At 74.1% G+C, this 56,199-nt stretch carries 60 protein-coding genes (1 of these 60 only partly in view); 24 read left to right on the plus strand and 36 right to left on the minus strand.

Features of this window, described 5'->3' with window-relative positions:
- Positions 1–182 precede the first annotated feature (182 nt).
- Positions 183–665, minus strand: a complete 483-nt coding sequence (locus tag BD833_RS19300) for an ArsI/CadI family heavy metal resistance metalloenzyme (RefSeq protein ID WP_166534788.1) — start codon at positions 663–665, stop codon at positions 183–185.
- A gap of 130 nt (positions 666–795) precedes the next feature.
- On the opposite strand from BD833_RS19300, the gene BD833_RS19305 reads away from it, so the two are divergent.
- The 3 genes from BD833_RS19305 to BD833_RS19315 all read left to right on the plus strand — a co-directional run bounded on the left by BD833_RS19305 (position 796) and on the right by BD833_RS19315 (position 2,736).
- The gene (locus BD833_RS19305; RefSeq protein ID WP_166534789.1) at positions 796–1,134 is read left to right on the plus strand and encodes an ArsR/SmtB family transcription factor; all 339 of its coding nucleotides are present in this window, start codon (positions 796–798) and stop codon (positions 1,132–1,134) included.
- Positions 1,135–1,207: 73 nt separating this feature from the next.
- The gene (gene arsB, locus BD833_RS19310; protein ID WP_279536037.1) at positions 1,208–2,332 is read left to right on the plus strand and encodes an ACR3 family arsenite efflux transporter; all 1,125 of its coding nucleotides are present in this window, start codon (positions 1,208–1,210) and stop codon (positions 2,330–2,332) included.
- Complete coding sequence (locus BD833_RS19315) at positions 2,329–2,736, plus strand: arsenate reductase ArsC (protein WP_166534790.1); 408 nt, start codon at positions 2,329–2,331, stop codon at positions 2,734–2,736. Before arsB ends, BD833_RS19315 begins: the two co-directional genes overlap by 4 nt.
- On the opposite strand, the gene BD833_RS19320 is transcribed toward BD833_RS19315, so the two are convergent.
- The 7 genes from BD833_RS19320 to mgrA all read right to left on the minus strand — a co-directional run bounded on the left by BD833_RS19320 (position 2,720) and on the right by mgrA (position 7,479).
- Entirely contained in the window at positions 2,720–3,271 is a 552-nt protein-coding gene (locus tag BD833_RS19320) for a DUF4334 domain-containing protein (protein WP_166534791.1), read from the minus strand. The two genes, BD833_RS19315 and BD833_RS19320, sit on opposite strands and share 17 nt — an antisense overlap.
- Complete coding sequence (locus BD833_RS19325) at positions 3,268–3,579, minus strand: DUF4177 domain-containing protein (RefSeq protein WP_243737814.1); 312 nt, start codon at positions 3,577–3,579, stop codon at positions 3,268–3,270. The genes BD833_RS19320 and BD833_RS19325 overlap by 4 nt, the downstream gene beginning before the upstream one ends.
- Before the next feature lie 85 nt (positions 3,580–3,664).
- A complete protein-coding gene (locus BD833_RS19330; RefSeq protein WP_166534792.1) occupies positions 3,665–4,258 on the minus strand; it encodes a hypothetical protein in 594 nt (197 codons plus the stop codon).
- The gene (locus BD833_RS19335; protein ID WP_166534793.1) at positions 4,255–4,842 is read right to left on the minus strand and encodes a hypothetical protein; all 588 of its coding nucleotides are present in this window, start codon (positions 4,840–4,842) and stop codon (positions 4,255–4,257) included. Before BD833_RS19335 ends, BD833_RS19330 begins: the two co-directional genes overlap by 4 nt.
- Positions 4,839–6,104, minus strand: coding sequence for a WXG100 family type VII secretion target (locus BD833_RS19340; protein WP_166534794.1), 1,266 nt, complete (start codon positions 6,102–6,104; stop codon positions 4,839–4,841). Before BD833_RS19340 ends, BD833_RS19335 begins: the two co-directional genes overlap by 4 nt.
- Positions 6,101–6,391 (minus strand): hypothetical protein, encoded by a 291-nt coding sequence (locus BD833_RS19345; RefSeq protein WP_166534795.1) that lies wholly within the window; start codon positions 6,389–6,391, stop codon positions 6,101–6,103. The genes BD833_RS19340 and BD833_RS19345 overlap by 4 nt, the downstream gene beginning before the upstream one ends.
- Before the next feature lie 56 nt (positions 6,392–6,447).
- Positions 6,448–7,479: an L-glyceraldehyde 3-phosphate reductase gene (gene mgrA, locus BD833_RS19350; RefSeq protein ID WP_166534796.1), complete on the minus strand. Its 1,032-nt coding sequence runs from the start codon at positions 7,477–7,479 to the stop codon at positions 6,448–6,450.
- A 135-nt stretch (positions 7,480–7,614) separates the two neighbouring features.
- On the opposite strand from mgrA, the gene BD833_RS19355 reads away from it, so the two are divergent.
- A complete protein-coding gene (locus tag BD833_RS19355; protein WP_166534797.1) occupies positions 7,615–7,782 on the plus strand; it encodes a hypothetical protein in 168 nt (55 codons plus the stop codon).
- Between the two features lie 15 nt (positions 7,783–7,797).
- On the opposite strand, the gene BD833_RS19360 is transcribed toward BD833_RS19355, so the two are convergent.
- The gene (locus BD833_RS19360) at positions 7,798–7,965 is read right to left on the minus strand and encodes a hypothetical protein (protein WP_166534798.1); all 168 of its coding nucleotides are present in this window, start codon (positions 7,963–7,965) and stop codon (positions 7,798–7,800) included.
- 231 nt (positions 7,966–8,196) lie between these two features.
- Between BD833_RS19360 and BD833_RS19365 the strand changes: the two genes are divergently transcribed.
- The gene (locus tag BD833_RS19365) at positions 8,197–9,648 is read left to right on the plus strand and encodes a glycoside hydrolase family 3 protein (protein WP_243737815.1); all 1,452 of its coding nucleotides are present in this window, start codon (positions 8,197–8,199) and stop codon (positions 9,646–9,648) included.
- Positions 9,645–10,790 (plus strand): N-acetylglucosamine-6-phosphate deacetylase, encoded by a 1,146-nt coding sequence (gene nagA / locus BD833_RS19370; RefSeq protein ID WP_166534800.1) that lies wholly within the window; start codon positions 9,645–9,647, stop codon positions 10,788–10,790. The genes BD833_RS19365 and nagA overlap by 4 nt, the downstream gene beginning before the upstream one ends.
- Positions 10,791–10,802: 12 nt before the next feature.
- Here the strand turns inward: nagA and nagB are convergent, their stop codons facing one another.
- The 10 genes from nagB to paaK form a co-directional block, all read right to left on the minus strand.
- Entirely contained in the window at positions 10,803–11,591 is a 789-nt protein-coding gene (gene nagB / locus BD833_RS19375; protein WP_166534801.1) for a glucosamine-6-phosphate deaminase, read from the minus strand.
- 3 nt (positions 11,592–11,594) lie between these two features.
- Positions 11,595–12,566: an ROK family protein gene (locus BD833_RS19380; RefSeq protein WP_166534802.1), complete on the minus strand. Its 972-nt coding sequence runs from the start codon at positions 12,564–12,566 to the stop codon at positions 11,595–11,597.
- On the minus strand, positions 12,563–13,429 hold the full coding sequence (locus BD833_RS19385) for a carbohydrate ABC transporter permease (protein ID WP_208092772.1): 867 nt from the start codon (positions 13,427–13,429) through the stop codon (positions 12,563–12,565). Before BD833_RS19385 ends, BD833_RS19380 begins: the two co-directional genes overlap by 4 nt.
- Complete coding sequence (locus tag BD833_RS19390) at positions 13,426–14,421, minus strand: carbohydrate ABC transporter permease (RefSeq protein WP_208092773.1); 996 nt, start codon at positions 14,419–14,421, stop codon at positions 13,426–13,428. The genes BD833_RS19385 and BD833_RS19390 overlap by 4 nt, the downstream gene beginning before the upstream one ends.
- 77 nt (positions 14,422–14,498) lie before the next feature.
- A complete protein-coding gene (locus tag BD833_RS19395) occupies positions 14,499–15,830 on the minus strand; it encodes an extracellular solute-binding protein (protein WP_166534803.1) in 1,332 nt (443 codons plus the stop codon).
- 92 nt (positions 15,831–15,922) lie between these two features.
- Complete coding sequence (locus tag BD833_RS19400) at positions 15,923–17,095, minus strand: ROK family transcriptional regulator (RefSeq protein WP_208092774.1); 1,173 nt, start codon at positions 17,093–17,095, stop codon at positions 15,923–15,925.
- A 25-nt stretch (positions 17,096–17,120) separates the two neighbouring features.
- Positions 17,121–17,420 (minus strand): MerR family transcriptional regulator, encoded by a 300-nt coding sequence (locus tag BD833_RS19405; RefSeq protein ID WP_166534804.1) that lies wholly within the window; start codon positions 17,418–17,420, stop codon positions 17,121–17,123.
- A gap of 70 nt (positions 17,421–17,490) precedes the next feature.
- Positions 17,491–18,360: a DUF817 domain-containing protein gene (locus BD833_RS19410; protein WP_166534805.1), complete on the minus strand. Its 870-nt coding sequence runs from the start codon at positions 18,358–18,360 to the stop codon at positions 17,491–17,493.
- Positions 18,361–18,409: 49 nt separating this feature from the next.
- Positions 18,410–19,012 carry a TetR/AcrR family transcriptional regulator gene (locus BD833_RS19415; RefSeq protein ID WP_166534806.1) on the minus strand — a complete coding sequence of 201 codons (603 nt, stop codon included), beginning with the start codon at positions 19,010–19,012 and terminating at the stop codon, positions 18,410–18,412.
- The gene (gene paaK / locus BD833_RS19420) at positions 19,009–20,349 is read right to left on the minus strand and encodes a phenylacetate--CoA ligase PaaK (protein ID WP_166534807.1); all 1,341 of its coding nucleotides are present in this window, start codon (positions 20,347–20,349) and stop codon (positions 19,009–19,011) included. The genes BD833_RS19415 and paaK overlap by 4 nt, the downstream gene beginning before the upstream one ends.
- Positions 20,350–20,464: 115 nt before the next feature.
- Here paaK and paaA point away from each other — a divergent pair, with 115 nt between their 5' ends.
- From paaA to paaE, 5 genes are read left to right on the plus strand one after another with little or no spacing between them, the layout of a single operon-like run.
- A complete protein-coding gene (gene paaA / locus BD833_RS19425) occupies positions 20,465–21,439 on the plus strand; it encodes a 1,2-phenylacetyl-CoA epoxidase subunit PaaA (protein ID WP_166534808.1) in 975 nt (324 codons plus the stop codon).
- Positions 21,436–21,801 carry a 1,2-phenylacetyl-CoA epoxidase subunit PaaB gene (gene paaB, locus BD833_RS19430; protein WP_166534809.1) on the plus strand — a complete coding sequence of 122 codons (366 nt, stop codon included), beginning with the start codon at positions 21,436–21,438 and terminating at the stop codon, positions 21,799–21,801. Before paaA ends, paaB begins: the two co-directional genes overlap by 4 nt.
- Positions 21,802–21,812: 11 nt before the next feature.
- Positions 21,813–22,724 carry a 1,2-phenylacetyl-CoA epoxidase subunit PaaC gene (gene paaC, locus BD833_RS19435; protein WP_166534810.1) on the plus strand — a complete coding sequence of 304 codons (912 nt, stop codon included), beginning with the start codon at positions 21,813–21,815 and terminating at the stop codon, positions 22,722–22,724.
- 35 nt (positions 22,725–22,759) lie between these two features.
- Positions 22,760–23,236: a 1,2-phenylacetyl-CoA epoxidase subunit PaaD gene (gene paaD, locus BD833_RS19440; protein WP_243737816.1), complete on the plus strand. Its 477-nt coding sequence runs from the start codon at positions 22,760–22,762 to the stop codon at positions 23,234–23,236.
- Entirely contained in the window at positions 23,236–24,312 is a 1,077-nt protein-coding gene (gene paaE, locus BD833_RS19445; protein WP_166534812.1) for a 1,2-phenylacetyl-CoA epoxidase subunit PaaE, read from the plus strand. The genes paaD and paaE overlap by 1 nt, the downstream gene beginning before the upstream one ends.
- 9 nt (positions 24,313–24,321) lie before the next feature.
- Here paaE and BD833_RS19450 read toward each other — a convergent pair whose 3' ends face one another.
- Both BD833_RS19450 and BD833_RS19455 read right to left on the minus strand, forming a co-directional pair.
- Positions 24,322–25,437, minus strand: coding sequence for a sensor histidine kinase (locus BD833_RS19450; RefSeq protein WP_243737817.1), 1,116 nt, complete (start codon positions 25,435–25,437; stop codon positions 24,322–24,324).
- On the minus strand, positions 25,434–26,111 hold the full coding sequence (locus BD833_RS19455) for a response regulator transcription factor (protein WP_166534813.1): 678 nt from the start codon (positions 26,109–26,111) through the stop codon (positions 25,434–25,436). The genes BD833_RS19450 and BD833_RS19455 overlap by 4 nt, the downstream gene beginning before the upstream one ends.
- 174 nt (positions 26,112–26,285) lie before the next feature.
- On the opposite strand from BD833_RS19455, the gene BD833_RS19460 reads away from it, so the two are divergent.
- Together BD833_RS19460 and BD833_RS19465 are read left to right on the plus strand one after the other, a co-directional pair.
- Positions 26,286–26,846, plus strand: coding sequence for a M15 family metallopeptidase (locus tag BD833_RS19460; RefSeq protein WP_208092775.1), 561 nt, complete (start codon positions 26,286–26,288; stop codon positions 26,844–26,846).
- On the plus strand, positions 26,843–27,547 hold the full coding sequence (locus tag BD833_RS19465; RefSeq protein WP_243737818.1) for a LytR C-terminal domain-containing protein: 705 nt from the start codon (positions 26,843–26,845) through the stop codon (positions 27,545–27,547). Before BD833_RS19460 ends, BD833_RS19465 begins: the two co-directional genes overlap by 4 nt.
- Before the next feature lie 132 nt (positions 27,548–27,679).
- On the opposite strand, the gene BD833_RS19470 is transcribed toward BD833_RS19465, so the two are convergent.
- The 4 genes from BD833_RS19470 to BD833_RS22790 all read right to left on the minus strand — a co-directional run bounded on the left by BD833_RS19470 (position 27,680) and on the right by BD833_RS22790 (position 32,856).
- Positions 27,680–30,562, minus strand: a complete 2,883-nt coding sequence (locus tag BD833_RS19470) for a vitamin B12-dependent ribonucleotide reductase (protein WP_166534815.1) — start codon at positions 30,560–30,562, stop codon at positions 27,680–27,682.
- A gap of 144 nt (positions 30,563–30,706) precedes the next feature.
- Positions 30,707–31,261: a transcriptional regulator NrdR gene (nrdR, locus tag BD833_RS19475; RefSeq protein ID WP_166534816.1), complete on the minus strand. Its 555-nt coding sequence runs from the start codon at positions 31,259–31,261 to the stop codon at positions 30,707–30,709.
- A gap of 450 nt (positions 31,262–31,711) precedes the next feature.
- Positions 31,712–32,479, minus strand: coding sequence for a hypothetical protein (locus BD833_RS19480; protein ID WP_166534817.1), 768 nt, complete (start codon positions 32,477–32,479; stop codon positions 31,712–31,714).
- A gap of 128 nt (positions 32,480–32,607) precedes the next feature.
- Positions 32,608–32,856, minus strand: a complete 249-nt coding sequence (locus BD833_RS22790) for a LysM peptidoglycan-binding domain-containing protein (protein ID WP_208092776.1) — start codon at positions 32,854–32,856, stop codon at positions 32,608–32,610.
- 465 nt (positions 32,857–33,321) lie between these two features.
- Between BD833_RS22790 and lexA the strand changes: the two genes are divergently transcribed.
- Entirely contained in the window at positions 33,322–34,089 is a 768-nt protein-coding gene (gene lexA, locus BD833_RS19490) for a transcriptional repressor LexA (protein WP_166534819.1), read from the plus strand.
- 3 nt (positions 34,090–34,092) lie between these two features.
- On the opposite strand, the gene BD833_RS19495 is transcribed toward lexA, so the two are convergent.
- The 6 genes from BD833_RS19495 to BD833_RS19520 form a co-directional block, all read right to left on the minus strand.
- Positions 34,093–35,145, minus strand: coding sequence for an NHL repeat-containing protein (locus BD833_RS19495; RefSeq protein ID WP_243737819.1), 1,053 nt, complete (start codon positions 35,143–35,145; stop codon positions 34,093–34,095).
- Entirely contained in the window at positions 35,117–35,839 is a 723-nt protein-coding gene (locus BD833_RS19500) for a phosphatase PAP2 family protein (protein WP_243737820.1), read from the minus strand. Before BD833_RS19500 ends, BD833_RS19495 begins: the two co-directional genes overlap by 29 nt.
- A 59-nt stretch (positions 35,840–35,898) precedes the next feature.
- On the minus strand, positions 35,899–37,362 hold the full coding sequence (gene hflX, locus BD833_RS19505; RefSeq protein ID WP_208092777.1) for a GTPase HflX: 1,464 nt from the start codon (positions 37,360–37,362) through the stop codon (positions 35,899–35,901).
- A gap of 100 nt (positions 37,363–37,462) precedes the next feature.
- Positions 37,463–38,335 carry a diaminopimelate epimerase gene (gene dapF, locus BD833_RS19510; RefSeq protein WP_166534821.1) on the minus strand — a complete coding sequence of 291 codons (873 nt, stop codon included), beginning with the start codon at positions 38,333–38,335 and terminating at the stop codon, positions 37,463–37,465.
- Positions 38,332–39,252: a tRNA (adenosine(37)-N6)-dimethylallyltransferase MiaA gene (miaA, locus tag BD833_RS19515; RefSeq protein WP_208092778.1), complete on the minus strand. Its 921-nt coding sequence runs from the start codon at positions 39,250–39,252 to the stop codon at positions 38,332–38,334. Before miaA ends, dapF begins: the two co-directional genes overlap by 4 nt.
- On the minus strand, positions 39,249–39,974 hold the full coding sequence (locus BD833_RS19520) for a class III extradiol ring-cleavage dioxygenase family protein (protein ID WP_166534822.1): 726 nt from the start codon (positions 39,972–39,974) through the stop codon (positions 39,249–39,251). Before BD833_RS19520 ends, miaA begins: the two co-directional genes overlap by 4 nt.
- Positions 39,975–40,015: 41 nt before the next feature.
- On the opposite strand from BD833_RS19520, the gene BD833_RS19525 reads away from it, so the two are divergent.
- Positions 40,016–41,620: a DUF349 domain-containing protein gene (locus BD833_RS19525; protein WP_166534823.1), complete on the plus strand. Its 1,605-nt coding sequence runs from the start codon at positions 40,016–40,018 to the stop codon at positions 41,618–41,620.
- Between the two features lie 49 nt (positions 41,621–41,669).
- Here the strand turns inward: BD833_RS19525 and miaB are convergent, their stop codons facing one another.
- Complete coding sequence (miaB, locus tag BD833_RS19530; RefSeq protein WP_166534824.1) at positions 41,670–43,148, minus strand: tRNA (N6-isopentenyl adenosine(37)-C2)-methylthiotransferase MiaB; 1,479 nt, start codon at positions 43,146–43,148, stop codon at positions 41,670–41,672.
- Positions 43,149–43,348: 200 nt separating this feature from the next.
- Between miaB and BD833_RS19535 the strand changes: the two genes are divergently transcribed.
- The 5 genes from BD833_RS19535 (at position 43,349) to BD833_RS19555 (ending at position 47,244) form a co-directional block, all read left to right on the plus strand.
- The gene (locus tag BD833_RS19535) at positions 43,349–44,104 is read left to right on the plus strand and encodes an amino acid ABC transporter ATP-binding protein (RefSeq protein ID WP_166534825.1); all 756 of its coding nucleotides are present in this window, start codon (positions 43,349–43,351) and stop codon (positions 44,102–44,104) included.
- Between the two features lie 30 nt (positions 44,105–44,134).
- A complete protein-coding gene (locus BD833_RS19540; protein ID WP_166534826.1) occupies positions 44,135–45,025 on the plus strand; it encodes a glutamate ABC transporter substrate-binding protein in 891 nt (296 codons plus the stop codon).
- A 95-nt stretch (positions 45,026–45,120) separates the two neighbouring features.
- Positions 45,121–45,771 (plus strand): amino acid ABC transporter permease, encoded by a 651-nt coding sequence (locus BD833_RS19545; protein ID WP_166534827.1) that lies wholly within the window; start codon positions 45,121–45,123, stop codon positions 45,769–45,771.
- A complete protein-coding gene (locus BD833_RS19550; protein WP_166534828.1) occupies positions 45,768–46,664 on the plus strand; it encodes an amino acid ABC transporter permease in 897 nt (298 codons plus the stop codon). The genes BD833_RS19545 and BD833_RS19550 overlap by 4 nt, the downstream gene beginning before the upstream one ends.
- Positions 46,665–46,779: 115 nt before the next feature.
- Positions 46,780–47,244, plus strand: a complete 465-nt coding sequence (locus BD833_RS19555; protein ID WP_243737821.1) for a hypothetical protein — start codon at positions 46,780–46,782, stop codon at positions 47,242–47,244.
- A 93-nt stretch (positions 47,245–47,337) separates the two neighbouring features.
- On the opposite strand, the gene BD833_RS19560 is transcribed toward BD833_RS19555, so the two are convergent.
- The 3 genes from BD833_RS19560 to BD833_RS19570 all read right to left on the minus strand — a co-directional run bounded on the left by BD833_RS19560 (position 47,338) and on the right by BD833_RS19570 (position 49,416).
- Positions 47,338–48,024, minus strand: a complete 687-nt coding sequence (locus BD833_RS19560; RefSeq protein ID WP_243737822.1) for a regulatory protein RecX — start codon at positions 48,022–48,024, stop codon at positions 47,338–47,340.
- Positions 48,005–49,048 carry a recombinase RecA gene (recA, locus tag BD833_RS19565; protein WP_166534829.1) on the minus strand — a complete coding sequence of 348 codons (1,044 nt, stop codon included), beginning with the start codon at positions 49,046–49,048 and terminating at the stop codon, positions 48,005–48,007. The genes BD833_RS19560 and recA overlap by 20 nt, the downstream gene beginning before the upstream one ends.
- 173 nt (positions 49,049–49,221) lie before the next feature.
- Positions 49,222–49,416 (minus strand): DUF3046 domain-containing protein, encoded by a 195-nt coding sequence (locus tag BD833_RS19570; RefSeq protein ID WP_166534830.1) that lies wholly within the window; start codon positions 49,414–49,416, stop codon positions 49,222–49,224.
- Between the two features lie 87 nt (positions 49,417–49,503).
- On the opposite strand from BD833_RS19570, the gene BD833_RS19575 reads away from it, so the two are divergent.
- Positions 49,504–49,614, plus strand: a complete 111-nt coding sequence (locus BD833_RS19575) for an LPXTG cell wall anchor domain-containing protein (RefSeq protein WP_166534831.1) — start codon at positions 49,504–49,506, stop codon at positions 49,612–49,614.
- Here the strand turns inward: BD833_RS19575 and BD833_RS19580 are convergent.
- Positions 49,592–50,938: an MFS transporter gene (locus BD833_RS19580; RefSeq protein ID WP_243737823.1), complete on the minus strand. Its 1,347-nt coding sequence runs from the start codon at positions 50,936–50,938 to the stop codon at positions 49,592–49,594. The two genes, BD833_RS19575 and BD833_RS19580, sit on opposite strands and share 23 nt — an antisense overlap.
- Positions 50,939–50,956: 18 nt before the next feature.
- Here BD833_RS19580 and BD833_RS19585 point away from each other — a divergent pair, with 18 nt between their 5' ends.
- From BD833_RS19585 to BD833_RS19595, 3 genes are all read left to right on the plus strand, one after another.
- Positions 50,957–55,573: an ATP-dependent helicase gene (locus tag BD833_RS19585; protein ID WP_208092779.1), complete on the plus strand. Its 4,617-nt coding sequence runs from the start codon at positions 50,957–50,959 to the stop codon at positions 55,571–55,573.
- A gap of 119 nt (positions 55,574–55,692) precedes the next feature.
- Positions 55,693–55,866, plus strand: a complete 174-nt coding sequence (locus tag BD833_RS19590) for a hypothetical protein (protein ID WP_166534832.1) — start codon at positions 55,693–55,695, stop codon at positions 55,864–55,866.
- A gap of 63 nt (positions 55,867–55,929) precedes the next feature.
- Positions 55,930–56,199, plus strand: partial view of a DNA-formamidopyrimidine glycosylase family protein gene (locus tag BD833_RS19595; protein ID WP_166534833.1) — the beginning only. It continues 588 nt past the right edge of the window; only the first 270 of its 858 coding nucleotides appear in the window; its start codon is at positions 55,930–55,932; its stop codon lies beyond the right edge, outside the window.

The raw sequence follows: 56,199 nt of genomic DNA on the forward strand, positions 1-56,199 counted from the left end.
TGAAGGCACGAAGCCAGTCACATGACGGGTCACGCCCACCGCTGCCAGCCATCAGCCCATCACCGAAGGACTGACCCGGCCAGCCTCACAGTCACTGATCACCAGGGGTCCTGGCTCACCACCGGTGCTGAGCCAGGACCCGCGGAGGTGAGCCAGGACGCCCCGGGAAGCCGCCACAGGCCTCAGCAGCAGGAGGCGGCGAGGCGGGCGTCGGTGTCCGATCCCTCGGGCCGGCAGCAGGCGCCGTCGCCGGCGACCTGGGACAGCTCGGCGGCGGTCTGCCCCTCCAGGTCCGGGCGGGCGTCGGCCGTGACCGTGTAGACCTCCCACGGCTCGCCGCCCGGGCCGGTGACCCAGACCTTGTCCTGGACGGCGTAGCAGCAGGTCGTGTTGTCCTCCACCCGCGTGGCCAGCCCGGCGTCGGCCAGGCGGTCCGTCGCGGCGGCGACCTCCTCCTGCGACGGGACCTCGACCCCCAGGTGGTCCATCCGGGTCGCCTCGCCCGGCTCCCCCTCGAGCAGCACCAGCTTCAGCGGCGGCTCGGCGATGGCGAAGTTGGCGTAGCCCGGTCGCCGCTTCGCCGGGGCGGTGTCGAAGAGCCGGGAGTAGAAGCCGACGGCCGCCTCGAGGTCGGCGACGCGGAGAGCGAGCTGCACACGGGACATGGTTCCTCCGGTGATCGGGACATCGACGCTCGTCGATGACTGCCGCAGAATGAACTCGTCATATCGACGCTTGTCAATATGATGGACATCGTTACGATGGTCGTCGACGTCCGATTCCCGAGGAGAACCCGTGAGCGAGCCCGGCCTGGCCTGCTGCACCCCGCTGTCCGGTACGGCGATGTCCGCCGAACAGGCCGAGCAGGTGGCCCCGCTCCTCAAGGCGCTGGCCGACCCGGTCCGCCTGCGGCTGGTCAGCCTCATCGCCTCCAGCGCGAGCGGCGAGGCCTGCGTCTGCGATCTCAACGACGCCTTCGAGCTCACCCAGGCGACGATCAGCCACCACCTCAAGGTGCTGCACTCGGCCGGCCTGCTGGACCGGAAGAAGCGCGGTGTGTGGGTGTACTACGCCGTCCGCCCGGCCGCGCTGCGCGCCGTCGCCGGCCTCTTCGAGACGGCGGTGCCGGCGTGAGCGAGCTTGCGAGCTCACCCATGGGCAGAGCAGCGCCGCGAACGCGGCCGCCAAGCGCCAGCGAGGAGGACTCGTGAGCGACGCCGTCCGGGAGACCGCGCGCACCGACGTCCCGGCGGACGCCCCGGTCCTGCAGAAGCTCTCCACGCTCGACCGCTTCCTGCCGGTCTGGATCGTCGCGGCGATGGCGCTCGGGCTGGCGCTCGGCCGCTGGGTGCCCGGCCTGGACGACGCGCTCTCGGCGGTGGAGGTGGGCGACGTCAGCCTGCCGATCGCGATCGGGCTGCTGCTGATGATGTACCCGGTGCTGGCCAAGGTCCGGTACTCCGAGCTCGACCGGGTCACCGGCGACCGGAGACTCCTCGGCGCGAGCCTGGTGCTCAACTGGCTGGTCGGCCCGGCGCTGATGTTCGCGCTGGCCTGGCTGCTGCTCCCCGACCTGCCCGAGTACCGCACCGGCCTGATCATCGTGGGCCTGGCCCGCTGCATCGCGATGGTGCTCATCTGGAACGACCTGTCCTGCGGCGACCGCGAGGCCGGCGCGGTGCTGGTCGCGATCAACTCGGTGTTCCAGATCGTCGCCTTCGCCGCCCTGGGCTGGTTCTACCTGCAGGTGCTGCCCGGCTGGCTCGGCCTGTCCACGACGTCGGCGGAGTTCAGCTTCTGGGCGATCGTCGTCTCGGTGCTGGTCTTCCTCGGCATCCCGCTGCTGGCCGGCTTCCTGACCCGCACGATCGGCGAGCGGCAGAAGGGCCGGGCCTGGTACGAGCAGCGGTTCCTGCCGCGCATCGGCCCGGTGGCCCTCTACGGCCTGCTCTTCACCATCGTCATGCTCTTCGCGCTGCAGGGCGACGCGATCACCTCCACCCCCTGGGACGTCGCCCGCATCGCGCTCCCGCTGCTGGCCTACTTCGTCCTGATGTTCGGCGGGTCGTTCCTGCTCGGCATGCGGCTGCGGCTCGGGTACGCGAAGACGGCGACGCTGGCGTTCACCGCCGCCGGCAACAACTTCGAACTGGCCATCGCCGTCGCGATCGGCACGTTCGGCGTCACCAGCGGGCAGGCGCTCGCCGGCGTCGTCGGCCCGCTGATCGAGGTCCCGGTCCTGGTGGCGCTGGTCTACGTCTCACTGTGGGCCGCCCGCCGCTGGTTCCCGGGTGATCCCACCGTCCCTGCGACCTCCCGGAGCCCCCGATGACCGCCTCCGTCCTGTTCGTCTGCGTGCACAACGCCGGCCGCTCGCAGATGGCGGCCGGGTGGCTGCGCCACCTGGCCGGCGAGGCGGTCGAGGTGCGCTCGGCCGGCTCGCTGCCCGGCGACCAGGTCAACCCGGCCGCGGTGCAGGCGATGGCGGAGGTCGGCATCGACATCTCCGACCAGCGCCCGAAGGTGCTCACCACCGACGCGGTCGAGGCCTCCGACGTGGTGATCACCATGGGGTGCGGCGACGCCTGCCCCGTCTTCCCCGGCAAGCGCTACCTGGACTGGGCGCTGGAGGACCCGGCCGGCAAGGGCGTGGACTCGGTGCGGCCGATCCGCGACGAGATCGAACAGCGCATCCGCGGCCTCCTGGCCGAGCTCGGCGTCAGCGCTCCCGCCTGAGCACGAAGAAGAACGGGTCGGGCAGGCCGCGCAGGTCCATCAGGCCGAGCACGGTGCGACTGCTGACCCGCCGGAAGACGTCGATGATCGGCAGCCGGTCGTAGACCATCGCAGCCGTCGTGACGCCGCGGTGCTCGATCATCCGCAGCCGGGCCTGCGGCCGCGAGGTGGCCAGCAGCGGCCGGACGGCGGCGAACGCGGCCAGGGCCGCGCGGGAACCGGCCAGCCGGGGCGCGCGGCGGAGCACGCCCACCGGGAGGAGGGCGGGGTTCACCGGCCGAGGCCCGGACGCCGTCTCGAACAGCAGCGGGTGCACCGTCTCGGCATCGAGGAACTCCTTGCCCCACCAGCCGGAGGCCTCCAGCAGCCCGTCCAGCGGCGACCCGGTGGGCAGCTCGCTGCCGCGCCACCGGCCGAACATGTGCTGGACCGGTTGGGGACTCGAGACGTCGAAGAAGTCCAGCGCCTGGTCCGGCGGGACGAAGTGCCGGTGGTCGGCGAGCCACTCGTCGCCGCTGAGGAACTGCAGCGTCACGCCACCGGCCGCTCGAAGGTGACCAGCACGCCGTCGACGCCGCCCGGGCCGATCCGGCCCTTGACCTCGACCGAGGTGATGGCCTTGAGCTGCCAGCCCTTCCGGGCGTGGTCGTTCAGCACCTTCTCCAGCTTGCCGCCGGACATCTTGCCGCCGATCAGCCCCTCGCGGATCTCCTCGACCTTGTACTCGTAGCGCGCCGCGGCCATGTGCCCGTCCTCTCGCCGTTCGCCGATCGGGTTCCGGGCCAGCCTGCCGCGCGGCTTGGCCGGCGTCGACACGTAGCACCGGGCCGGCCTCGACGTCATGCAGACAGCCAGCTCTCGCCAGTGCCGCCATGCCGATCCGGCGTCCGGCGTGGACCCCGGTGGGGTTGCCGGGACCCGTCCCACGTCACCCGGTGGTGACCGCCAGCAGCCCCGCGGCGGAGTCGGCCATGTCGGCGAACTCGTCACCCTCGGCCAGGTAGGTCCACGCCACGAGCAGCTCGACCGCGGTCGGATCACCGTCGGCATCCACCACCCCGGGTGGGGCGACCAGGTGGCGCACGCTCTCGACGAGCAGATCGCCGTGGGAGGCCCGCCGCTCCCGCGCCACCCGTCGGACCCGGAGCGCCGGGCCGGCGGGCAGCGCCACGAGGTCGACCTCAGGCGGCGCCAGCCCGCGCTGGGCGGCGCCCCGCTCGTCGCCGGCGAGCTCTTCCAGGGACCGGCTCAGCTTGTACCGGTCGATGCGCAGCGTGGCCAGGACACCGGCCGTCGGATCGGGGAGCCACAGCGCGCCCAGGTCCGGGGCCTGCTCCCGCAGCCGGGTTGCGAAGGTGCGCAGATGGTCCGCGAGCGCGACGGCGGCCGCCCCGCCGACCTGCAGGGCGGCGCAGACCTCGCCCGCCCATCCGGCCACCGTCTCCCCCGCTCCGGGCAGCCAGACCCAGCCGCCGTCGGGCAGCTCGACGTCGTACCGCCAGTCCCGGATGGGCGCGGTCACGGCAGCCACCGGAAGGACCCGGCCACGGCGTCGAACAGCGCGGTCAGGGGCTCCAGCAGCAGGAGCTGCGGGGTGGAGAAGCTGAGCAGCACGCAGCCCCCACCGGGCACCGCGTGCTGGTACTGCACCACCTCGGTCCCGACCACGCCGCCGCCGGGGGCCGGCGCGGTCGTGCGCCGGCGGATGCGCGGCACCGGCCCCGCCGCCAGCTCGACCACCTCGGCGGACCCGCCGGGCCCCGCCGCGGCGAGGAAGGCGGCGTCGAGGACGCCCCCGGCCGGCACCGCCTGCGGCGGGACGACCCCCACCGCCAGGGCGCACGCGATCGGCGGCGCCCCCTCCTGGAACAGCGAGAGGTAGACCTCCACGGTCCAGCTGTCGCTCCGGGCGCCCGCCGCCTCCTGCAGCATCCGGGCGACCTTCGGCAGAAGGCTGTCCCGGTCGGGACGGCCACGGGTGACCGCCCGGGCGATGCGCCGCACGTCCGCCGCCCGTTCGGCGTCGTCGACCACCCGGATCCGGACCCAGTCGGCGGGCACGGCGAAGGTGAAGTCCCGGGGCGGGGAGATCGAGGCCGCCGTCACCGGTCGCGCCCCACGACGAACCGCGGCTCCGACTCGGTGTACCACTCGTCGAGGGTCCTGCCGTCCCCGACGGTCCCGATGAAGCTGCTGACGTCGGCACCCCGCTGGGCGTGCTCCGCGCGGCGGAGCCCGGCAGCGACCTCGGGGGCCGCCAGGGTCTGCGGCGGGATCACCGGAGCCGGACCGGTCGGCACGTCGCGGAAGAGGCCGGACGGCCGGTAGGCCTCGGCCCACTCGCCTCGGGTGGGCACCCAGCCGGTGGTGTTGCGTGCCCGGCCGGCGAGTGCACCGGCGGCCGAGCCGCCGGCCGGGACGCCCTGCCGCCGCACGGTCTCCCGGGCAGCCGATCGGCTGAGCCCGTCGCTCCGCAGGTGCCGGATGTAGGACGGGCGGGCCAGCCCGCGGGTGCCGGTGAGCACCGACCGGCCGGCCAGCGCGAACGCCCGGCCGGCACCGAACGTGAGCACGCCCACCACGTCCCAGAGGACGGCGGACAGGGTGGCCCGCCCGTTGACCGCGAGCAGGGAGTTGCCGGCGAGCGAGACCACCCCGGCGATGAGCGCGGCACCGGCGAACGCCGCCGCGAACGCCTGCAGCCCCGGGATGGCGCCGAGGTAAGCGGCGATGACCCCGAGGACCGCCGACAGCTTCCCGGCCCACTCCGTCACCGTGCTCACGAGATCGAGGAAGTCGTCCCAGGCGCTGTCCTCGAGCGGGTCACCGCTGTTGATGTCCTCGATGGCCGCGGCCGCCGTGCTGCCCACGGCATCCCACCTGGCCTCGATCCCGGCGAGCTCCTCGTCCGCCGCCCTGATCCGCGCCGTCGCGGCCGCGGAGTCGTCGGCCAGCCGGCTGTCGGTGACCGGATCGGGCTCGGCCTGCTCGGCGTTGCGGGTGCGGCCGGTGTCCGCGGCGATCCGGTCGGACTGCGCGTGCCGGGCGCGGGCGAGCACGGCCTCGGCGTCGGCCTGGACGTCGGCGAGCGCGCCGGCGTAGGTGGCCAGCGCGTCCGCCGTGGCGGCGTACCGCGCGTGGGCCTGCTCGATGGTGCCGGCGACCTCGCTGGTGCGCTCGCGGAACGCCCGGCCGGCCTCGGAGTTCCAGACGGTGGCGCTGTCGTGGATGGCCCGCAGCGCGGTGACCGCCGTGGTGATCGCCTCGGCGGTGTCGGAGTAGCGCTGGGCCAGCCGCGCCACCGCGTCCGGGTTCCCTCCGACCGGGTCGTCCGTGCGGAGCGGGGACCAGGCGCGGGGGCGGCTCACTTCTCCCCCGCCAGCACCGCGACCAGCTCGGTCTCGATCCGCTCGTAGACGTCGGCGGCGTCCTCCGCGGCCTTCCCGAGCCCCTCGATCATGCCGGCCATCTCGATCCGCCGGCCGTCCCAGCTGGTGGCGAACTCCGCCAGCCGGTCCCGGAGCCGGGCGTGCGCGATCACGTCGCTGCCCACGTCAGCGGTGTCCCGCGCCCCCTCGAACTCCTGGTACACCACCACCAGCGCCCGCCCGGCGTCGTGCAGGACGGACGTCTCGACCTCCAGACCATCGTTCACGCCAGCACCCTAGGAAGATCAGCGGTGCGGCGGAGGCGTTGTCCACAGGCCCGGGGTCAGGCGGTGCGGGCGCCCTCCCACAGGTCGATCCCGCTGTCGACGGCGTGCTGGTCGATGGCGGCCAGCTCCTCGTCGGTGAACGCCAGGTTCGCCAGCGCGCCGACGTTCTGCTCCAGCTGGCGGACGCTGCTGGCGCCGATGAGCACCGTCGTCATCCGCTCGTCGCGCAGCGCCCAGGCCAGCGCCATCTGCGCGAGGCTCTGCCCCCGCCGGCCGGCCATGTCGTTCAGCGCCCGGATGTGCCCCAGCGCCTGCTCGGTGAGCAGGTCGGTCGACAGCGACTTGCCCTGGCTGGCCCGCGAGCCCTCCGGGACGCCGTCCAGGTACTTGTCGGTGAGCATCCCCTGGGCCAGCGGGGAGAAGGCGATGCAGCCGGCGCCGACGTCGGCCAGGGTGTCGAGCAGCCCCTCGTTCTCGACCCAGCGGTTGAGCATCGAGTACGACGGCTGGTGGATCAGCAGCGGCGTCCCCAGATCGGCGAGGATCGCCGCGGCCTTCGCGGTGTCGGCCGGGGAGTACGAGGAGATGCCCGCGTAGAGCGCCTTCCCCGACCGGACGGCGGTGTCCAGCGCCCCCATCGTCTCCTCCAGCGGCGTCGTGGGGTCGGGCCGGTGGGAGTAGAAGACGTCGACGTACTGGAGGCCCATCCGGCGCAGCGACTGGTCCAGGCTGGCCAGCACGTACTTCCGCGACCCGCCGCCCTGCCCGTACGGGCCGGGCCACATGTCCCAGCCGGCCTTGGTGCTGATCACCAGCTCGTCGCGGTAGGGCCGGAAGTCGTCGGCCAGGTGCCGGCCGAAGTTGGTCTCGGCCGACCCGTAGGGCGGGCCGTAGTTGTTGGCCAGGTCGAAGTGGGTGATGCCGAGGTCGAAGGCCCGGCGGAGGATGTCCCGCTGCCGCTCGAAGGGGACGTCGTCCCCGAAGTTGTGCCACAGCCCGAGGCTGATCGCCGGGAGGTCCAGGCCGCTGCGGCCGGTGCGCCGGTAGGTCATCGAGTCGTAGCGGTCCCCAGCTGCGGTGTAGGCCATGCCGCCATCCTCGCCGACCGCCTCGGGAGGCGCCGACCCCACCTCCACCTGGCGCGGGGCACCGCGGCCGGCCGATCGGAGGCCAACAGGGCCTAGGGTGGGGTCTCGTCCCCGATCGACCCTGGGAGGGCCGAGATGCTCCGCTTCCTCGGACTGCTGCTCGCGGTGTGGCTGGTCGTGAGCATCATCGGCGCCGTCATCGAGGGCCTGTTCTGGCTCACCGTGATCGGCGTCGTCCTGTTCGTCGGCACCGCGGCGATCGGCTGGGCCCGGCGGGACCAGCGGGAGCTCCCCCGCCGCTGACCGCCCGGCGGCCGGTCAGTCCCCGTCGGCGTCACCGGCCCCGCTGCCGGTCCACGGCCCGGGGCCGACCTGCCCGGCCGGCGGGATCTCCGCCGTCGGCTGCTCGCTCACCTGGTCGCCCGCGTCGACGCGGACGCCGGCCTCCAGGACCTCGAGGGGCACGGCGTAGCGGTTCTCGGTCATACGGCAGTATCCCGCCGCCGGCGCCCGGCCGTCCAGCCCGGCCGGACATGCCGCACCGGGGCCTGCTCCGCGCATTCGACGAAGAATGGCGGACCGGCCGGGCCACGATCCTGCGGCTCCATTCCTGACGCCGACGGGCATCGCGCCCAGAGAATTCTGTGCGAAGATCACCGGGCGCCGTCCGACGCATTCTCGGAGGCGTCGCGGACCGATCCGGGCGGAATGGGAGACATGTCAGAACTCGACCGGCTGGTGAATTCCTGCCTGATGCCCGGATTCGCCGGCGCGACCGTTCCCGACTGGGTCCGCGCCGCCCTCGACGAGGGGTTGGCCGGGGTCTGCCTGTACGGGCAGAACCTGGTCTCCGGCGGCCCCGGCCAGGTCGCCGCGCTCTCCGGTGCGCTGCACCGGGCCCGGCCGGACGCCCTCGTGGCCGTGGACGAGGAGGGTGGCGACGTCACCCGTCTCGAGTACGGCGTCGGCAGCAGCTACCCGGGCAACCTCGCCCTGGGGACGCTCGACGACGAGGAGGTCACCGCCACCGTCGCCGCGGCCATCGGCGCGGACCTGCGCCGGGCCGGCGTCGACGTCGACTTCGCCCCCTCGGTGGACGTGAACAGCGACCCGCGCAACCCGGTCATCGGTGTCCGGTCCTTCGGCGCCGATCCGCTCCGGGTCGCCCGCCACGGCGCCGCGTACGTGCGCGGACTGCAGTCCACCGGCGTCGCGGCCACCGCCAAGCACTTCCCCGGGCACGGCGCCACCACGGTCGACTCCCACCTGGGCCTGCCGACGGTGGACGTCGACGAGGACACGTTCCGCCGGCGGGAGCTGCCGCCGTTCGCCGCGGCGATCGAGGCGGGGGTGGCGCTGGTCATGACCTCGCACGTGCTCTTCCCCGCGCTGGACGACGTCCCCGCCACGCTCAGCCGGCGGCTGCTGGTCGACCTGCTGCGCACCGAGCTGGGATTCGCGGGCGTGGTGGTCACCGACGCGCTGGACATGGCCGGGGTCCGGGCCGCGCACGGCATCCCGCGGGCCGCCGCGCTGTCGCTCGCCGCCGGCGCGGACCTGCTGCTGGTCGGGGCCGAGGACGGCGAGGAGCACTGCGCCGCCATCCGGGCGACGGTCGCCGAGCACGTGCGGGACGGCAGCCTGCCCGAGGCCCGGCTGCACGAGGCGGCGGCCCGGGTGGCCGCGCTGCGCACCGGGCCCGCGGCCCCGGTGCCGCCGAACGGGGATCCCGGCGACCTCGGCCTGCGCGCCGCCCGCGCGGCGCGGCAGGCCCGGGACCTGCGGCCGCTGCCGGGCCCGGCGGTGGTGGTCGAGCTGCGCTCCGCTGCCAACATGGCGGTCGGCGACGCACGCTGGAGCCTGGCCGACCCGCTGCGCGAGCTGGGCTCCCTCGACCGTGCCGTCACCGTGGAGTCCGGCGACCCGGACCCCGAGGCCGTCGCGGCCTCGGCGGCCGGCCGGCCGCTGGTGGTCGCCGTGCGGGACGCCTACCGCAGCGCGTGGCAGGAGCGCTGGCTGCGCCGGCTGACCGAGCTGCGCCCGGACGCCGTCACCGTCGCGCTCGGCATGCCCGACGACCTCGCGCTCGTGCCCGGGCCGGCGCTCGCGACCCTCGGGGCGTCACGGGCCTGCACCCGGGCCGCCGCCGAGGCCCTGGTGGGCCGGTGACCGGACCGGGGGGAACCACCCTGCTGCACGGCGGGCGGGTGGTCGACGCCGGTGGACGGCGGGACGGCGGCTGGGTGCTGCTCGACGGGGACACGATCGCCGCCGTCGGCAGCGGGGACGCCCCGCGGGCCGGGCGCAGCGTGGATCTGGCCGGCGCCTGGCTCGTGCCCGGCTTCGTCGACCTGCACGTGCACGGCGGCGGCGGGCACGCCGCCGAGGAGGGCATCGAGGGGATGCGCGCGGCGCTCGCGGCCCACCGCGGCCACGGCACCACCCGCTCCCTGGTCAGCCTGGTCGCCGCGCCGCTGGAGGAGCTCGCCGCCTCCCTGGCCGCCGTGGCCGACCTCGCCGAGGCCGACCCCCGCGTGCTGGGCGCGCACCTGGAGGGGCCGTTCCTGTCGGCGGCCCGCTGCGGAGCACACGAGCCCGCGCACCTCCGGCCGCCCGCGCCCGCGGCGGTCGACCGACTGCTGGCCGCCGCCCGGGGCCGCCTCAGGCAGGTCACGATCGCCCCGGAGCTGCCCGGGGCGCTGGCGGCGATCGGCCAGTTCACCGCGGCCGGCGTGACGGTGGCCGTCGGGCACACCGAGGCCGGCATGGAGCTCACCGCCCGCGCGTTCGACGCCGGCGCCCGCGTGCTCACCCACGCCTTCAACGCCATGCCGGGGCTGGGCCACCGCGCCCCCGGGCCGGTGGGCGCGGCGCTCGCCGACTCCCGGATCACCCTGGAACTGGTGCTGGATGGGCAGCACGTGCACCCGGTGGTCGCGGGGCTGCTCCTCTCGGCGGCGCCGGGGCGGGTGGCGCTGGTGTCCGACGCCATGGCCGCCGCGGCCGCGGGCGACGGGCGCTACCGCCTGGGCCGCGCCGACGTCGTGGTGCGCGACGGCCGCGCCGTCCTGGAGGGGACGGGGACCATCGCCGGGTCCACGCTCACCCTGGACCGGGCGCTGCGGCTGGCCGTGCAGGTGGTGGGGGTCGACCCGGTCGCGGCGGTGACCGCGCTGACGCTGATCCCGGCGCGCGCCCTGGGCCTGGACTCGCGCATCGGGCGCCTGGCGCCCGGCTACGCTGCCGACGCGGTGGTGCTCGACGAGGACTGGTCGGTGCAGGCCGTGTGGGCCGGCGGCCGGCCGGTCTGAGCCCCCGCTCCCCTAGGGGCGGGAACGGTACGGCTCGTGCGCGTGGGCGTGCGTGTGCCGGTAGTAGTCGGCCAGCCGCAGCCGGCATGCCGCCGCCTCGTCGAGGACCATCGCGGCGCGCGGGTGCAGCTGCAGGACCGAGGCCGGGCAGATCGCGGCCAGGGGGCCCTCCACCGCCGCGGCGACGGCGTCGGCCTTGGCCTCCCCCTGCGCCACGAGGAGCAGCTCCCGGGCCTCCAGGATCGTCCCGAGGCCCTGGGTCAGGCAGTGCAGCGGAACCTCCTCGGAGCCGGCGAAGAACCGCGCGTTGTCCGCGCGGGTCCGCGGGGCGAGGGTCTTGACCCGCGTGCGGGACGCGAGCGAGGACGTCGGCTCGTTGAAGCCGAGGTGCCCGTTGGCGCCGATGCCGAGGATCTGCAGGTCGATCCCCCCGGCGGCGCGGATGGCGCGCTCGTAGGCGTCCGCGGCCGCGGCGAGGTCGGGCGCCCGCCCGTCGGGCACGTGCACCCGGCGCGGGTCGAGGCCGAGCGGCTCGGTGACGGTGCGCCGGATGACCGACGCGTAGCTCTGCGGGTGCTCCAGCGGGATGCCGACGTACTCGTCGAGGGCGAAGCCGCTCACCCCGGTGACGTCGAGCGCGCCGTCGGCGACCTGCCGGGCGAGCTCGGCGTAGAGGCCCAGCGGCGAGGAGCCGGTGGCCAGGCCCAGGACGGCGCCCGGGCGCCGGCGCACCACCCCGGCCACCCGCCGGGCCGCCTCGCGCGCGACGTCCTCCGGGCCGGGGAGGATGACTATCTCCACGGCTCAGCTCCCCACCGGCTGCGCCCGGCCGGCCCGGCTCCCGCGCACGCAGAGCGCCGCGCCGACCGGGGCGACCGGCACCCCGCGGGGGGCCAGCTGCACCCGCTCGGGTACGGCCAGGCTCTGCAGGAACGCCGACCGGGCGGCCTGCTCCCGGGCCCGCGCCACCACCGCCTCGAGCAGCGGAGGCCCCACGTCGGCGACCCCGCCGCCGAGGACGACGTGCTCGACGTCGCAGGTGAGCACCAGCAGGCGCACGGCGGCGGCCACGGCGTCGGCGAACCGGTCGCGCACCGCGACGGCCCGCCGGTCGCCGTCCGCGGCGGCGGCGAAGAGGTCGGCGGCCGCCGGCCGGCCGTTGCGGGCCGGCCAGGCGAGGTCGAGGGCGGCACCGGAGGCGTAGAGCTCGAGGCAGCCCTGCTGGCCGCAGGGGCAGCGGGGCCCGGACGGGTCGTAGGGGATGTGCCCGATCTCCCCCGCGGCGCCGTGCCGGCCGCGGCGGAGCTCACCGCCCAGCAGCAGCCCGGCGGCGACGCCCGTGCCGAGCGCCAGGAACGCCAGGTCCCCGCGCAGGCCGAGCAGCCGCGCGGCCCCGACGGCGGCGACGTTCAGGTCGTTCTCCAGCACCACCGGCACGCCGTCGAGCCGGGCCGAGAGCAGCGGCGCCAGGTCCACCGCACGCTCGTGGATCCCGAGGTTGACCGCGTAGGAGAGCCGCCCGGTACCGGGGTCGACCAGCCCGGGCACGCCGGCGCCGACCCCGGCGAGGTCCTGCGGCACCAGCCCGGCGCCGGCGCAGAGCTGTCGCACCACCTGCTCGGCGCTCGCCACGACACCGGCCACCCCCGGCCGGGTCGCCGCCCGGACGCTGTGCCGCACCGCGCCCGCCTCGTCGAGCAGCACGCCGAGCACCTTCGTCCCGCCGATGTCGAGCCCGACCGAGCAGGCCCCGGAGCCGTTCCGCTCTCCGGTCACCCCTTCACCGCCCCGGAGACCAGGCCGGCGCTCATCCGCTTCTGCACGACCAGGAAGAACACGATGACCGGCACGGAGATCAGCGTGGCGCCGGCCATGACCACCCCCCAGTCGGTGGCCTTGTTGGCCTCCACGAGGCCCTGCAGCCAGAGCGGGAGGGTGCGCTGCCCGGGGTCGGTCATGACCACCAGCGCCAGGGTGTACTCGTTCCAGGCCTGGAGGAAGCCGTACACGCCGGAGGCCACCAGGCCCGGCGCCAGCAGCGGGAAGGTGATGCGGAAGAAGGCCCCGGTGCGCGACAGGCCGTCCATCATCCCGGCCTCCTCCAGCTCCATCGGCACGCCCGCGACGAAGCCGCGCAGCATCCACACCGTGAACGGGAGGATGGCGGCGACGTACACGATCGTCAGGCCCAGGACGGCGTTGACCAGACCCCACGTGTCGAGCATGTGGTACTGCGAGATGAACAGCCCCTCGGCCGGGATCATCTGCACGACCAGGATCGTGACGATGAACGACTTGCGTCCCCGGAACCGGAACCGGCTGATCGCCAGCGCGCCGAGGAATGCGAAGAGAATGGCGACGGCGAGGGTGATCCCGGTGACCGCGAGCGACACCTTGATCGCGTCGAAGAATCCCGGGTCGCGGAACACGTTGGTGAAATTGGACAGCGTTCCGCCGAACGGCAGGAATGTCGGCTCGGGACGGCGCAGCGCATTGGTCGGCAGGAATGCGCTGTTGACCATCCAGTAGATCGGGAAGATCCAGACGAGCGCCACCAGCACCGCAAGCGCGCCGAGCAGCCGTGCTCCGGTGCTCCCCCGCCGGGCACTGGCGGCCGGCGCCGGCCGGGCGGCGCTCACACGTCGTCCCGGAGCATGCGGCGGATGTAGAACACGGTGAGCGCGAGCGTGATGACCAGCATGATCGTGGCCATGGCTCCGGCCAAGGAGAACTCCTTCGACAGGGAGTAGATGAAGGTGCCGAGCAGGTGCGTCTCGCGCGTGGGCGCGCCGGCCCGCTGCAGCACGTAGATCTGGGTGAACACCCGCAGGTCCCAGATGACCTGGAGCAGCCCGACCACGAGCAGCACCGGCTTGACCATCGGCAGCGACAGGTACCGCAGCCGCTGCCAGGCGTTGGCGCCGTCGAGCTGGGCGGCCTCCATGCACTCCTCGGGCACCTGGAGCAGGCCAGCGTAGACGGTGAACACCACGAAGGGCACCGACATCCACACCACGATGACCGTCGCCACGAAGTAGAAGGACGCCGGCTCGATGATCCAGGAGTGCTGCCGCATCCCCTCGGCCCCGAGCGGCTCGGCGAGCAGCCAGTTGATGACCCCGTACTGGGAGTCGAACAGCCACTGCCAGACCGTCATGGTGGCCAGCACCGGCGTCCCCCAGGCCAGCAGCAGGCCGACCTGCAGGGTGATCCGCGCCGCCCGCCCGACCCGGGTCATCAGCACCGCCAGGGCGATCCCGACCGCCATCGTGAGCGCGGCGTTCACCAGGCAGAAGGCGATGGAGCGGGCGATCACGCCCCAGACGTAGGGATCGGAGAGCAGCTCGGCGTAGTTGCGCAGGCCGACCCACTCGGCCGGCTGACCGAACTGCTGCGCCAGCCCGTACTCCTGGAACGACAGGACGAACTGCCGGACCAGCGGGTAGCCGAGGCCCACGGCGATCGGGATGAGCGCGGGCACCAGGAGCAGGTAGGGGCCCAGCCGGGCCCGGATCGGACGGCGCCGGGGTGGCCGGCGGACCGCCGCCTCCGGGGCGGCGGGAGCGACGATCGGCGCCCGCGGCGGCACCGGGGGCAGCACGGTCGACGAGGAGGTGCGGGGAGCGGACACGGTCCCTCCGGGACTCCGACGAGGGGGCAGGGGGCGCACCGCGCGGGCGGTGCGCTCCCTGCCCCGCGATCACATGGTCAGTTGAGCGTGTCCGTGATCAGCTGGTCGGCCCGGGCCGAGGCCTCCTCCAGGTCGGCGCCGGAGGCGATCTCCTGGAAGAAGTCCTCGAGGATGCGCGCGCCCTCCACGTCGGCCCACTTCTCCGCCGGCGGGGTGAGCTTGGCGTTCAGCGCGGCGTCCAGCGCGGCCTCGGCGTAGACGTCGTCCCCGAGGGCGTCGGCGTACTCGCTGTTGCCGGGGATGAGGCCGTTCTCGGCCAGCATGGTCTGGTACTCCTCGCTGAAGATGATCTCCAGCAGGTTCCGGGCCAGGTCCTGGTTGCCCGACTTCGCCGGGATGGCGATGTTCGAGCCGCCGGCGAAGACCGTCGCCGGCTCACCGGCCGCGGGGCCGGGGAGCGGGAAGATGCCGGTCTTCTCCTCGTTGCACGCCTGCTGCTCGGCGAGCAGCGCCTTGGCCTCCTCCGACTCGTCGTCGGTGGCGACGCCCTTGTTGCACTCGGGCAGGTCGATGCTCCAGCGCGCCCACGTCGGGGCGGAGAACATCGCCGCCTCGCCGTTGTTGAAGGGCACCCACGGCTCCGCCGAGTCGGCGTCCTTCGGGGCGGAAGTGGCGTTGGCGAACAGCTCCTGGACCTGGGCCAGGCCCTCCTGCGACTCGGGGCTGGACAGGGCGCCGACCCACTCGTCGCCGTCCTGCTCGGCCAGGCTGCCGCCGTTGCTGTAGATCCAGGCGATGCCGTTGTACCAGTCCTGCCCGGGCAGCCAGAGGCCGGAGAAGTTGGGCGCCCCGGTGGGGTTGGCCTGCTGCAGCGCGACCGCCGCCTCGCCGAACTCCTCGAGGGTCTTCGGCACCTCGACCCCGGCAGCCTCGAAGAGGTCCTTGCGGTAGAACACCGCGCGGGCGCCGGAGTAGTAGGGCACCGCGTAGACGTCGCCGTCCACCGTGCCGGCCTCCACGAAGCCCTCGAGCAGCTGGTCGCCGCCGAGGCCGTCGACCATGTCGGTGATGTCGGTGAACGCCCCGGCGTGGGTGAAGGTCGGGCTCTGGGTGTTGCCGATCTCGACCAGGTCGGGGGTCTGCTGCTCCGATGCCAGCGCGGTCTGCAGGCGCGGGACCAGCCCGCTCCAGTCCTGCTCCTCGATGACCAGCTGCGCGCCCTCGTTCTGGGCCTCGAAGGTCTCCACCAGGTAGTCGCGCAGCTCCTGGGGGGTGTCGGTCCCCGCGAGCCAGAGCCGCAGCTCCTCGTCGCCCCCCGCTTCGGTCTCGCTGCCACCGCCGCAGGCGGCCAGCGCCACCATCAGCCCGACGCCCACGGCTGCCAGCCCGCTCGTGCGTACCCTCGTCATGTTGGGGTTTCCTTCCTGGTGCGCAGGCGGTGCCGGACAGCGCCGCCACAGGGATGTGGTTTCTCCGACGTGCAATGGCCGGCTCGGGGTCGTCACGTGACCCCGAGCTGGCCGGACAGCACGAGGACCGCGGCCCCGGACAGGGCCCCGTCCTCGCCGAGCGAGGTCATCCGCAGCTGCAGGTTGCTGCTGACGACCGGCATGGTGCGTTCGTGGAGCGTGGCCAGGGCCGCCTCGCGCAGCGGTCCGTCCAGGAGCTCGGTCGGGCCGGTCAGCACCACCTCGGAGAGGTTGAGCGCGCTGACCACCGGCGCGAGCACGATGCCCAGCCGCCGGCCGACCGCGGCGAGCGCGACCGCCGCGCCGTCCTCGTCCAGCCCGTCCGTCCGCCGGCGGAGCGCCGGCACGGAGAGGACCGTCTCCAGGCAGCCGCGCCGCCCGCAGGCGCAGGGCAGCGGGCGGCCCAGCGGGGCGCCGTCGATGTCGTCGCGCTCGTCGACCGCGGTGACGTGGCCGATCTCCCCGGCCGCGTGCTCGTGGCCCTGCACGAGGCCGCCGTCGAGCACGATGCCCGCGCCGACGCCGCCGCCGACGGTCAGGACCAGCAGGCCGCCACCGGCCGCGCCACCGTAGGTGAACTCGCCGAGCGCCGCGGTGTTCGCGTCGTTGCCCACGTGCACCGGGACGCCGAGGTCGGCGCTCAGCTGGTCGGCCAGCGGCAGGTCGTACCACTCGCGGTTGGGCGCCTGCAGCACGCGGCCGGCCGGGTCGATGACCCCCGGCGATCCGACGCCGACCCCGAGCACCGGCCGGGTGGCCAGGCCGACCAGGTCGCGGCACAGCGCGCGCAGGGCGTCGACCGCCGCCGCGCCGGTGCGCCCGTCGACGCGCTCGGTGCGTCGTTGCAGGACCGTGCCGGAGAGGTCCATGACCGCCCCGTGCATGCGCTCGTCGTCGGCCAGGTCGACGGCGACGATCTGGAAGGCGTCGGTGCGGACCCCGAGCAGCGTGCCGGGCTTGCCCGGGCGCCCTTCGGCGCGGGCGCCGAGCTCGGCGACCAGCCCCTCGGCCATCAGGGAGGCGACGAGGTCGGAGATGGTGACGCGGGTCAGGCCGGTAGCGCGGGCGAGGTCGGCGCGGGATCCGGGGCCGGAGTGGAAGAGGTGCTGCAGCACCATCGAGCGGTTGTGCGCCCGGGCGTGCTCGGGCAGGACCTTGGCGGTCGCCCGCAGCAGGCGGCCCTGCCGAGGTATGTCCCGGGTCACAGTCACGTTTGTTAGGAGACCGTCCTTACATTTCCCTGTCAAGGCCCGGCGGCGCCGTGACCGAACCGTGATCACCGCCCCCGCTCGCCGAGGACGAGCCCCGTGGGGGTGCAACCCGGGTCCGGATCCGGGGCAGCGGCATGCCGATCCGCCGCAGCCGGGCGACCAGGCGCGCCCGCTCCAGCTGGTCGGCCCGGTGGTACCGGTAGCCGCTGCGCTCGTCGACCTCGGCCGGCCGGACCAGGTCCAGCTCGTCGTACAGCCGGAGCGCCTTGGGCGTCAGCCCGGTCGCCCGGCCGAACTCGCCGATCGTCCCGCGGTCCATCGATCCGTCCTCGTCCCCGGTGACGGGTTCGCCGGGGACGAGGACGGTGGAGCCTGCCCTCGGGGCAAGGTCAAGGGCCCGACGGCGCCCGCGCGGACCCCTCCGCGGCGGCTTCCCGCGTCGCCCCGTCCAGGGGCGGCAGGTCCCGGCCCGCCCGGAAGGCCCGCAGGACGGTGAGGTCCTCGGGCGTGCCGTAGAGCCGGCCCTCGAACGCCTTGACGGCGGCGACGAGCACGATGCTGACCACGACGAGCAGCGACCACGAGCCGAGCTTGGCGGCGTGGACGAGGGTCCAGACCGACTCCTGCGACGGGTACTGCCACGCCCGCAGCAGGGTGGCGGCGTTCTCGGCGACCCAGAGGAAGAAGCCGATGAGAACGAACGACAGCGCCATGGGCATGGCGTACCGGCGCCGGCCCACGGTGAAGTGCACGTAGGTCCGGCGGGTCACGACCAGCAGGGCGATCGCCAGCACCAGCCGGACGTCGACCGTCACGTGCGAGGCGAAGAAGTTCAGGTAGACGAGCGCGGCCACCGCGGCGGTGCTGCGCGCGCGGTAGCCGGAGATCCGCAGGTCGAACCGGCGCCACGCCTGGCAGACGTAGCTGCCCACGGCCGCGTACATGAACCCGCTGTAGAGCGGGACGCCCCCGACGGTGGCCAGACCGGTGTCGGGATAGGACCACGACCCCTGCGCCACCTTGTACAGCTCCAGCACCAGGCCGACGAGGTGGAAGCCGAAGATGACCGCGACCTCGCGGCCGGTCTCCCAGCGGGCCAGCCAGAGGAGCAGGGTCACGCCCAGGCACCAGATCAGCAGCGCGTCGGCCGGGTCGATCGGCAGCGGCACCAGCCGGACCAGCGCGAGCCCCAGGAAGAACAGCACGGCGAACAGGCAGCACTGCGCCTCGACCCAGGCGAACCGCAGCAGCTGTCGCATGCACGGCACGCTAACCGAGAAGCGGAGCCGGACGGCGCATCCCGCACCCTCAGCGGGACGTCGCGCGCAGCCCGTCGAAGGTGATGGCGACCAGCGCGTCGGCCACCGCGGTCCCGTCCAGCCCCCGGCCCGGGCGGTACCACTCGGTGAGGGAGTTGACCGCGCCGAACAGCAGCCGGCTGGTGACGGCCGGGTCGACGTCGGGACGGACGTCACCCTCCTCCTCGGCGGCGCGGACCAGGTCGGTGACGACCCGGTCGAACCGGCGGCGCCGCTGCAGCGCCTCCTGCTCCACCGGCGAGTTCCCCCGGACCCGCAGCAGCAGGGTGACCGACGGCAGCTCCGCGGTGAGCACCCGCACCGAGCCGCGGACGACGTGCTCGAGCCGGTCGATCGCCGGGCCGGTGGTGGCCCCGGGCTCCTCGGTGACGGCGAACAACGCGTCCAGCGCGCGGTCCAGCGCGAGCCGCAGCAGCTCCACCTTGCTGGGCACGTGGTGGTAGATCGCCGACTTCGTGACCCCGAGCCGGGCGGCGAGCTCGTCCATGCTCGTGGCGTCGTAGCCGCGCTCGTTGAACACCGCGACCGCGACGTCCAGCAGGGAGTCCAGGGAGTGCCCCGGCCGGCCGCGCCGGCCCGGCGCGATGCTCACTCCCCCGCCCGGTCCCGGTTGTCGTGCAGCCGCTTGAGCTTGCCCACCGACCGGGCCAGCGTCTCGGGGTCGACGACCAGCACCTCGATGCTGGCCCCCACCGTGTCCTTGACCGCGGTGGCCACCTCGGCCGCCGCGGCCTCCCGGCGCTCCGGCGGGCAGTCGGGGCGGGCCTCGATCCGGCAGGTGAGGTGGTCCAGCCGGCCGCGCGTGGTCAGCTCCAGGGCGAAGTGCGGGGACAGCCCCGGAGTGCGGAGGACGATCTCCTCGATCTGGGTCGGGAACAGGTTCACGCCGCGCAGGATGATCATGTCGTCGGTGCGGCCGGTGATCCGCTCGATCCGCCGCATCCCGGGGCGCGCCGTCCCCGGCAGCAGACGGGTGAGGTCGCGGGTGCGGTAGCGGATGACCGGCGTCGCCTCCTTGGTCAGGGAGGTGAACACCAGCTCCCCCTGCTCCCCGTCGGGCAGCACCTCCCCGGTGAGCGGGTCGATGATCTCCGGGTAGAAGTGGTCCTCCCAGACGTGCAGCCCGTCCTTGGTCTCCACGCACTCCTGGGCGACGCCGGGCCCCATCACCTCGGACAGCCCGTAGATGTCGACCGCGTGGATGTCCAGCCGGTCCTCCAGCTCGCGGCGCATCTGCTCGGTCCACGGCTCGGCCCCGAAGATGCCGATCTCCAGCGAGGAGGAGCGTGGGTCGATGCCCTGCTTCTCGAACTCGTCGACCACCGTGAGCAGGTAGCTCGGCGTCACCATGATCACCCGCGGCGCGAAGTCGGTGATCAGCTGCACCTGGCGGGGGGTCATGCCCCCCGACACCGGGACGACGGTGCAGCCGAGCTTCTCCGCGCCGTAGTGCGCACCGAGCCCACCGGTGAACAGGCCGTACCCGTAGGCGTTGTGCAGCCGGTCGCCCGGCCGGCCACCGGCCGCGCGGATCGACCGCGCCATCACCGTGGCCCACGTGTCGAGGTCGCCCTGGGTGTAGCCGACGACGGTGGGCTTGCCCGTGGTGCCGGACGACGCGTGCACCCGGCGCACCTGCTCCTGCGGCACCCCGAACATGCCGAACGGGTAGTTCTCCCGCAGGTCGGCCTTGCTCGTCGTGGGGAACCGCGCGAGGTCCGCGAGCTCCCGGCAGTCGTCGGGGTGCACGCCGGCCTCGTCGAAGGCCCGGCGGTAGTGCGGCACGTCCTGGTAGGCGTGCCGCAGGGTCGCCCGCAGCCGCTCCAGCTGGAGCGTGCGCAGTTCGTCGACGGACAGGCGCTCCGCCGGGTCGAGGGTGGCCGGCTCGGGCGCCTCGCCGAGCCGTCGGTGTCCGGTCGTCGTCGTCATCTGGCCGTCCCTCGTCGCTCCGCGTCGGTCCCGCCGGCCGGCGCTTGTGCCCACCTGCGGCGTGGGTCACACTATTCCTGACCGGATGGTCGGTAAACCAGCTCGAGGAGACGCGATGTCCGCGCCAGCCCTGGACCGCCGCGCGACCGGCGGGCCCGACGAGACCGCGCTGCAGCGGCAGTTCGACGCCACGATCGCCGCGGGCCACCGCATCGAGCCCCGGGACTGGATGCCCGAGGGGTACCGGAAGACGCTGGTGCGCCAGATCGCCCAGCACGCGCACTCGGAGATCATCGGTATGCAGCCCGAGGGCGACTGGCTGCTCGCCGCCCCCAGCCTGCGGCGCAAGGCGATCCTGCTGGCGAAGGTGCAGGACGAGGCCGGGCACGGGATGTACCTCTACGCCGCCGCCGAGACCCTCGGCGCCGACCGCGCCGACCTCACCGACAAGCTGATCGAGCGCCGGCAGAAGTACAGCTCGATCTTCAACTACCCCACGCTCACGTTCGCCGACGTCGGCGTCATCGGCTGGCTGGTCGACGGCGCCGCGATCTGCAACCAGGTGCCGCTGTGCCGCTCCTCCTACGGGCCCTACGCGCGGGCGATGATCCGGGTCTGCAAGGAGGAGTCGTTCCACCAGCGGCAGGGCTACGAGCTGCTGATGACGATGATGGGCGGCACGGACGCGCAGCGGGCGATGGTGCAGGACGCCGTCGACCGGTGGTGGTGGCCCTCGCTGATGATGTTCGGCCCGCCCGACGCGGACAGCCCCAACTCGGCGCAGTCGATGGCGTGGGGCATCAAGCGGCACAGCAACGACGAGCTGCGGCAGCGCTTCGTCGACATGTCCGTGCCGCAGGCAGAGGTGCTCGGGGTGACGCTGCCCGACCCGGACCTCACCTGGGACGCCGACGCCGGCCACTGGCGGTTCGGCGCGATCGACTGGTCGGAGTTCAAGCAGGTGCTCGCCGGCGACGGTCCGTGCAACGACGAGCGGATCGCCCGCCGCCGGGCGGCGCGGGACGACAACGCGTGGGTCGTGGCGGCGGCCACCGCCTACGCCGCGAAGCACGCCGGGGACGCCGCATGAGCGAGGTGACCGCCGAGGGCGGTCACGGCGCCGTCCCGACCGGACCGGAGGTGCCGGTCGCGCCGGAGCGCGCCGTCAGCCGGCGCGACTGGCCGCTGTACGAGGTGTTCGTCCGCGGCAAGCGCGGGCTCAACCACGTGCACGTCGGCTCGCTGCACGCCCCGGACGACGAGATGGCGGTGCACGCGGCCCGCGACGTCTACACCCGGCGCAACGAGGGCGTGAGCATCTGGGTGGTCAGGGCCGCCGACATCACCGCCTCGAGCCCCGACGAGAAGGACCCGCTGTTCGCGCCCAGCGGCGACAAGGTCTACCGCCACCCCACGTTCTACGAGATCCCCGAGAACGTCCCCCACATGTGAGCGGAGCGAACGTGGCACACGAGGAGACCGTGTACGACGCGCTGGACTCCGCCCACGGGGGCGAGGGGCAGTGGGCGTTCGGCACCGGGTTCGACGATCCGCTGGCCGGCGTCGACACCACCGTGCCCGACGGGGTGGACCCGGCCGACCTGGGCGCCTACTGCCTGATGCTCGGGGACGACGCCCTGGTGCTGGCCCAGCGGCTCACCCAGTGGGTCACCGCCGCACCCGAGCTCGAGGAGGAGGTGGCCGTCGGCAACATCGCCCTGGACCTGCTCGGCCAGGCCCGGCTGCTGCTGGCCCGCGCCGGCTCGGCCGGCGTGCTCGGCCGCTCCCGGGAGCGGGCGAGCGCGACGATCCCCGACGAGGACGCCCTCGCCTACTTCCGGGACGCCGACGAGTTCCGCAGCACCGGCCTGGTGGCGGCGCCGAACGGGGACTTCGCGCGGACGCTGGTCCGGCTGCTGGTCGCAGCCACGGTCCGGCTGGCGGTGTTCGCCCGGCTCCGGGAGTCGCGGGACCCGGTGCTCGCCGCCGTCGCGGCCAAGGGCGTGCACGAGCTGGCCTACCACCGCGACCACGCTGCCCGGTGGGTGCTGCGCCTGGGCGACGGGACGCCGGAGTCGCACCGGCGGGCGCAGGCCGGCGTCGACGCGGTCTGGCCGCTGCTCGCCGACGTCTTCTCCCCCACCGACGTCGAGTCGCGGCTGGCCGTCGCCGGGGTCGCCGTCGACCCGGCGACGGTCCGGGACGAGGTGGTCGGCGTGCTGACGCAGGTGCTCGACCGGGCCACGCTGCGGGTGCCCGGATGGCCGGCCGACGCACCGCCCCGGGGCCGGGCCGGCGCGCACGGCCCCGAGCTGGCCGAGCTGCTCGGCACCCTGCAGGGCCTGGCCCGGCAGCACCCGGCGGCCACGTGGTGAGGGCCCCGCGGTCCCCGGAGCGCGACCCCGGCGCGGTGGCCCGCACGGTCACCGATCCCGAGCTCCCCCAGCTGACCCTCGCCGACCTCGGCGTCCTCCGCGACGTACGGGTCGAGGGCGACGGCACGGTGGTCGTGGAGATCACGCCGACCTACTCCGGCTGCCCCGCGATGGGCGTCATGCGGGCCGACCTGGTGCACGCCCTGCACCGCGCGGGCTTCGCACAGGTCGACGTCCGCACCGTGCTCTCCCCCGCCTGGAGCACCGACTGGATCAGCGAGGAGGGGCGCCGCAAGCTCGCCATGGGGGGCATCGCGCCGCCGGGTGCGGCGCCCGCGCGCGCCGCGGGACCGGTGCCGCTGCAGCTGGGCCCCGCCCGCCGCACCGCCGCCTGCCCGCTGTGCGGCTCGCCGGACACCGAGGAGCTGAGCGAGTTCAGCTCGACGGCCTGCAAGGCGCTGCGCCGGTGCCGGAGCTGCCGCGAGCCGTTCGAGCACGTGAAGGAGATCTGATGAGCGCACCGACGCGGCGCCGTCCGCGGTTCCACGCCCTCCGGGTCGCCGGTGTCGAGCGGCTCACCGACGACGCGGTCGCGGTCACCTTCGACGTCCCACCCGACCTCGCCGAGGAGTTCGCCTTCCGGCCCGGGCAGGCGCTGACCCTCCGGCGGGTCGACGGCGACCGCGACGAGCGCCGCTCCTACTCCATCTGCGCCCCGGTCGGCGCGGCTCCCCGGGTCGGGGTGCGCGAAGTGCCCGGCGGGTTCTTCTCCTCCTACCTGGTGCACGAGGTGCGGCCCGGTGACGAGATCGAGGTGCTGCCGCCGTCGGGCACCTTCACCGCCGACCTCTCCGTGCCCGCCGACCACGTGTTCGTCGTCGCGGGCTCCGGCATCACGCCGGCGCTCTCGCTGGCGGCCAGCGTGCTGCGCGACGGCGTCTCGACGGTCACCGTCCTCTACGGCAACCGGCGCACCAACACGGTCATGTTCGCCGACGAGCTGGCCGACCTGAAGGACCGCTACCCCACCCGCCTGCAGCTGGTCCACGTGCTCTCCCGCGAGCCGCGCGACGCCGAGCTGACCAGCGGCCGGCTCGACCGCGACCGGCTGTCCGCCCTGCTCACCGCGTTCGTGGACCCGGAGCGGGTCGACCACTGGTGGCTGTGCGGACCGCACGCGATGGTCGGCGACGCCCGCGACCTGCTGGCCGAGCTCGGGGTACCGGCCGGGAAGGTGCACCAGGAGCTGTTCTACGTCGACGACGTGCCGCCCGAGCCGGTCCGCGGGGACGAGGCGACGGTGACCGGCCCGAGCAGCCAGGTGACCGTCGTCCTCGACGGGCGGGCGACCACCATGGCGCTCCCCCGCGACGTGCCGGTGCTCGACGCCGCCCAGCAGGTGCGCGGCGACCTGCCGTTCGCCTGCAAGGGCGGGGTGTGCGGCACCTGCCGCGCGCGCGTGACCGACGGGGAGGTGCAGATGCGGCGGAACTACGCGCTGGAGGCCGAGGAGGTCGCTGCCGGCTACGTGCTCACCTGCCAGTCGCTGCCGCTCACCGGCACCGTGACGGTGGACTTCGACGCCTGACCGCGCGCCTCAGCCGTGCGCCGGGAGGCGCACCGTGACGCGGAGCCCGCCGTCGGGGCGGGGGTCGAGCGCGAGCTCCCCGTCGTGCGCCCGGACGACGCTGTCGACGATGGCGAGGCCGAGCCCGACGCCCGCGTGGGAGCTGCGGACGCGCTGGGTGCCACGCTGGAACGGCTCGGTGAGGGTCGACACCAGCTGCGGGGGAAGCTCCGGCCCGGTGTTCTCGACGGCCAGGACGACCGAGCCGGACCGCACGGCGGTGCCGAGCCACACGGTGCCGCCCTCGGGGACGTTGTGGACGACGGCGTTGTGCAGCAGGTTCGTGGCCATCTGCAGCAGGAGCGCACGCGAACCGACGGTGGGGGCGACCTCTCCGGCGGTCTCGATCGTGACGCCGTGCCGCTCCGCCAGCGGGAGGAGCGTCTCGGCGGCCTCCTCCACGAGCAGGGACAGGTCGACGTGCTCGCGGGGGAAGGAGCGCTGGTCGGTGCGGCTGAGCAGGAGCAGTGCCTCGGTGAGGTCGATGGCCCGGGTGTTCACCGCGTGCAGGCGGTCGACGAGCTCGCCGTTGTCGCGGTCGGGATCGTTGCGGGCGACGTCGAGCAGGGTCTGGGTGATCGCCAGCGGGGTGCGCAGTTCGTGCGAGGCGTTGGCCGCGAACCGCTGCTGCTCGGCGAGGTGCGCCTCGAGCCGCGCGAGCATGCCGTCGAACGCGTCGGCGAGCTCGCGGAACTCGTCGCTGCGGCCGGGCAGCCGGATCCGGTGCGACAGCGATCCGGTCGCGGCCAGGCGCGTGGCGTCGGTGATCCGGGAGAGCGGGGCGAGCATCCGGCCGGCGAGGAGCCAGCCGCCCAGCAGCCCGAACACCAGCAGGAACACCGAGGCCGCGGCGGCCCGCGGAGCGAAGGCGCGCAGCAGGTCCGACCGGTTGGGGATGAAGGGCGCGGGGCGGCCCCCGGGGGTCCCGGGGCTGAAGAGCACGGTGTCGGGCACGTACCGCAGCAGGAACACCCACACGACCGCGAGCAGGAGCGCACCGGCCAGCATGAGGAAACCGGCGTAGCTCAGGGTGAGCTTGAGCCGGACGCTCAGCCCCGGGGCCCTGCCCGCCGTCGGCCCGGTCACGCCCCGGCATCCGGCGCTGCGTCGATGCGGTATCCGACGCCGGGCACCGTGGCGATCAGCCAGGGCTCGCCGAGCCGTTTGCGCAGGCCCGAGACCGTGATGCGGACGGCGTTGGTGAACGGGTCGGCGTTCTCGTCCCACGCTCGTTCCAGCAGCTCCTCGGCGCTGACGACACCGCCCTCGGCGGCGACGAGGACCTCCAGCACGGCGAACTGCTTCCTGGTCAGCGCCACGTACCGGCCGTCGCGGAAGACCTCGCGGCGGAACGGGTCCAGCCGCAGGCCGGCGATCTCCCGCACCGGCGGCCTGCTGTGCGCCCGGCGGCGGTCGAGCGCCCTGAGCCGGAGCACGAGCTCGCGGAGCTCGAACGGCTTGGTGAGGTAGTCGTCGGCGCCCAGCTGGAAGCCGGAGGCCTTGTCGTCGAGCCGGTCGGCCGCCGTGAGCATCAGGATCGGCATGCCGCTGCCGGAGCTGACGATGCTCTCGGCGACCTCGTCCCCGGAGGGCCCCGGGATGTCCCGGTCGAGGACGGCGATGTCGTAGGCGTTGATGCTCAGCAGTTCCAGTGCGGTGTCGCCGTCGCCGGCGATGTCGGCCGCGATCGCCGCCAGGCGCAGCCCGTCGCGGATGGCCTCTGCCATGTAGGGCTCGTCCTCGACGACCAGCACGCGCATGGACTGGATGCTACGAACCCGCCCCTATCGTCGGCGTACCGAAAACCGCATACGAGCTGACATCACGTGCCTGCCTTGGCTGGCAGCATGAGTCGAACCGCACCTGCCCGAACGCGGACCCATCGGCTCCTGCGGCTCGCGGTCGCCGGGATGGTCCTGGCCACCGCCGTGACCGTGGGAACCGTGGTCCACCGGTCGGCGTCGTCAGGACCGCCCTCCCTGGGCGCGGCCCTCGGTGGTGACCACATCGGGATGCCCACCGGGTCCGACGGCGCCGTGACCGTGGACGACGGCGCCCTTCCCGGAGGCGTCACCGTGTTCGACGACCGGTACCCGGGTGTCGCCAATCTCGATCCCGACCTGCTGCAGGCGCTGCGCGCGGCGGCGGCGGCGGATGCCGCGGACGACGGCGTCGCGTTCACCGTCAACAGCGGCTGGCGGTCCCGGGAGCACCAGGACCAGCTCCTCCGCGAGGCCGTCTCCGAGTACGGGTCCGAAGCCGAAGCCGCCCGCTGGGTCGCCACCGCGGACACGTCCGCCCACGTGTCCGGGGACGCCGTCGACATCGGCCCCGTCGAGGCGAGGGCGTGGCTGTCGGAGCACGGGGCCGGGTACGGGCTGTGCCAGACCTACCGCAACGAGCCGTGGCACTACGAGCTGCACCCCGAGGCCGTGGACCGTGGCTGCCCGGCCATGTACGCCGACCCCACGCAGGACCCGAGGATGCAGCCGTGACCGGCGCGACCGGGCCCCGGGCGTCCGGCGAGCCGGGCCCGGTGGCCGTCGTCGCCGGCGGGCTCTCCTACGAGCGGCCGGTCCCCGGCCGCCGTCCCGGACCGTCTGCGGTGCGGGTGTCCACGCGGACCGGGGCGCCGCTGCCCGGCCGGGTGGGCTCCGCACCGGTCCGGCGGGATCGGTGGCCCGGGCGCCGCCCGGTCCTGCCGTCACTGCTCCTGCTGGTCCTGGCGATCGCGGCGGTCGCGGTCTGGTGGCACGTCTTCGCCGCGGAGCGGGCGGCCGAGCGCGATGCCGCGTGCGCGGCCACCGCGACCGCTCCGGTGGACCTGGACCCGACCTCGGTGGCCGTCCGGGTCTTCAACGCCACCGAGACCGTGGGGCTGGCCCGGCGGGTGTCCGCCGAGCTGGGCGCGCGGGGTTTCGACGTCCAGGAGACGGCCGACGACCCGCTGGACCGGGTGGTCGAGGGGGTCGGGGAGATCCGGCACGGCGCCTGGGGGCGGGGCGTCGCCGCCTTCGTGGCCGCACACGTGCCCGGCGTGACGACGTACGAGGACACCCGCGCCGACGCACGGGTCGATGTGGTCCTCGGCCCTGGGTTCACCGAGCTGGCCACTCCCGACGAGGCCGCCGCCACCCTGTCCGCCGCCGGCGCGGCGGCCGCCTGTGCGTCCGGCGCGGCGGCCGGGAGCAGCTGAGCACCGGTACGGGACCCCACGGTCGGCGGTGTCACGGCAGCCGGCCGGCCCCTCCCTGCCCGGCAACGCGACGGCGCCCCGGCCCCACCACGAGGTGGGACCGGGGCGCCGGTCGACGGGGCTGGCTGGTGATCAGCTGCAGCCGCTGGTGGAGCCGCAGCCCTCGCAGACGTAGCAGCTACCGGCCGGCCGCATCTTCGTGCCGCAGGTCATGCACAGCGGCGCGTCGGTGGCGGTCCCGGTGACCAGCTCGAGCAGCTCGGCCGAGGAGTGCGCCTCCTTGACCGACTTCGGGCCCTCCGGGGTGACCTGCTCCTTGGCCGGGGCGGTCTCGATCGGCGCGGAGCCGCGCAGCTGCTCCAGGTCGACCTCCTCCTCCTCGACGACCGAGCTGGTCGACGCGGAGGTGCCGTAGCCGGCGACCTGCGCCGCCCGCTCCTCGGCGGTGAAGATGCCGAGCCCGGCCCGCTTCTCGACCGGCAGGTGGTCCAGCGCCAGGCGGCGGAAGATGTAGTCCATCACCGACTGGGCGATCCGGATGTCCGGGTCGTCGGTCATGCCGGCCGGCTCGAACCGCATGTTGGTGAACTTCTGGATGTAGGTCTCCAGCGGCACACCGTGCTGCAGCGCGATCGACAGCGAGATCGAGAAGGCGTCCATCACACCGGCGAGGGTCGAGCCCTGCTTGCCGAGCTTCAGGAAGACCTCACCGAGGCTGCCGTCCTCGTACATCCCCGCGGTCATGTAGCCCTCGGCGCCGGCGACGCTGAAGGACGTGGTGACGCTGGTCCGCTTCTTCGGCAGGCGCTTGCGCACCGGGTGCGAGAGCGCGGTCGGGGCGGTCGCCTCGACCTTGACCTCGTCCTTGGTGCCGTCGTTCTTGCCCTTGCCGCCGGAGAGCGGCTGGCCGACCTTGCAGTTGTCGCGGTAGATCGCCAGCGCCTTGAGGCCGAGCTTCCAGCCCTCGAAGTAGATCTTCTCGACGTCCTCGATGGTCGCCGACTCGGGCATGTTGACGGTCTTGCTGATCGCGCCCGAGATGAAGGGCTGCACCGCGGCCATCATGCGGACGTGGCCCATCGGGGAGATGGCCCGCTCACCCATGGCGCAGTCGAACACCTCGTAGTGCTCCGGGCGCAGGGTCGGGGCGTCGACCACGTGGCCGTGCTCGGCGATGTACTCGACGATCGCCTCGATCTGCTCCTCCTGGTAGCCCAGGCTGCGCAGCGCCCGCGGCACCGTCTGGTTGACGATCTGCATGGAGCCGCCGCCGACCAGCTTCTTGAACTTGACCAGCGAGAAGTCCGGCTCGATGCCGGTCGTGTCGCAGTCCATCATGAAGCCGATGGTGCCGGTGGGGGCGAGCACCGAGGCCTGGGCGTTGCGCCAGCCGTTCTCGGTGCCGATCTCCAGGCACTCCTGCCACTGCGCGGTCGCGGCCTTGAGCACGTCGGCGTCGTCGGCACCCACCGGGCGGATCGCGTCGTTCGCAGCGGAGTGCTTGCGCATCACCCGGGCGTGCGCGTCGGCGTTGCGGGCGAAGCCCTCGTAGGCGCCGACGATGCCGGCGAGCTCGGCCGAGCGGCGGTAGGCGGTGCCGGTCATCAGCGAGGTGATCGCCGCGGCCAGGCTCTGGCCACCGCGGGAGTCGTACGCGTGGCCGGTCGCCATGAGCAGCGCGCCCAGGTTGGCGTAGCCGATGCCCAGCTGGCGGTAGGCCCGGGTGGTCTCCCCGATCGGCTCGGTCGGGAAGTCGGCGAAGCAGATGGAGATGTCCATCGCGGTGATGACCAGCTCGACGGCCTTCACGAAGTTCTTGCTGTCGAACGTGCCGTCGTCCTTGAGGAACTTCATGAGGTTCAGCGACGCCAGGTTGCACGAGCTGTTGTCCAGGCTCATGTACTCCGAGCAGGGGTTGGACGCGTTGATCCGGCCCGTCTCGGGGTTGGTGTGCCAGTCGTTGATCGTGTCGTCGTACTGGATGCCCGGGTCGGCGCACTCCCACGCCGCCTGGGTGACCTTGCGGAACAGCGTCTTGGCGTCGACGGTCTCGATGACCGAGCCGTCGAGCCGGGCGCGCAGCCCGAACTCGTCGCCCTCGTCGACCGCGCGCATGAACTCGTCGGAGACGCGGACGGAGTTGTTGGCGTTCTGGTACTGGACGCTGGTGATGTCCTTGCCGCCGAGGTCCATGTCGTACCCGGCGTCGCGCAGCGCGCGGATCTTGTTCTCCTCGCGCGCCTTCGTCTCGACGAACTCCTCGATGTCGGGGTGGTCGATGTCGAGGACGACCATCTTCGCCGCGCGCCGGGTGGCGCCGCCGGACTTGATGGTGCCCGCGGAGGCGTCGGCCCCGCGCATGAAGCTGACCGGGCCGGAGGCGGTGCCACCGGAGGAGAGCAGCTCCTTGGAGGAACGGATGCGGGAGAGGTTCAGGCCGGCACCGGAGCCGCCCTTGAAGATCAGGCCCTCCTCGCGGTACCAGTTGAGGATCGAGTCCATCTCGTCGTCGACGGCGAGGATGAAGCAGGCGCTGACCTGCTGCGGGGCGCTGGTGCCGACGTTGAACCAGACGGGGCTGTTGAAGCTGAAGTACTGGTGCAGCAGCATCCAGGTGAGCTCGTGCTCGAAGATCGCGGCGTCGCCCTCGCCGGCGAAGTAGCCGTGCTCGCGGCCGGCCTCGGTGTAGGTGAGCACCACGCGGTCGATGAGCTGGCGCAGGCTGGTCTCCCGCTGGGGGGTGCCGACGGCGCCGCGGAAGTACTTCGTGGTGACGATGTTGGTGGCGTTGATGCTCCACTCCGCCGGGAACTCCACGCCGCGCTGCTCGAAGTTGATCGAGCCGTCGCGCCAGTTGGTCATCACGACGTCACGGCGCTCCCAGGTCACCTCGTCGTAGGGGTGCACACCGGCGGTGGTGAAGACGCGCTTGATCTTCAGGCCCTTGCCCCGGCTGGGCGCCTTGGCGGTGCGGCGGGTGCGGGCGCCGGCCATGCGGTCGTCGGTCTCGGTCATGGTGTGGAGCTCTCCCTGGTCGTGTGTCGCATGGTGCTTCGCGGGGCTGCGCGGTGGTGCTGCGCGTGGGCGGATCGGGGGCTGGGGAAGAGCCGCGATCGGTAACTGCTCGAACTGCTGTCTATCGGTCGGCACTGACAGTTCTCAGGTGCCGGCGGCGGCGGGGTCGGGGCTCGGCTGACCCCTCCCCCCGCTCCGCCGGCGGACCGGAGGATCGGGCTGCATGCCCGGCAGCGGGGGCGTTCCGCCGGCGAGGTGGCGGGCGCGCAGCTCGGTGATCTCCTTCTCGAAGTCCTCGAGGGAGGTGAAGGCCCGGTACACGCTGGCGAAGCGCAGGTAGGCCACCTCGTCCAGCTCGCGCAGCGGGCGCAGGATGGCCAGGCCCACCTCGTGGCTGGGCACCTCGGCCGCGCCGCTGGCGCGGATCGCGTCCTCCACCTGCTGGGCCAGGAGCTTGAGCTGGTCCTCGTCGACCGGCCGGCCCTGGCAGGCCCGCCGGACACCGGCGACGACCTTGGTCCGGTTGAACGGCTCGCTGACGCCGTTGCGCTTGACGACGGCGAGCACCGCCTCCTCGACGGTGGTGAAGCGCCGCCCGCACGCGGGGCAGGACCGCCGACGCCGGGTGGTGGCGCCCTCGTCGGCCTCGCGCGAGTCGATGACCCGGCTGTCGGCGTTGTGGCAGAACGGGCACCGCACGGTGGGTTCACCTCCTCCTGGACCGATCGCCACCGACCGCCTTGTGGACCTTCCTGGGGACATCCGGTGGATGCCCCGGGGAGAACCTGAGGACGGGCCTGTGGACGGGCTTACAGCTCTGTAACTACTAGATGTAGGGGAACCCTAGGACGGGCTCCACAAGATGTGCAAGTGATCGTTTCCTCGGCGTGTTCCACCCCGACCCGTCCGTGTGCACGCGGAACACCGGACCCCTCCCGTCACACGACACGCCGCACCGACCCGCCGGGATGTCGCGGAGACCACATCGACGAGGCGGCGGGAGGGCAGGCCGAGAGCCACCGCCGGGCGGCGACGGTCGGCGGGTGACGGCGCGCGGCGACGGCGCCGGCACACGGTCGTGTGCCGGCGCCGCGGCGCGGTGCGATCGGCCAGGAGGGGCGAGCGGGGAGGGGCGAGGGATGGCGGCGTTCAGGGGCGGGAGAGCGAGCCGTCCACCCGGGGACGGCGGGACTGCGGGATCTGGTCGCTCAGGCGCATGGGCCGGGTGAGCAGGTCACCCTCCAGCCCGGCCGGGGCGCTCCACCCACGCGGAGCGGACGGCTCGCTGCTGAGCGGTCCGCGGGCCGTCGGGACCGACCGGACGACGGTCGCCGGGGGCTCCTCGCGCGACACGACCGCCGCTGCGGCGGCGGGCTCGGCGACGACCGGGATCAGTCCGGTGTCCGCGGCGCGGTGCCGGCCGGCCGCGGCGTCGACCGGCGAGGCCGGGGCGCGGTGCCGCCCGGGCGCCTGCGTCGGCCTGGGCGCGGCCGCCACGGCCTGGCCCGCCGACTCCTCGGGGGCGCGACGGCGGCCGCCGGGACGAGCAGCCCCGGCCTGAGCGACGTGGTCGCGCACGAGCGGAAGGCTGGCGGTCGCCTCGACGTCCGGCCCCGGAACGCCACGATGCGGAGCAGCCTGCACGGCGGCCCACGTGCGCGTCTCCTCCACGGCAGCGGTCACCGGAGCAGCCGCGGCAACCGGGGGGCGCTCCGGCAGCCGCAGGGCCGCCAGGTCGGTCCAGCCGGTCTCCTCCACGCCGGCCGCGACGACGCGGACCCACACCTGGCAGACGCCGGCTTCGTCATGGCGCCAGCCGAGCAGCTCTCCGGCCCGCCAGACCCCGGCCCGGAAGACCTCGACGCGCTGGGGGTGGCTGGTGAACACGGCTGCTCGGTTCTCCATGACGCTGGACACACGACGACCGTATGCGTCGGCGCCGCACGCAGTGTGAACGAGCAGGCACTGAGGGTTGACGAAGTCGGCAGGCGAGCTTGTGCACCTCTTGCGATACTCGGTCGATCCGTAGCCCGCCGCGCGTCGCGTCACGGCAGTCGCAGCACCTGGCCCGGCTCGATCGACGCGTCGCCCAGGCCGTTGAGCAGCTGGATCTCGTCGATGACCTGGCGCACGTCCCGCGCTCCGGCCACGTCGCTCGCGATGGACCACAGCGTGTCCCCGGGTTCCACGACCGTGCTCGCCGTGCCCATCAGCTGCAGCCCCCCGTCGCCGCCGCCCAGCGCCGCGTCGGCGAGCGCCAGCACCCCGAGGGCGAGCAGGAGCAGCAGGACCACGACGAGACGACGACCGCGAGCGGTCAGGCGCAGCGGCGCCCTGCCGCCTGCCGGCGCACGGGGGTCGGGCGCGGCGACGGCACGCACCCGGACCGGACCTGCTGGCTCGTCGCGCCGAGGCCGCTGCTCGGAGTAGGCACGCGGCACGGGCGGCAGGACCCGCAGGTGCCGCTCGCGCGCCGGATGCACGTCACCGGCACCCGGCGTCCGGACTCCCCCGCTCGTCAGCGCAACACCACTGGTCATCGCTACCCACCTCTCACCGGTCGGTGCCCACCGACCCGAACGCATGTTCGATTCGAACGTCTGTCCGATGTCTACCGCACGCCACCGACAGAAGCGACGCGACACGGAAAACTTCGAACACGTGTTTGAACTGACCGGCGATCGGCGCTACCGTTCCTCCGACGACCAGGGCTGGGACATCGCGCGAGGACATCGCACGAGCAGCCGCGAGGAGGAGACGTGACGGACTCGAGCGGGACGTCCGGGGGCCGACGCCGGGCCGCGGGCACCACCACGGACACGGCCGACGGCTCGGCCTCCGTGCGCACCTTCCCCGATCGCACCGCCGACGGGGACGGGTTGACGCAGCGGCAGCGCCGGGTGCTCGAGGTCATCCACGACTCCATCGAGCGCCGCGGCTACCCACCCTCGGTGCGGGAGATCGGCGAGGCGGTCGGGCTCTCCTCCGCCTCCTCCGTGGCGCACCAATTGTCGGTGCTGCAGAAGAAGGGCTGGCTGCGCCGCGACCCCAACCGGCCCCGGGCGCTCGACGTGCGCCTGCCGGGCGACACCGGGCGGACCGTGGCCCCGGTCGCCGATCTACCCGTGCTGGGCGACGGAGAGCAGGTCCCCGCCCCCGCCTACGTGCCTCTCGTCGGCCGGATCGCCGCCGGTGGTCCGGTGCTCGCGGAGCAGGCGGTGGAGGACGTCTTCCCGCTCCCCCGCGAGCTGGTCGGCGAGGGCACGGTCTTCATGCTCAAGGTCGCAGGTGACTCGATGGTGGAGGCCGCCATCTGCGACGGCGACTGGGTGGTCGTCCGCCAGCAGCCCACCGCCGAGAACGGCGAGATCGTGGCCGCCATGATCGACGGGGAGGCGACGGTCAAGACCTACAAGCGCCGCGACGGGCACGTGTGGCTGATGCCGCACAACCCGGCGTACGACCCCATCCCGGGTGACGAGGCGACGATCCTCGGGCGCGTCGTCTCGGTGTTGCGCCGGGTCTGACGGTCAGGGCCGGCGGCGCAGCCGGCTGCCCAGCCAGACCACGACGGTCGCCACCGCGGCGGCGATGAGGGCTGCCGTGATGGGCGAGCGGTCCGACCGCGCCAGGTCGGCGAAGCTGGGCAGCGGCGGGCCCGAGGGCTCGGCGGCCGCCACCGCGGGGACGGCCGCGGCAGGCAGCGGCACCACCGTGACCGCGCTGGGCAGCCCCTCGCTGGCCACGAGGAGCGCCTTCCCGTCGGCGGCGAAGCTGATCGCCTCGCCCTGTGGCGACTCCGGCAGGGGGATGTGCACGGGGTCCCCGCCCAGCGCGCCGGCGACGTCCGACCCGGCCAGGGGCCACACGTAGGCATCGGTGTAGGTGCGCAACGCGAGCGCGCTGCCGTCCGCGGCGACCGCACCGCCGGTGACCATGAGCTGACCGGCCCGACCGACCGGGCCCCCCGGAGTGCCGGTGAGCGTCAGGTTCACGGCGGCCACCCGCTCCAGGGCCACGGTCCCGCCGTCGACCAGGGGGCCGGCGGGCCGGTAGACCCCGCTGGCGCCGAGGACCTCCTTGGTGACCACGTACGGCGTCCCGTCCGGCGCCATCAGCAGCGCCTCCGCGTCGTGCGGGCCGTCGGGGTAGGTCAGCCGGTACAGGGACGGAACACCTCCCGGCCGCAGCACGTGCAGCGCGACCGTCGCGCGGTCGGCGCCGTTGTCCCCCGTGTCGGCGATCCACACGGTGCCGTCCGGACCGACGGCCAGGTCCTCCGGGTCGTAGGGGTCCACCGGCGCGGTCTGCACGTCGATCACCGTGCAGTCGCCGTCGAGCCCGAGCACGGTGACCTGCTCGCCGCCGTCGTTCAGCGCGAGCATCTGGTCGCCGACGACGACCAGGCCGGAGAGCTCGGCCAGCCGCGGGTCGGTGATCGAGCAGCGGACGGTCGGTGCCGGCTCCTCCGCGGCCGCATGCGGCAGAGCGGGGGCGAGGACGAGCCCCGCGGTCAGCGCCGTCGCCAGAGGCAGCCGGCGCGCACAGGCGCGGCTATACGAGGGGGCGGCCGGCGGGGGCACGTACCCAGCGTGACAGAACGACCGCGTCCAGTGCATGAACCACGCCCAACAGGACGATGCCGACGGCCGCACCGACGACCGCGTCGGTGACCCAGTGGAAGTCCAGCGACACCATCGCCACCCCGGTCACCAGCGGACCGGCCACGCTGAGCCACCAGAACGCGCGCTGTGCCGCGGGGGGCAGCCCGTACTCGACGGCCTGCCAGCGGGCCACGCCCCACATCAGCACCGCGTTGGCGACGTGCCCGGAGGGGAACGAGGCGCCGTCGGCGTGGAAGAAGTAGGAACCGGGGAAAGCCGGCGCGGTGCGCCCGATGCCGTGCTTGATGGCGTAGACACCGGCGGTGAGCACGGCGACCGCGAGGACCACCCGCGCCAGGGGCAGCCAGGCGCCGCGCTGCCAGAGCAGGTAGCCGACCAGGCCGGCGAGCACCGCCAGGATCGTGACCCGGCCACCGACCTGGGTGAGCAGCCAGACCACCGGATAGGCCGGTGACTCCTGCAGGCCCCAGTCGCTGACGATCTCGGAGACCCGCAGGTCCATCCGCTCCAGCCGGCCGCGGGCGAGCAGGTCGGCGGTCATCAGGCCGCCGACCAGCACCGCCACGACGAGGAGCCACCACGGGGGGCGGCCGACGGAGACGACGGGCGGGGAACCGGCTCGACCGGCTTCCCGCACCGCACCTCTCGTCACCCCGTCACCGTACCGGCCCGTGACCGAACCGTGATCGGACCGGCGCGGTCCGGACCCGGTCAGGCGACCGGGACCGCGAACTCCTCGAGCGCCGCGGCGAGCCCGCCGTCCACCCGCGCGGAGAGCCGGGTGCCACCGCCCTCGTGCTCTTCGCTGAGCACCTCACCGTCCCGGTGCACGCGGGCGACGAGGTCACCGCGCTCGTAGGGCACGAGCACCTCGACGTCGACGTCCGGGTGCGGCAACCGCTCCGCGATGAGGGCGCGGAGCTGGTCCATGCCGTGTCCGGTCCGGGCCGACACCCACACCGCGCCCGGAAGCGCCTGGCGGAGGGCGAGGATGTCCTCCTCGCCCATCGCGTCGACCTTGTTCACCACGATGACCTCGGGCACCGCCGAGGCGTCGATCTCCTGCAGGACGATGTGCACGGCGTTGATCTGGCCCAGCGGGTCGGGGTCGGAGCCGTCGACCACGTGCAGCAGCAGGTCGGCCGCGGCGACCTCCTCCAGCGTCGAGCGGAAGGCGTCCACCAGCTGGTGCGGCAGGTGCCGCACGAAGCCCACCGTGTCGGTGAGCGTGAACTCGCGTCCGTCCGGCCCCTGCGCCCGGCGCACGGTCGGGTCGAGGGTGGCGAACAGCGCGTTCTCCACCAGCACCCCGGCGCCGGTGAGCTGGTTGAGGAGGCTGGACTTGCCGGCGTTGGTGTACCCGGCGATGGCCACGCTCGGCGTCGCGTTCCGGTCACGGCTGGACCGCTGGGTGGCGCGCGCGGTCGCCATGCCGGCGATCTCGCGGCGGAGCTTGCTCACCCGTGCCCGGATGCGCCGACGGTCGGTCTCGATCTTCGTCTCACCGGGACCACGGGTACCGATGCCGCCACCACCGGCGACGCGGCCACCGGCCTGCCGGGACAGCGACTCACCCCAGCCGCGCAGCCGGGGCAGCATGTACTGCATCTGCGCGAGCTCGACCTGCGCCTTGCCCTCCCGGCTGGTCGCGTGCTGGGCGAAGATGTCGAGGATCAGCGCCGTCCGGTCGACGACCTTGACCTTCAGCACCTTCTCCAACTGGTTGAGCTGGCCCGGGGTGAGCTCACCGTCGCAGATGACGGTGTCGGCGCCGGTCGCGGCGACGATGTCGCGGATCTCGGCGGCCTTGCCCGAGCCCACGTAGGTGGCGGCGTCGGGCTTGTCCCGCCGCTGGCTGACCGCCTCCAGCACCTCGGAACCGGCGGTCTCGGCGAGGGCGGCGAGCTCGGCGAGCGAGCGGTCGGCATCGACCTGGGTGCCCTCGGTCCAGATCCCGACGAGGACGACCCGCTCGAGCCGCAGCTGCCGGTACTCGACCTCGGTGACGTCGGCGAGCTCGGTGGAGAGCCCGGCCACCCGGCGCAGGGCGCCGCGGGCCTCGAGGGCGTAGGAGCCCGTGGTGTGGTCTTCCTCGTCCCGCTGCCCGACGGGCGCGGGGCGGGGCTCGTTTCCGGTCTGCTCGTCGAACGGCAGGGCGTCGGGGGCGGTCGTCATCGTGTCCAGCGTGGCACGGTCCTGCACAGAAGGCACCTGAGTTGTCATCGTCCGGTGCAACGCTCTGCCCCGCCGGATGCATCCCGCCGCCGGGCGGAGCTCAGCCGGCGAGCCACTCCGGGCAGAGGGACCCCGTGGCCACCAGCACCGCCGGACCGCTGAGGACCGTCGTCCCGGTGGTCACCTGAACCGTCAGCCGGCCGCCGGGGACGTCGACGACGACGGTGCCCTCGGTCGCCCCGTCGGCCCGCAGCGCGGCGTACGCCGCCGCGCAGGCGCCGGTGCCGCAGCTCCGCGTCTCCCCCACCCCGCGCTCGAACACCCGCAGCCGGACGTGCGCCCCCGGCGCCAGCACGTTGACGAGCTCGACGTTGACGCCGTCGGGGAACAGCCCGGCGTCGAACTCCGGGGCCCGGGTGAGGTCGAGGGAGTCGACGTCGACGTCGGTGAGGGAGGCCAGGTGCGGATTCCCCATCGAGACGGCGAGCCCGGGAAAGCTGCGGCCGCCCAGCTCGGCGGCGCCGCGGCCGAACTCGCGGGCCGGCCCCATGTCGACCCAGTAGCCCCCGTCCGCGGCGGCGCCCACCCGGCGGGGCCCGCCCCGCGTCCCCACGAGGACGCCGTCCGCGCACGCGGCCCGGTCCAGCAGCCCCTCGGCGACCAGCGCGTGGAGGAAGAGCCGGATGCCGTTGCCGCACATCTCCGCGTAGGAGCCGTCGGCGTTGCGGTGGTCCATGAACCACTCGCAGGCGGCGAGGTCGTCGCCGAGCACCGCCGGCGCGTCGGGCACGTGCGCGCTGCGGACCAGCCGGAGGACGCCGTCGCCACCGAGGCCGGCGCGGCGGTCGCACAGCCGGCGGACCGTCGCCGCGTCCAGCCGGTCGCCGTCCCACACCCGGCCGTCGGGGTCGGGCAGCACCACGAAGTCGTTCTCGGTGCCGTGCCCGAGCAGCACGCGCGGCGAGGAGGTCACCCCTCGATCGTACGGGCGGTGATCCCGGCGGCGACGGCGTCGACCAGGTCGGGGCGGGCGGCGTCGAACCAGGTCGTCGCGGCGTCCCGGCGGAACCACGACCGCTGCCGGCGGACGAACCGCCGGGTGGTGGTGACGGTGCGCTCCCGCGCCTCCTCCGCGGTCAGCGTGCCGTCGAACTGGGCGAGCACCTGGGCGTAGCCCAGCGCCCGCGACGCCGTCGGCCCCTCGCGCAGCCCCGCGGCGGCCAGGGCCGCCACCTCGTCGGGGAACCCGGCGGCCCACATCCGGTCGACCCGCAGCGCGATCCGCCGGTCGAGCTCGGCCGCCTCCCGGTCCAGGCCCACGACGACGGCGGGGTAGTGCGGCGCCGGCGCCGGTAGCTGCGCCCGGAACGGGCCGCCGGTCAGCTCGATCACCTCCAGCGCGCGCACGATGCGCCGTCCGTTGCTGGGCAGCACGTCCGCGGCCGCCACCGGGTCGAGGCCGGCCAGCCGGGCGTGCAGCGCCGCCGGGCCGGCGGTGGCCAACTCGTCCTCCAGCCGGGCCCGGATCCCGGGGTCGGTGCCCGGGAAGTCGAGCTCGTCGAGGACCGCCCGCACGTACAGCCCGGACCCGCCGACCAGGAGCGGCAGCACACCTGCCGCGCGGAGCCGGTCGATCTTCCCGCGAGCGCGCTGCCGGTACTCCGCGACGGACGCCGGCTGCCGGACGTCCCACAGGTCCAGGAGGTGGTGCGGCACCCCGCCGCGTTCGGCGAGGTCGGGCTTGGCGGTGCCGATGTCCATGCCGCGGTAGAGCTGCATGGAGTCGGCGTTGACCACCTCGCCGCCCAGCCGCCGGGCCAGCGCCACGGCCAGCGCGGTCTTCCCGGTGGCCGTCGGCCCGACCACGGCCACGACCGGCGGGGGCGTCACGCCACCACCCAGTCCGCGACCGGGTAGCCGACGCCGAAGGGGGCCGCGTCGTGCCGCAGCCGCGCGGTCACGTGCCGCCCCGCGAACGCCGCACCGATCGCTCGCCAGGTGGGCACCCCGGCGGCCAGCAACCGCGCGCCCTCGGCCTGGTCCAGCCCGGCCAGCGCAGCGGCGTCGCCGCCGGCGAGGGCGGCGCTGACCGCGGCGTCGTAGGGAGCGGCGGCGGGGTCCAGGTAACCCGGCGCCTTCACCGTCCGGCGGGCCGATCCGTCGCCCATCGCCAGCACGCCGACGGGCGCCGGCAGGTCGCGCAGCAGCTGCCCCAGGTCGTCCGGGCCCACCCCCAGGCGGGTGCCCGGGAACGAGGCCTCGTCCAGCAGCCAGGAACCCACGGTGTGGGCGAGCGGGAGCCGGCGGCCCCCCGGGCGCAGCCAGCCGTCGAACCGCAGGGCCACGTCGACGCCGAACCCCCGAAGGTCCCCGCCGTCCCCGGGACCGAACCGCTCCCCCGGCGCCGCGCCCGGACCGACGACGATCACCACCTCCGGAGCCGCGGTGAGCAGGGCGGCCACCGCGTCGGCGCAGGCCGAGCGCAGAGCGAGGGTCTCCGGCGCGGAGCGGCCCTCCACGGCGGGGAGCAGCAGGGGCGGGCAAGGGCAGAACGCGACCGCGGCGGAGGGACGGGGGGTCCGGGGCTCGGAGCCGCCGGGATCGAGGGTCACGTCCAGCAGTGTCGCCGATGGGACGTGGGACACTGCCGGACGTGTCGAGCACGGACAACCCCGGCAACGGGGTGCAGCAGGACGCTCCGCCGATTGCGGAGACCCCCGAGACGACCGCCCCCGAGGCGGCGCAGCCCGGTGGCGGCCCGGACGCGGTGACCCCCGCGGCGGGCACCCCGGCCGCGGCGACCCCGGCGGAGGCGGCGCTCCCCGACCCCACGGGCCCGGCGCCGGAACCGGCCGCCCCCGAGCCCACCGCGCCGGAGGCGGCCACCCCGGAGCCCACCGCGCCGGAGGCGGTCCCGTCGGAACCGGCTGCCTCGGAGCCCGCGGCACCGGAGGCGGCCACCCCGGAGCCCGCCGCGCCGGAGCCGGCCGCACCGACCGCACCCGCCGCCCCGGCACCGGTGCCCGCTCCCCCGGCGGCGATCGTCGTCAGCGATCCCACGCAGTGGGGCCGGGTCGACGCCGAGGGCACCGTCTACGTGCGGACTCCCGACGGCGAGCGCGCGGTCGGCTCGTGGCAGGCCGGTGACGCCGAGGCCGGGCTGGCCCACTACGGCCGCCGCTACGACGACCTCGCCACCGAGGTGTCGCTGCTCGAGGCACGGCTGCGCGCGCACACCGGCAACCCGGCGGAGATCAAGAACAAGGCGCAGGCGCTGGCCGACTCCATCCCGACGGCCGCAGCCGTCGGCGACCTCGAGGGGCTGGCCGCCCGGGCGCGCGCGATGCTGGCGACCGCCGACTCCGCGGCCGCGGAGTCCCGGGCGGAGAAGGCCGCCGCCCGCGCCGCGCAGATCGCGCGCAAGGAGGCCCTGGCCGCCGAGGCGGAGCAGATCGCCGCGGAGTCCACCGCCTGGAAGGCCTCCGGTGACCGCCTCAAGGCGATCGTCGAGGAGTGGAAGACCATCCGCGGCATCGACCGCAAGACCGACGAGGCGCTGTGGTCCCGCTTCGCGGCCGCGCGGGACGCGTTCGGCCGCCGGCGGGGCAGCCACTTCGCCCAGCTCGACGCGCAGCGGGGCGAGGCCCGGGCCGCCAAGCAGGAGCTGATCAAGGAGGCGCAGCGGCTGTCGTCCTCCACGGAGTGGGGCCCGACGAGCGCCGCGATGCGCTCCCTGATGGACCGCTGGAAGGCGGTCCCGCGCATCGGCCGGGACGGCGACGACGACCTGTGGAAGGAGTTCCGCGCCGCGCAGGACGTCTTCTTCAACGCCCGCGCCGAGCAGGACAAGGCCCGGGACGCCGAGCAGGTCGCCAACCAGCAGGCCAAGGAGGAGCTGCTGGCCGAGGCGGAGCAGCTCGACCCGTCCAAGGACCTCCGGGGCGCCCAGAACGCGCTGCGCAAGCTCCAGGAGCGCTACGACGCCATCGGCCACGTGCCGCGCGGGGCCATGCGCCAGCTCGAGGACCGCATGCAGGCCGTCGAGCAGAAGGTGCGCGGCGCCGCCGATGCCGGCCGCGTGCGCACCGCGCCGGAGAACCCGATGGTGGCCTCCATGCGGGCCGCCGTCACCAAGGCCGAGGAGCAGCTGGCCAAGGCCGAGGCCGCCGACGACGAGCGGCGGATCGACGAAGCGCAGGCGAACCTGGCCACGCGCCGCGAATGGCTGGCCGAGGCGGAGAAGTCCGCGCGGCGCTAGCGCCACGAGCAGCGAAGGGCCCGTCCGATCCGGACGGGCCCTTCGTCGTTCAGCAGCCGGAGGCGAGGACCGGCAGCGGCGCGGGGACGCCGACCTGCGGCATCCCGAGCGAGACGCCGGGGGTCGTCGGCCGGGTGCCGGCCTCCGACGCGTCACCGGCCCGGGTCCGCCGGTGCGACAGCAGCACGCCGTCGGCGACCAGGTGGTGCGGTGCGGCCTCGGTGATCACCGTCTCGACGACGTCGCCGGGCCGGATGCCCTCGGCAGCCGTGAAGTGCACGAGCCGGCCGTCGCGGCCGCGGCCGGAGAGCCGGCCGCGCGCGGCGTCCTTGCTGCCCTCCCCCGACGCGACGAGCAGCTCGACCAGCTGCCCGATGAGCTTCCGGTTCTCGTCCCAGCTGATCTGATCCTGCAGCGCGGTCAGCCGCAGGTACCGCTCCTGGACGACGGCCTTGGGCAGCTGGCCGTCCATCTCCGCCGCCGGCGTCCCCGGCCGCTTGGAGTACTGGAAGGTGAAGGCGCTGGCGAAGCGGGCCCGGCGGACGACCTCGAGGGTCTGCTCGAAGTCCTCCTCGGTCTCGCCGGGGAAGCCGACGATGATGTCGGTGGTGATCGCCGCGTCGGGCATCGCCGCCCGGACCCGGTCGATGATGCCGAGGTAGCGGTCCTGCCGGTAGCCGCGGCGCATCCGGCGGAGCACGTCGTCGGACCCGCTCTGCAGCGGCATGTGCAGCTGGTGGCACACCGCCGGCGTCTCGGCCATGGCCTCGATGACGTCGTCGGTGAACTCCCGCGGGTGCGGGCTGGTGAACCGGATCCGCTCCAGCCCGTCGATCCGGCCGGCCGCCCGCAGCAGATCGGCGAACGCACCCCGGTCGCGGAACTCCACGCCGTAGGCGTTCACGTTCTGCCCGAGCAGGGTCACCTCGAGCACGCCCTGGTCGACCAGTGCCTGCACCTCGGCCAGGATCTCGCCCGGGCGGCGGTCCTTCTCCTTGCCGCGCAGCGCCGGGACGATGCAGAACGTGCAGGTGTTGTTGCACCCCACGCTGATCGACACCCAGCCGGAGTAGGCGGAGTCCCGCTTGGCCGGCAGCGTCGAGGGGAAGACCTCGAGGGCCTCGGCGATCTCCACCTGCGCCTCGGCGTTGTGCCGGGCGCGCTCGAGCAGCGCCGGCAGCGACCCGACGTTGTGCGTGCCGAAGACGACGTCGACCCACGGGGCCCGGCGGACGATCTCCCCCCGGTCCTTCTGCGCCAGGCAGCCGCCCACGGCGATCTGCATGCCGGGGTGGGCGTCCTTGACCGGGCGCAGGTGGCCGAGGTTGCCGTAGAGCCGGTTGTCGGCGTTCTCCCGGACCGCGCAGGTGTTGAGGACGACGACGTCGGCGTCGTCGTCCCCGGCCGCGGCGGTGTAGCCGGCCTCCTCCAGGAGGCCGGACAGCCGCTCGGAGTCGTGCACGTTCATCTGGCACCCGTACGTGCGCACCCGGTAGGTGCGGGCGGGGCTCTCGGTAGCGCTGCTCATCTCGCCATGGAGGGTACGGCGCGACGGACGGCCTCCGGCTCGTCGCCGGAACCGGGTGAGGCCGGGATGGGTCCTGCTGCACTGCCGGCCCGGCGACGTGCTCCCGGTCGCACCCCAGCGAGTGACGGGCGGCGGCTTCGTTACGCCTTCGTGATCCCACGGTGCGGGATCCGCGACCTTCCGCCCTTAGGGTCCCCAAGATGACCAGCCGTTCGAACGGAGAGCCCCTCGTCCGCCTGTCCGGCGTCAACAAGTGGTTCGGCGAGCTGCACGTCCTGCAGGACATCGACCTGGACATCGCCGCCGGCGAGGTCCTCGTCGTCATCGGTCCGTCGGGCTCGGGGAAGTCGACGCTGTGCCGCGCGATCAACCGGCTCGAGCCGATCGAGAAGGGCGAGATCACCATCGACGGCGAGCGCCTGCCCGAGGAGGGCAAGGAGCTCGCCCGGCTGCGCGCCGACGTCGGCATGGTGTTCCAGAGCTTCAACCTCTTCGCGCACAAGACGATCCTCGAGAACGTCACCCTCGGGCCGACCAAGGTGCGCAAGAAGTCCAAGTCCGACGCCGAGAAGCGGGCCCGCGAGCTGCTCGACCGGGTCGGGGTCAGCGCCCAGGCCGAAAAGTACCCCGCCCAGCTCTCCGGCGGTCAGCAGCAGCGCGTGGCGATCGCCCGGGCGCTGGCCATGGAGCCGAAGGTCATGCTCTTCGACGAGCCGACCTCGGCGCTCGACCCCGAGATGATCAACGAGGTCCTCGACGTCATGGTCGGCCTGGCGAAGGACGGCATGACGATGGTCGTCGTCACACACGAGATGGGCTTCGCCCGCCGGGCGGCCAACCGCGTCGTCTTCATGGACGGCGGCCGGATCGTCGAGTCGGCCGAGCCCGAGACCTTCTTCACCAACCCGCGGTCCGACCGCGCCAAGGACTTCCTGTCCAAGATCCTCACCCACTGACCGAGACCGTCCAGCGAGAGGACCCCAGCCATGAACTTCCGTCGTAGCGCCCTGGTGGCGACCCTGTCCGTCGTCGCCCTCACCGCTGCCGCCTGCGGCGGCGACTCCGAGGAGACCGCCACCGACGTGCCCGTCGCCGACGCCCCCGAGTTCGAGGAGGGAACGACGATGGCCGAGCTGGCCGAGGCCGGCTCGATCACGATCGGCACCAAGTACGACCAGCCGGGCTTCGGCCTGGAGACCCTGGACGGCGAGCTCGAGGGCTTCGACGTCGAGATCGCGAAGATCATCGCCGCCGAGCTCGGCATCGCCGAGGAGGACATCCAGTGGGAGCAGACCCCCTCCGCCGTGCGTGAGGAGGTCATCGAGGACGGCGAGGTCGACATGGTCGTCGCCACCTACACGATCAACGACGAGCGAGCCGAGCGGATCACCTTCGCCGGGCCGTACTACGAAGCCGGCCAGCAGATCATGGTCGCGGCCGACAACGACGAGATCACCGGCCCGGAGTCGTTCACCGAGAACCCGGAGCTCAAGGTCTGCTCGGTCACCGGCTCCACGCCGGCGGAGCAGATCAAGCAGTACCTGGCCAACGAGGCCGACCAGCTGGTGCTCTTCGACGAGTACTCGCAGTGCGCCGACTCCCTGTCGAACGGCCAGGTGGACGCCGTCACGACCGACAACGTGATCCTGCTGGGCTTCGTGTCCGAGTCCGACGGTGAGTTCAAGCTCGTCGGCGAGCAGTTCACCGAGGAGCCCTACGGCATCGGGATCGAGAAGGGCGACGTCGCCTTCTGCGAGTTCATCAACGAGACCCTCGCCGCCAACGAGGAGGCCTACGTCGCCGCCTGGGAGGCCACCGCGGGTCAGATCGAGGGCACGCAGACGCCGGAGCTCCCCGAGCCCGCCGAGTGCGTCTGATCGTCCTGTTCGACGGCGACCGGCCGGCCCGCATGGCCGGCCGGTCGCTGACGGCTGAACCGCCGCACCGTCACCGCTGGCACTGAGGGGGGTATGTGAGCCCGGTCATCGAGAACCTCGACCTGTACGTCGACGGCTTCCTGACGTCACTGAGCATCATCGTGGTCGCCATGGTCGGCTCGCTGCTGCTGGGCACGCTGATCGCGGCCTTCCGGGTCTCCCCCGTCCCGCCGCTGCGCGCCTTCGGCACCTTCTGGGTGTCGACCTTCCGCAACACCCCGCTGTCGGTGGTGCTGTTCTTCTGCGCCTTCGGCCTGCCCGAGCTGGGCATCAACCGGACGTTCTACTTCTTCGGCGTCCTGGGCCTGATCCTCTACACGTCCGCATTCGTCTGCGAGGCCATCCGGTCCGGCATCAACTCGGTGTCCGCCGGCCAGGCCGAGGCGGCCCGCTCGATCGGCCTCAACTTCTCGCAGAGCCTGCGGTTCGTGGTCCTGCCCCAGGCGCTGCGCACGGTGGTGCCGCCGCTGGGCAGCGTGATCATCGCGATGTTCAAGAACTCCGCCGTCGTCGGTGCCTTCGGCGTCGGCGGCGACCTGTGGAGCACCGGGCAGACGCTGACCAGCGCCCGGGGCTACGAGACCCTGCCGATCTTCATCGGGGTGGCGATCGGGTTCCTGCTCATCACCCTTCCGGCCGGGGCGCTCCTGCAGGTCATCGAGCGGAAGGTGGCGATCGCACGATGAGCCAGCAGGAGACCGTGCTGTTCGACGCGCAGGGCCCGAAGGCCCGTCGCCGGACGGCGATCGGCACGGTCGTCGGGGCCCTCGTCCTGATCGCCGTCGCCGTCCTGGTGGTGCTGCGCCTCGCCGGCCAGGGCCAGTTCTCCATGGAGCTCTGGGGACCGCTGATCAACCCGGGGAACGAGAACTTCGAACTGGTCTGGGGAGTCATCGGCGAGGGCATCGTCAACACCATCAAGGCCGCGCTCGTCGCGATGACGCTGTCGGTGGTGATCGGCACGCTGATCGCCGTCGCCCGGCTGTCGCTCGGCCGGTACGCCCGGATCCCGCTCATCGGCGTCGTCGAGGTCTTCCGCGGCCTGCCGGTCGTCGTCCTCGTGTACCTGTGCGTCCGCGCGCTGCCCGACGCGGGGGTCGATCTGAGCGGATTGCCGGGTGGCCAGGTCTTCTGGGGCCTGATCATCGGCCTCACGGCGTACAACATGGTCATCTTCGCGGAGGTCGTCCGCGCGGGGGTCGCTTCCCTCCCCCGCGGGCAGCGGGAAGCCGCCCTGGCCACCGGCCTCACCAACGGCCAGGCCATGCGCATCATCCTGCTGCCGCAGGCGTTCCGCATCATGCTCCCGGCGATCATCAGCCAGCTGGTGGTCGTGCTGAAGGACACCTCGCTCGTGGTCTTCGTGGCCAACTTCGACGAACTGCTGAGCCAGGGCGAGAGCATCATCCGGAACCTGGACAACCCGATCCAGACGTTCACGGTCGTCGCCCTGCTCTACATCGCGATCAACTACACGCTCGGCCGGCTGGCCCAGTGGGTGCAGGCCCGCCAGGCGCGTGGATCGACGGCGAAGGCCACCGGCGGGGACGACCTGGTGCCGGTCCGCGACGGCGCCTGAACGATCTGCACGCCGCTCCGCTGGTCTGACCAGGCCGTTCACCTCTGACCCACTCGTCCCAGCCGGGCGCGCCGCACGACTGCGGTAGGGCACGGTCGCGAGACTGGTCGGCACGATGGAGACGATGCACACGGCGGGGCGCCGCATCCTGCCCCCGGTCCCCCGGCCCCCTGCCGACGCGATCCCGCCGGCCTCCCAGACCGCCGCCCCGGCCCTTGCGGACGTCGACGCCGGGATCGACGCCGGTCAGCAGTTCGTCGCCCGGCTCCGCGCATACGGCCGGCACTTCGCGGCCGCCGCCGGCGCGGAGAGCGCCGTCGTGCGGGAGGTCGTGCCTCCCGCCCGGCACCGGCGCTCGCGCTGCCGGGTGGTGCTCCGCTACGCGGACGGCACCGAGTCCGACCTGACGTTCGTCGGCGAGCGGCGTCGCCCCGGGGGCACCGCGGGGGACGGCCTCGACGCCGACATCGCCCGCTGGCTCGCCGAGGGCCAGCTCCGCGACCCCGCCTGGCTGCTGCCCGACCCCGAGGCGCCCGACGGGCTCGCGGTCGATGTGACGGCCTGGCTCGCCACCGGCTGACCACAGCGACACGGGCGGGGGCCGGTCCGTTCCCGGGCCTGCCTGTGCCTGCGCGTCCGGGCATCCCGCCTGAGCGGGCGCCCGCTCACTCCCTCAGGGAAGCGCGCTCTCCTCGTCCAACTCCGGCAACTCCGGGACGTCGTCGGCGTCGCCGGCGAGGTCTGCCTCGTCCAGGACCTCCCGGACCACGGCCGCGGCCAGTCCCCCGCCGTAGCCCTTGCGCGCCAGCATGCCGATCAGCCGCCGGGTCGCCGTCTGGCGGTCCAGCCGGCGCATGCTCGCGGCCCGGCGTTCCACCAGCCGCCGGGCGGCCTTCCGCTCGTCGTCGTCGTCGACGACCTCCACCGCCTCGGCCGCCGTCTCCGGGTCCACGCCCTTGGCACGCAGCTCCGCGGACAGCGCCCGGCGCGCCAGCCCGCGGCCGGACTGACGGCTGCTCACCCAGGCACGGGCGAAGGCCGCGTCGTCGATCAGCCCGACCTCGGTGAACCGGTCGAGCACGGCCTCGGCCGCATCGTCGGGCACCTCGCGCTTCGCCAGCAGGTCGGCGAGCTGCTGGCGGGTCTTGGGGGCGCCGGTCAGCGCGCGCAGGCAGATGTTCCGGGCGACCTGCTCGTGATCGCCCGCATCGTCCTCCGGGGAACCGGGGGCGACGTCCGGGGTCAGGGGATCGTCGCGCCCCGGCGCCCGCGACCGCCGGCCGGCGCGGGCACTGCCCGCGCCGCGCCGACGGCTCGCCGGCCGGTCGTCCAGCACCGGGTCAGAAGTCGGGTGCGTCAACCGGCGCCGGCACCGGCGCGTCGAGCTTCGGGCCGATGCCGAGCTTCTCCTTGACCTTCTTCTCGATCTCGTCGGCCAGGTCGGGGTTGTCCCGCAGGAAGTTGCGGACGTTCTCCTTGCCCTGGCCGAGCTGGTCGCCCTCGTAGGTGTACCAAGCGCCGGACTTCTTCACGAAGCCCTGCTCGACGCCGGCGTCGACGATGCCGCCCTCCCGGCTGAAGCCCTGACCCCAGAGGATGTCGAGCTCGGCCTGCTTGAACGGCGCCGCCACCTTGTTCTTGACGACCTTGATGCGGGTGCGGCTGCCGATCGCGTCGGTGCCCTGCTTCAGGGTCTCGATGCGGCGGACGTCCAGCCGGACCGACGAGTAGAACTTCAGCGCGCGACCACCGGTGGTGACCTCCGGCGAGCCGTAGACGACGCCCACCTTCTCGCGCAGCTGGTTGATGAAGATCGCCGTCGTGCCGGAGTTGCTGAGCGCACCGGTGATCTTCCGCAGCGCCTGGCTCATCAGGCGGGCCTGCAGACCCACGTGGCTGTCACCCATCTCGCCCTCGATCTCGGCGCGGGGCACCAGGGCCGCCACGGAGTCGATGACGATGATGTCGAGCGCGCCGGAGCGGATCAGCATGTCGGCGATCTCGAGCGCCTGCTCACCGGTGTCGGGCTGGCTGACCAGGAGCGCGTCGGTGTCCACGCCGATGGCGCGGGCGTACTCCGGGTCGAGCGCGTGCTCGGCGTCGATGAAGGCGGCGATGCCGCCGTTGGCCTGGGCGCTGGCCACCGCGTGCAGGGCGACCGTGGTCTTACCGGAGGACTCCGGCCCGTAGACCTCGACGACCCGGCCGCGGGGCAGGCCGCCGATGCCCAGCGCGATGTCGAGGGCGATCGACCCGGTCGGGATGACCTTGATCGCCTGGGCGGGCTCGTCGCCCAGCCGCATGACCGAGCCCTTGCCGAACTGCTTGTCGATCTGGGCGAGGGCCATGTCGAGGGCCTTGTCGCGGTCGAGCGTTGCTGCCATGGTGCGTCACCTTCGGTTCGCGAGAAGCGGGTCGGGACCGACGCTAGGGCGAGGCACCGACAGTTTCCGGATTCCGGGCGGACTGTGGAGGAACGGCCGCCCTGTGGAAGCCACACTAGGCCGAACAGGTGTTCGATCGCCAGGCCGACACGCCGCGCCCGAAAGGCTGTGGCTCAGCGCTCCTTGGCGGGCACGTCGTAGGCCTCGCACACGGCCAGCCACACCTTCCGCACCGGCACACCCGCCTCGATGGCGTCGGCCGCCGTCCGGCCGCCGAGGTCGGCGAAGACGTGGTCACGGGCCACGCTCTGGGCACGCATCGCGCCGAACTGGTCGTCGAGCCGGGCCCAGAACTCCTGCAGTCGCACCCCTCGACGCTAGCGCGCCGCCGACGGGCCGCTCCCGTCCCCGAGCAGGGGCCCCGCTCCGCCCGGCCGGCTCCTAGACTCGGCAGGGTGATCCCCAGCACCGGCTCCGCCGAGCTGGACGCGCTCGGTCAGGTGGCCATCGTCCTGCTGCTGCTCGTCACCATCGCGCTGCTGATCAGGAACCGCCGCGGCCGCTGAGCCGCGTCGACAGCCACACTCCGGCCAGGGGCACGACCAGGGCCGCCGACACCCCGGACACCAGGCCGAACCCGCCCCAGGCGAGCAGCGGCCCGCCGACCACCCCGGCGAGCGCGGCCCCCAGGCCCATCAGCAGGTCGGTGCCGCCCTGGGCGGTGGGCCGCAGGTCGGGCCCCACGGACGCCGTCACCAGTGCCGAGCCGGCGATGAGCCCGCAGGACCAGCCGAGACCGAGCAGCAGCAGCCCGAGGGTGAGCTGGCCCGTGTCGGTGGGCCCCGCCGTGCCGGCCACCGCCGCCGCGGCCAGCAGCAGCACCCCGCCGAGCGCGACGACGGCCGCGGCGCCGATCCGGTCGGCGAGCATCCCGACCAGCGGGGAGAACAGGTACATGCCCGCGACGTGCACGCTGATCACCACCCCGATCAGCCGCAGCACCGCCCCCTCCTCGCCCCCGGCGTGGCCCATGTGGACCGGTGTCATCACCATGACGCCGACCATCACCGCGTGCGCCACCACGACGGCGGTGAGGCCCAAGCGCCCGTCCGGGGTCCCCCAGACGGCGCGGACCGCGGCGCCGGTCGCCCGGCGGGGCCGCACGCCACCACCCCCACCGCTCAGCTGCCGGGCGAGGAGCAGCGGGTCGGGGCGCAGGAGCGCGACGAGCCACGCGGCCACGACGGCGAACACCACGGCCGACACGACGAAGACCCCGCCGAGGCGGGGCAGGCCGAGCGCCTCCCCGAGCTCGGCGCCCGGAGCAGCCAGGTTGGGCCCGGCCACGGAGCCGATCGTGGTGGCCCAGACGACGAGGGACAGCGCCCGCCCCCGGTGCTCGGGCGTGGCGAGGTCGGCGGCGGCGTAGCGGGCCTGGAGGCCGCAGGCGGTCGCCGCACCGAACAGGAACAGGCCGACGAGCAGCAGCAGGAGGGAGGAGGCCGCGGCGGCCAGGACGGTGAGCACCGCCCCCGCGACGCTGATGGCGTACCCGGTGGCCAGCCCGGCGCGCCGACCCGCCGCGTCGCTGATGCGGGCCAGCGGCACCGCGAGCACGGCGGCGCCCAGCACACCGGCGGTCTGGCCCAGTCCGGCGGCGCTGTCGGTGCCCGCGACGTCGCGGGCCAGCAGTCCCCCGGCGGTGATGCCGACGGTCACGCCCAGCCCGGCGAGCGCGACGCCCCCGCCCAGCACCGCGACCGTGCGACGCTGCACCCGTTCCGCGTCGGCCGGCGCGACCGGCCGTCCCAGTGCAGTCACGTGCGCTCCCGTCCCGTGCGAGTGGTTCCCGTGGCCGGCGCCGACGTCGGCCAGCGAAGTGTCGTACACGGCGGGGACACTGTCGTCGTGCCCGACCGCCCTCCCGCCGACAGTTCCGGGAGCACGGGCGCGCTGGCCCGGTTCAGCGAGCCCACCCGCGCCTGGTTCACCGGCGCCTTCGAGCGGCCGACCGCCGCGCAGGACGGCGCCTGGCAGGCCATCAGCAGCGGCGAGCACGCGCTGGTCGTGGCTCCGACCGGGTCGGGGAAGACGCTCGCCGCCTTCCTGTGGTCGCTGGACCGCCTGGCGGCCACACCACCGGCCGACGAGCGCACGCGGTGCCGGGTCCTCTACGTCTCCCCGCTCAAGGCGCTCGCCGACGACGTCGAGCGGAACCTGCGGGCGCCGCTGACCGGGATCGGCCAGGCGGCGGCCCGGCTGGGCCTCCCCCGGCCGGAGATCAAGGTCGGCATCCGCTCCGGCGACACCCCGGCCGACGAGCGGCGCACCTTCGCCCGCCGCCCGCCCGACATCCTCATCACCACGCCGGAGTCGCTGTTCCTCCTGCTCACCAGCCAGGCCCGCGAGGCGCTGCGCGGGGTCGAGACGGTGATCGTCGACGAGGTGCACGCGGTCACCGACTCCAAGCGGGGCGCCCACCTGGCCGTCTCCCTCGACCGGCTCGACGAGCTGCTCGAGCGGCCGGCGCAGCGGATCGGCCTGTCGGCCACGGTCCGGCCGATCGAGGAGGTCGCCACCTTCCTCGCCGGCGGGCGGCCGGTGCAGGTCGTCTCCCCCGGGTCGACCAAGCAGTGGGACCTCTCCGTCGTCGTCCCGATCGAGGACATGAGCCAGCTCGGCCAGCCCACCGGCGAGCTCGACGGCTCCGCCGCGGGCAACCAGCCGCGCAACTCCATCTGGCCGGCGGTCGAGGAGCGCGTGCTCGACCTCGTGCAGGCGCACCGCAGCACGATCGTCTTCGCCAACTCCCGGCGGCTGGCCGAGCGGCTGACCAGCCGGCTCAACGAGCTGGCCTACGAGCGGGCGACCGGCGAGACCGTCCCGCCGGGCACCAACGCCGCCGCGCTCATGGCGCAGGCCGGCTCCGGCGGTGGCGTGCCCGAGGGCGTCCAGCCGGTGGCCGCCGCCCACCACGGCTCGGTCTCGCGGGAGCAGCGGGCGGTCGTGGAGGAGGCCCTCAAGTCCGGCCGGCTCCCCGCCGTCGTCGCCACCTCCAGCCTGGAGCTGGGCATCGACATGGGGGCGGTCGACCTCGTCGTCCAGGTGGAGGCGCCGCCCACGGTCGCCAGCGGGCTGCAGCGGGTCGGCCGGGCCGGCCACCAGGTCGGCGCGGTCAGCCGCGGGGTGCTGTTCCCGAAGTACCGCGGCGACCTGGTGCAGTGCGCCCTGGTGGCCGAGCGGATGAAGGCCGGCGCCATCGAGTCGATCCGCTACCTGCGCAACCCGCTCGACGTGCTAGCCCAGCAGATCGTCGCCATCGTCTCCGAGCGGCCGCGCACCGTCGACGAGGTGGGGGCGCTGGTCCGCCGCTCGGCGGCGTTCTCCTCCCTGCCGGAGTCGGCACTGCACGCCGTCCTGGACATGCTGGCCGGCCGCTACCCCTCCGACGCCTTCGCCGAGCTGCGCCCACGGCTGACCTGGGACCGGGTCACCGACACCCTCACCGCCCGGGCCGGCGCCCAACGGCTGGCGGTCACCAGCGGCGGCACGATCCCCGACCGCGGCCTGTTCGGCGTCTTCCTCGTCGGCGGCGGGGAGGGCACCGGCGGCAAGCGCGTCGGCGAGCTCGACGAGGAGATGGTCTACGAGTCGCGGGTCGGCGACGTCTTCCTGCTCGGCTCGTCGTCGTGGCGGATCGAGGACATCACCCACGACCGGGTGCTCGTGACCCCGGCGCCGGGTCAGGCGGGCAAGATGCCGTTCTGGCACGGGGACGCACCCGGCCGCCCGCTGGAGCTCGGCCGGGCGCTCGGGGCGTTCCTCCGCGAGGTCGGCTCCGCCACGCCCGAGGCCGGTCTGGAACGGGCCCGCGCCGCCGGGCTGGACGAGTGGGGCGCGGCCAACCTGGCCGCCTACCTCGCCGAGCAGAAGGCGGCCACCGGCCACCTGCCCGACGACCGCACGCTGCTGGTCGAGCGGTTCCGCGACGAGCTGGGCGACTGGCGGCTGGTCGTGCACTCCCCCTTCGGCGCGCAGGTGAACGCGCCGTGGGCGCTGGTCCTCGCCGCCCGGCTGCGCGAGCGCTACGGCGTCGACGTCTCGGCCATGCACTCCGACGACGGCATCGTGCTCCGGCTCCCGGAGACCACCGGGGAGCCGCCCGAGGCCGACCTCGCCGTCCTGGACCCCGACGACGTCGAACGCGAGGTGACCGCGGAGGTCGGCGGCTCCGCGCTGTTCGCCAGCCGCTTCCGCGAGTGCGCCGCCCGGGCGCTGCTGCTCCCCCGGCGCGATCCGCGCCGCCGCACGCCGCTGTGGCAGCAGCGGCAGCGGGCGGCCCAGCTGCTCTCGGTCGCCAGCGAGTTCGCCTCCTTCCCGATCACGCTGGAAGCGGCCCGGGAGGTCCTGCAGGACGTCTACGACGTGCCGGGGCTCATCGAGCTGATGCGCGACGTGCGGGCGCGCCGGGTGCGCGTGGCCGACGTCCAGACCGAGACGGCGTCGCCGTTCGCCCAGTCGCTGCTGTTCGGCTACGTCGGCCAGTTCCTCTACGAGGGCGACGCCCCGCTGGCCGAGCGGCGGGCGCAGGCGCTCGCGCTGGACACCGGCCTGCTCGCCGAGCTGCTGGGCCGCTCCGAGCTGCGCGAGCTGCTCGACGCCGAGGCGATGGCCGAGATCGAGGCGGAGCTGCAGCGGCTGCCCGCGCAGCGGCACCCGCGGGACGTCGACGGCGGCGGTGACCTGCTTCGCGTGGTCGGCGACCTCACCGCCGCCGAGGCGGCGCGCCGCGGCGTGCCCCAGGAGTGGCTGGACGAGCTGGTCGCGGCCCGCCGCGCGCTGCTGGTGCGCGTCGCCGGCGAGGAGCGCTACGTCGCGATCGAGGACGCCGGCCGGCTGCGCGACGCCCTCGGCACCGCCTTGCCGGTGGGCGTCCCGGAGGTGTTCACCGAGCCGGTCGCCGACCCGCTGGGCGACCTGATCGGCCGCTACGCCCGCACCCACGGCCCGTTCCAGCCCGCCGAGGTGGCCACCCGGCTGGGGCTGGGCGTCGCGGTGGTGACCGCGACCGTCCAACGGCTCACCGGCACCGGCCGGCTGGTCAGCGGCGAGTTCCGCCCCGGCGGCAGCGGCCAGGAGTGGTGCGACGCCGACGTGCTGCGCTCCATCCGCCGCCGGAGCCTGGCCAGGCTGCGCCAGGAGGTCGAGCCGGTGCCCATCGGGACGCTCGCCCGGTTCACGCCGTCCTGGCAGTCGGTCGGCAGCCGGCTGCGGGGGGCCGACGGCGTGCTCGCGGTGGTGGAGCAGCTGGCCGGCGCCCTGGTTCCCGCGAGCGCGCTGGAGTCGCTGGTCCTGCCGGCCCGGGTGCGCGACTACTCCCCGGCGATGCTCGACGAGCTGACCAGCGCCGGCGAGGTGCTGTGGGCCGGCGCCGGCGGTCTGCCGGGTGGGGACGGCTGGATCAGCCTCGTCCCGGCCGACCTGGCGCCTCTGCTGCTGCCCGAGCAGCTGGAGCTCGCCGACGAGGGGCAGCCGCTGCTCGACCTGCTCGCCGGCGGTCAGGCGATGTTCTTCCGCGGCCTCTCCGACAGCCTGGGGGCCACCGACGACACCGTGCTCGCCGACCTCGTGTGGGATCTCGTGTGGGCGGGGGCGCTCACCAACGACACGCTGGCCCCCCTGCGCACCCGGCTGGGCGGCAGGGGCACCCACCGGCGTCCCGCGGCCGCGCCGCGCGTCCGGCTGGACCGGTCCCGTGCCGGTCGCGGCCGGCTCGGCCGCCCAGCCCTGCCCACCCGCACCGGCCCGCCCACGGTCGCCGGCCGCTGGTCCCGGCTGCCCGCCCGGGAGGCCAACGCCACCCGGCGCGGCACCGCCCGGGCCGAGGCGCTGCTGGAACGGCACGGGGTGCTCACCCGCGGGGCGGTGATGGCCGAGCAGGTACCCGGTGGGTTCTCCGCGGTGTACCCCGTGCTCCGGGCGTTCGAGGACAACGGCCGGGCGCGCCGGGGCTACTTCGTCGAGACCCTCGGGGCGGCGCAGTTCGGCACCCCGGGATCGGTCGACCGGCTGCGCAGCTTCGCCTCCCCCGACCGGGCGCCGGCCGGGGCGGTCGTCCTGGCGGCCACCGACCCGGCCAACGTGTACGGCGCCGCCCTCCCGTGGCCGGAGCGCACCGTGCTGGTCGACGGCGACGCCGTCGACCTGGGCGAGGGCACCGGCAGCCGCAAGGCGGCCGGGCACCGGGCCGGGCGCAAGGCCGGCGCCCTGATCGTCCTCGTCGACGGCGACCTGGTCCTCTACGTCGAGCGCGGGGGCAAGACGCTGCTGTCCTGGACCGAGGACGAGCAGCTGCTCAAGGAGGCGGCGACGGCGCTGTCCGGTGCGGTGTCGGCCGGCGCGCTCGGCCGGATGGTGGTCCAGAAGGCCGACGGCGCCTCGGTGCACGAGTCGACCCCGCTGTCCCAGGCCCTGCAGGCGGCCGGGTTCGCCGCCACGCCCCGGGGGCTGCGCCTGCGCGGCTGATCCGGCACCGCCGCCACCAGGGCACATGACGGTTGGATGGCAGTGCGGCCAGGCCGGTGCGGTGTCGCCCGATCGGGGGAACCCAGGGTGTACCAGCCCCTGCAAGGAGGCAGAAGCTCATGCGCATCCTCTTGATCGTCCTGTCGATCGTCGGCGTCGCCCTCCTCACGGTCGGGGCGTTGGTGCCCGAGCGGTTCGTGCTGGCGCTGCTGGGGCTGGTCATCCTGACCGGCACGGCCAGCGCCGCCCTGGCGTCGCTGTCGCCGCGGCGCCCGCCGTACCCCCGCTACTGACCCGGGCGCCGGGCCGGGCCGCCCGGCGGGGCGCGCTCGCCCGCCGCCGGGGAGACTGGGCGCGTGCCCGAGGGAGACACCGTCTGGCTGGCGGCGAAGCGCATGAACCAGGCGCTCGCGGGGGCGACTCTGCGCACGGGCGAGTTCCGCCTGCCGCAGCTGGCCGCGCTCGACCTGGCCGGCGTCACCGTCCGCGAGGTCGTCCCGCGGGGCAAGCACATGCTCATCCGGCTGGCCGACGAGCGGACGCTGCGGACGCACTACCGCATGGACGGCAGCTGGCACATCTACCGGCCGGGCACCAGGTGGCGCGGCGGGCCGGGCTACGACGTC

The sequence above is a fragment of the Blastococcus xanthinilyticus genome, from assembly GCF_008124835.1.
GTDB lineage: Bacteria > Actinomycetota > Actinomycetes > Mycobacteriales > Geodermatophilaceae > Blastococcus > Blastococcus xanthinilyticus.

Coding starts and splice junctions, on each gene's coding strand:
- paaA (WP_166534808.1), top strand. CDS start 20,465: ATGTCCGCGCCAGCCCTGGACCGCCGCGCGACCGGCGGGCCCGACGAG.
- BD833_RS19315 (WP_166534790.1), top strand. CDS start 2,329: ATGACCGCCTCCGTCCTGTTCGTCTGCGTGCACAACGCCGGCCGCTCG.
- BD833_RS19455 (WP_166534813.1), bottom strand. CDS start 26,111: ATGCGCGTGCTGGTCGTCGAGGACGAGCCCTACATGGCAGAGGCCATC.
- BD833_RS19550 (WP_166534828.1), top strand. CDS start 45,768: ATGAGCCAGCAGGAGACCGTGCTGTTCGACGCGCAGGGCCCGAAGGCC.
- BD833_RS19410 (WP_166534805.1), bottom strand. CDS start 18,360: ATGCGACAGCTGCTGCGGTTCGCCTGGGTCGAGGCGCAGTGCTGCCTG.
- BD833_RS19365 (WP_243737815.1), top strand. CDS start 8,197: ATGTCAGAACTCGACCGGCTGGTGAATTCCTGCCTGATGCCCGGATTC.
- BD833_RS19470 (WP_166534815.1), bottom strand. CDS start 30,562: ATGACCGAGACCGACGACCGCATGGCCGGCGCCCGCACCCGCCGCACC.
- BD833_RS19360 (WP_166534798.1), bottom strand. CDS start 7,965: ATGACCGAGAACCGCTACGCCGTGCCCCTCGAGGTCCTGGAGGCCGGC.
- paaE (WP_166534812.1), top strand. CDS start 23,236: ATGAGCGCACCGACGCGGCGCCGTCCGCGGTTCCACGCCCTCCGGGTC.
- BD833_RS19405 (WP_166534804.1), bottom strand. CDS start 17,420: ATGGACCGCGGGACGATCGGCGAGTTCGGCCGGGCGACCGGGCTGACG.
- BD833_RS19540 (WP_166534826.1), top strand. CDS start 44,135: ATGAACTTCCGTCGTAGCGCCCTGGTGGCGACCCTGTCCGTCGTCGCC.
- paaK (WP_166534807.1), bottom strand. CDS start 20,349: ATGACGACGACGACCGGACACCGACGGCTCGGCGAGGCGCCCGAGCCG.
- BD833_RS19325 (WP_243737814.1), bottom strand. CDS start 3,579: ATGACGTCGAGGCCGGCCCGGTGCTACGTGTCGACGCCGGCCAAGCCG.
- BD833_RS19355 (WP_166534797.1), top strand. CDS start 7,615: ATGCTCCGCTTCCTCGGACTGCTGCTCGCGGTGTGGCTGGTCGTGAGC.
- miaB (WP_166534824.1), bottom strand. CDS start 43,148: ATGAGCAGCGCTACCGAGAGCCCCGCCCGCACCTACCGGGTGCGCACG.
- paaB (WP_166534809.1), top strand. CDS start 21,436: ATGAGCGAGGTGACCGCCGAGGGCGGTCACGGCGCCGTCCCGACCGGA.
- recA (WP_166534829.1), bottom strand. CDS start 49,048: ATGGCAGCAACGCTCGACCGCGACAAGGCCCTCGACATGGCCCTCGCC.
- BD833_RS19555 (WP_243737821.1), top strand. CDS start 46,780: ATGGAGACGATGCACACGGCGGGGCGCCGCATCCTGCCCCCGGTCCCC.
- hflX (WP_208092777.1), bottom strand. CDS start 37,362: ATGACGACCGCCCCCGACGCCCTGCCGTTCGACGAGCAGACCGGAAAC.
- mgrA (WP_166534796.1), bottom strand. CDS start 7,479: ATGGCCTACACCGCAGCTGGGGACCGCTACGACTCGATGACCTACCGG.
- BD833_RS19535 (WP_166534825.1), top strand. CDS start 43,349: ATGACCAGCCGTTCGAACGGAGAGCCCCTCGTCCGCCTGTCCGGCGTC.
- BD833_RS19590 (WP_166534832.1), top strand. CDS start 55,693: ATGCGCATCCTCTTGATCGTCCTGTCGATCGTCGGCGTCGCCCTCCTC.
- BD833_RS19395 (WP_166534803.1), bottom strand. CDS start 15,830: ATGACGAGGGTACGCACGAGCGGGCTGGCAGCCGTGGGCGTCGGGCTG.
- BD833_RS19300 (WP_166534788.1), bottom strand. CDS start 665: ATGTCCCGTGTGCAGCTCGCTCTCCGCGTCGCCGACCTCGAGGCGGCC.